General features: G+C 45.2%; 38 protein-coding genes and 1 pseudogene. 22 read left to right on the top strand and 17 right to left on the bottom strand.

Annotation, left to right across the window (positions count from 1 at the left end):
• Positions 1–104 precede the first annotated feature (104 nt).
• On the top strand, positions 105–734 hold the full coding sequence (locus tag QUA54_RS19120; RefSeq protein ID WP_333415871.1) for a Uma2 family endonuclease: 630 nt from the start codon (positions 105–107) through the stop codon (positions 732–734).
• A 210-nt stretch (positions 735–944) separates the two neighbouring features.
• Here QUA54_RS19120 and bchB read toward each other — a convergent pair whose 3' ends face one another.
• Positions 945–2,471, bottom strand: coding sequence for a ferredoxin:protochlorophyllide reductase (ATP-dependent) subunit B (bchB, locus tag QUA54_RS19115; RefSeq protein ID WP_333190857.1), 1,527 nt, complete (start codon positions 2,469–2,471; stop codon positions 945–947).
• A gap of 431 nt (positions 2,472–2,902) precedes the next feature.
• On the opposite strand from bchB, the gene QUA54_RS19110 reads away from it, so the two are divergent.
• The 3 genes from QUA54_RS19110 (at position 2,903) to QUA54_RS19100 (ending at position 11,780) form a co-directional block, all read left to right on the top strand.
• The gene (locus QUA54_RS19110) at positions 2,903–3,343 is read left to right on the top strand and encodes a KTSC domain-containing protein (RefSeq protein ID WP_172189928.1); all 441 of its coding nucleotides are present in this window, start codon (positions 2,903–2,905) and stop codon (positions 3,341–3,343) included.
• Between the two features lie 422 nt (positions 3,344–3,765).
• Positions 3,766–9,276: an AAA family ATPase gene (locus tag QUA54_RS19105; RefSeq protein WP_333415870.1), complete on the top strand. Its 5,511-nt coding sequence runs from the start codon at positions 3,766–3,768 to the stop codon at positions 9,274–9,276.
• Positions 9,277–9,599: 323 nt separating this feature from the next.
• Complete coding sequence (locus tag QUA54_RS19100) at positions 9,600–11,780, top strand: ATP-binding protein (RefSeq protein WP_333415869.1); 2,181 nt, start codon at positions 9,600–9,602, stop codon at positions 11,778–11,780.
• Between the two features lie 503 nt (positions 11,781–12,283).
• On the opposite strand, the gene rph is transcribed toward QUA54_RS19100, so the two are convergent.
• Complete coding sequence (gene rph, locus QUA54_RS19095; RefSeq protein ID WP_333415868.1) at positions 12,284–12,997, bottom strand: ribonuclease PH; 714 nt, start codon at positions 12,995–12,997, stop codon at positions 12,284–12,286.
• A 139-nt stretch (positions 12,998–13,136) separates the two neighbouring features.
• Positions 13,137–13,694: a nucleoside monophosphate kinase gene (locus QUA54_RS19090; RefSeq protein ID WP_333415867.1), complete on the bottom strand. Its 558-nt coding sequence runs from the start codon at positions 13,692–13,694 to the stop codon at positions 13,137–13,139.
• Between the two features lie 355 nt (positions 13,695–14,049).
• Between QUA54_RS19090 and QUA54_RS19085 the strand changes: the two genes are divergently transcribed.
• Complete coding sequence (locus QUA54_RS19085; protein ID WP_172193072.1) at positions 14,050–14,577, top strand: P-loop NTPase family protein; 528 nt, start codon at positions 14,050–14,052, stop codon at positions 14,575–14,577.
• A 112-nt stretch (positions 14,578–14,689) separates the two neighbouring features.
• Here QUA54_RS19085 and QUA54_RS19080 read toward each other — a convergent pair whose 3' ends face one another.
• Entirely contained in the window at positions 14,690–14,869 is a 180-nt protein-coding gene (locus QUA54_RS19080; protein WP_333415866.1) for a hypothetical protein, read from the bottom strand.
• Positions 14,870–15,175: 306 nt separating this feature from the next.
• Positions 15,176–16,675, bottom strand: coding sequence for a GUN4 domain-containing protein (locus tag QUA54_RS19075; protein ID WP_333415865.1), 1,500 nt, complete (start codon positions 16,673–16,675; stop codon positions 15,176–15,178).
• 608 nt (positions 16,676–17,283) lie between these two features.
• Here QUA54_RS19075 and QUA54_RS19070 point away from each other — a divergent pair.
• Positions 17,284–18,735 (top strand): hypothetical protein, encoded by a 1,452-nt coding sequence (locus QUA54_RS19070; protein ID WP_333415864.1) that lies wholly within the window; start codon positions 17,284–17,286, stop codon positions 18,733–18,735.
• A 13-nt stretch (positions 18,736–18,748) separates the two neighbouring features.
• Here the strand turns inward: QUA54_RS19070 and QUA54_RS19065 are convergent.
• Positions 18,749–18,890: pseudogene (locus tag QUA54_RS19065) on the bottom strand (IS5/IS1182 family transposase); the annotation flags it as partial.
• An 873-nt stretch (positions 18,891–19,763) separates the two neighbouring features.
• Between QUA54_RS19065 and QUA54_RS19060 the strand changes: the two are divergent.
• The 11 genes from QUA54_RS19060 (at position 19,764) to QUA54_RS19010 (ending at position 34,076) form a co-directional block, all read left to right on the top strand.
• Positions 19,764–22,589 carry an ATP-binding protein gene (locus QUA54_RS19060; protein WP_333415863.1) on the top strand — a complete coding sequence of 942 codons (2,826 nt, stop codon included), beginning with the start codon at positions 19,764–19,766 and terminating at the stop codon, positions 22,587–22,589.
• Entirely contained in the window at positions 22,586–23,977 is a 1,392-nt protein-coding gene (locus QUA54_RS19055) for a response regulator (protein WP_333415862.1), read from the top strand. Before QUA54_RS19060 ends, QUA54_RS19055 begins: the two co-directional genes overlap by 4 nt.
• A 71-nt stretch (positions 23,978–24,048) precedes the next feature.
• Entirely contained in the window at positions 24,049–24,261 is a 213-nt protein-coding gene (locus QUA54_RS19050) for a hypothetical protein (RefSeq protein ID WP_333415861.1), read from the top strand.
• 420 nt (positions 24,262–24,681) lie between these two features.
• A complete protein-coding gene (gene rimP / locus QUA54_RS19045; protein ID WP_333161177.1) occupies positions 24,682–25,149 on the top strand; it encodes a ribosome maturation factor RimP in 468 nt (155 codons plus the stop codon).
• A gap of 270 nt (positions 25,150–25,419) precedes the next feature.
• A complete protein-coding gene (nusA, locus tag QUA54_RS19040; RefSeq protein ID WP_333415860.1) occupies positions 25,420–26,703 on the top strand; it encodes a transcription termination factor NusA in 1,284 nt (427 codons plus the stop codon).
• 280 nt (positions 26,704–26,983) lie between these two features.
• Positions 26,984–27,262: a YlxR family protein gene (locus QUA54_RS19035; RefSeq protein ID WP_172191971.1), complete on the top strand. Its 279-nt coding sequence runs from the start codon at positions 26,984–26,986 to the stop codon at positions 27,260–27,262.
• Between the two features lie 418 nt (positions 27,263–27,680).
• On the top strand, positions 27,681–30,860 hold the full coding sequence (gene infB / locus QUA54_RS19030) for a translation initiation factor IF-2 (protein WP_333415859.1): 3,180 nt from the start codon (positions 27,681–27,683) through the stop codon (positions 30,858–30,860).
• Between the two features lie 2 nt (positions 30,861–30,862).
• A complete protein-coding gene (locus QUA54_RS19025; RefSeq protein ID WP_333415858.1) occupies positions 30,863–31,042 on the top strand; it encodes a hypothetical protein in 180 nt (59 codons plus the stop codon).
• Between the two features lie 230 nt (positions 31,043–31,272).
• Positions 31,273–32,013 carry a low-complexity tail membrane protein gene (locus tag QUA54_RS19020; protein ID WP_333415857.1) on the top strand — a complete coding sequence of 247 codons (741 nt, stop codon included), beginning with the start codon at positions 31,273–31,275 and terminating at the stop codon, positions 32,011–32,013.
• Positions 32,014–32,254: 241 nt separating this feature from the next.
• On the top strand, positions 32,255–32,479 hold the full coding sequence (locus QUA54_RS19015) for a hypothetical protein (protein ID WP_333190842.1): 225 nt from the start codon (positions 32,255–32,257) through the stop codon (positions 32,477–32,479).
• 409 nt (positions 32,480–32,888) lie between these two features.
• Positions 32,889–34,076 (top strand): glycosyltransferase, encoded by a 1,188-nt coding sequence (locus QUA54_RS19010; RefSeq protein WP_333415856.1) that lies wholly within the window; start codon positions 32,889–32,891, stop codon positions 34,074–34,076.
• Between the two features lie 147 nt (positions 34,077–34,223).
• Here QUA54_RS19010 and QUA54_RS19005 read toward each other — a convergent pair whose 3' ends face one another.
• The 8 genes from QUA54_RS19005 to QUA54_RS18970 all read right to left on the bottom strand — a co-directional run bounded on the left by QUA54_RS19005 (position 34,224) and on the right by QUA54_RS18970 (position 45,040).
• The gene (locus tag QUA54_RS19005) at positions 34,224–35,351 is read right to left on the bottom strand and encodes a glycosyltransferase family 4 protein (RefSeq protein WP_333415855.1); all 1,128 of its coding nucleotides are present in this window, start codon (positions 35,349–35,351) and stop codon (positions 34,224–34,226) included.
• Between the two features lie 601 nt (positions 35,352–35,952).
• A complete protein-coding gene (locus QUA54_RS19000) occupies positions 35,953–37,161 on the bottom strand; it encodes a DegT/DnrJ/EryC1/StrS family aminotransferase (RefSeq protein WP_333415854.1) in 1,209 nt (402 codons plus the stop codon).
• Positions 37,162–38,396: 1,235 nt separating this feature from the next.
• Entirely contained in the window at positions 38,397–39,605 is a 1,209-nt protein-coding gene (locus QUA54_RS18995) for a DegT/DnrJ/EryC1/StrS family aminotransferase (protein WP_333415853.1), read from the bottom strand.
• Positions 39,606–40,178: 573 nt separating this feature from the next.
• The gene (locus QUA54_RS18990; RefSeq protein ID WP_333203973.1) at positions 40,179–40,754 is read right to left on the bottom strand and encodes an alpha/beta hydrolase; all 576 of its coding nucleotides are present in this window, start codon (positions 40,752–40,754) and stop codon (positions 40,179–40,181) included.
• A gap of 597 nt (positions 40,755–41,351) precedes the next feature.
• Complete coding sequence (locus tag QUA54_RS18985; protein WP_333415852.1) at positions 41,352–41,660, bottom strand: DUF3493 domain-containing protein; 309 nt, start codon at positions 41,658–41,660, stop codon at positions 41,352–41,354.
• 168 nt (positions 41,661–41,828) lie between these two features.
• On the bottom strand, positions 41,829–43,061 hold the full coding sequence (locus QUA54_RS18980) for a DUF445 family protein (RefSeq protein ID WP_333415851.1): 1,233 nt from the start codon (positions 43,059–43,061) through the stop codon (positions 41,829–41,831).
• An 84-nt stretch (positions 43,062–43,145) separates the two neighbouring features.
• Complete coding sequence (ubiE, locus tag QUA54_RS18975; protein WP_333192800.1) at positions 43,146–43,853, bottom strand: bifunctional demethylmenaquinone methyltransferase/2-methoxy-6-polyprenyl-1,4-benzoquinol methylase UbiE; 708 nt, start codon at positions 43,851–43,853, stop codon at positions 43,146–43,148.
• A 242-nt stretch (positions 43,854–44,095) separates the two neighbouring features.
• Positions 44,096–45,040, bottom strand: a complete 945-nt coding sequence (locus QUA54_RS18970) for a response regulator (RefSeq protein WP_333415850.1) — start codon at positions 45,038–45,040, stop codon at positions 44,096–44,098.
• A gap of 156 nt (positions 45,041–45,196) precedes the next feature.
• Between QUA54_RS18970 and QUA54_RS18965 the strand changes: the two genes are divergently transcribed.
• Positions 45,197–46,291, top strand: coding sequence for a RuBisCO accumulation factor 1 (locus QUA54_RS18965; protein ID WP_333415849.1), 1,095 nt, complete (start codon positions 45,197–45,199; stop codon positions 46,289–46,291).
• A 108-nt stretch (positions 46,292–46,399) separates the two neighbouring features.
• On the opposite strand, the gene QUA54_RS18960 is transcribed toward QUA54_RS18965, so the two are convergent.
• Positions 46,400–47,407, bottom strand: coding sequence for a DUF4349 domain-containing protein (locus QUA54_RS18960; protein WP_333415848.1), 1,008 nt, complete (start codon positions 47,405–47,407; stop codon positions 46,400–46,402).
• Between the two features lie 456 nt (positions 47,408–47,863).
• Between QUA54_RS18960 and QUA54_RS18955 the strand changes: the two genes are divergently transcribed.
• The 3 genes from QUA54_RS18955 (at position 47,864) to QUA54_RS18945 (ending at position 52,197) form a co-directional block, all read left to right on the top strand.
• On the top strand, positions 47,864–50,329 hold the full coding sequence (locus QUA54_RS18955) for an ATP-dependent helicase (protein ID WP_333415847.1): 2,466 nt from the start codon (positions 47,864–47,866) through the stop codon (positions 50,327–50,329).
• Between the two features lie 115 nt (positions 50,330–50,444).
• Positions 50,445–51,191, top strand: a complete 747-nt coding sequence (locus QUA54_RS18950) for a dienelactone hydrolase family protein (RefSeq protein WP_333415846.1) — start codon at positions 50,445–50,447, stop codon at positions 51,189–51,191.
• 106 nt (positions 51,192–51,297) lie between these two features.
• Complete coding sequence (locus QUA54_RS18945; protein WP_333415845.1) at positions 51,298–52,197, top strand: S1 RNA-binding domain-containing protein; 900 nt, start codon at positions 51,298–51,300, stop codon at positions 52,195–52,197.
• A 246-nt stretch (positions 52,198–52,443) separates the two neighbouring features.
• Here QUA54_RS18945 and QUA54_RS18940 read toward each other — a convergent pair whose 3' ends face one another.
• On the bottom strand, positions 52,444–54,339 hold the full coding sequence (locus tag QUA54_RS18940) for a polysaccharide biosynthesis tyrosine autokinase (RefSeq protein WP_333415844.1): 1,896 nt from the start codon (positions 54,337–54,339) through the stop codon (positions 52,444–52,446).
• Positions 54,340–54,696: 357 nt separating this feature from the next.
• Positions 54,697–56,127 (bottom strand): SLBB domain-containing protein, encoded by a 1,431-nt coding sequence (locus tag QUA54_RS18935; RefSeq protein ID WP_333415843.1) that lies wholly within the window; start codon positions 56,125–56,127, stop codon positions 54,697–54,699.
• 34 nt (positions 56,128–56,161) lie between these two features.
• Here QUA54_RS18935 and QUA54_RS18930 point away from each other — a divergent pair, with 34 nt between their 5' ends.
• Complete coding sequence (locus QUA54_RS18930; RefSeq protein WP_333415842.1) at positions 56,162–57,517, top strand: O-antigen ligase family protein; 1,356 nt, start codon at positions 56,162–56,164, stop codon at positions 57,515–57,517.
• The last annotated feature ends 154 nt before the right edge of the window (positions 57,518–57,671 follow it).

Genomic DNA, 57,671 nt, shown 5'->3' with positions numbered 1-57,671 from the left:
AGCGAAGCTATCCCGCTCTTAATCGCCCGAATGTTTGATTCGGGCGATCGCATTTTTGGGCAATGTTAGACTGGACGCAAGATATGAATTGAAGGTAAAAAACCGTGACAGCTAGTCTACAAGTAACAGAACAGCCAACTTCACAGCGATACTTTACTCCAGAAGAATATCTAGCTCTGGAAGAAACAGCAGAGTCTAAAAGTGAATATTCCGACGGAGTAATTATTCCCATGACAGGTGCAAGTACAAATCACAATCACATTTCCCTGAATATGAGTATAGCATTACGTCTTGCTCTTAAGGGACTTGATTATAATGTTTTCATGGGTGACGTGCGCCTGTGGATGCCGAAAAAGCGATTTTATACTTATCCCGATGTGATGGTAATTTTAGGGAAACCTGAGTATTACAACAATCGCAAAGATACGGTAATAAATCCTCAAGTTATTATTGAAGTTTTATCAAAATCTACCAAAAGTTACGATCGCAGCGATAAGTTTCAGTTTTATCAAACGCTGCCGACCTTTCAAGAGTATATTCTAATTGACCAATCGCGAATTTATGTAGAGCAGTATTGCAAGTTGGCAAACAAGCGATGGTCGTACAGTCAGTACGATGAAGACGATACAGCGCTAGTTTTTGATTTTTTTAAAGTTGAAGTACCGCTAGCAGATATGTATGAGAAGGTGGATTTTGAGGCGGAAAATGAGCCAGAAGATAGCGCGGAAGAATAAGGCCGATCGCACTTGGTTTGAAAAGGGCGATCGTCATATTGTTTCCGGTAGCATCGGAATGATATAGAGGACACGGCAGTGCCGTGTCCCTACAATTAATGGAGGTAGGGACACGGCACTGCCGTGTCCTGACTGTGAGTAATATTAATTCCGATGCTACCGGAGTTGATATTACTAAGTAAGGTGGGCAAATGCCCACCCTACAACTAACTACGCGCCGACAGATTCCTTCGCTGCGTAAAGAACCTCAACGGTAATCTTATCAATCCCCCGATCGCGCGCAAACTTCTCAGTATTCCGCTTCACCTTACCCCGCACAAAACCAGGGATTTTGTTCAATTCAGCCTGTCCATCCTTCGTCCAACCCATATCAGAATCAGCCGAAATACCCTTCGTAATCACTTCCTTGGTATCGTGGCCGCCGAAGATTTCCAGCAAGTGGTCTTCCATTCCCAAAGTGAAGGAATTGTACACCAAATCTACGCACTGATTCGTGCCTTCATAACCCAAAAATGGCTTGTAGCCGATCGGGAAATTTTGGACGTGAATCGGTGCAGCAATTACGCCGCAGGGAATATCCAACCGCTTACCGACGTGGCGTTCCATTTGTGTACCGAAAATCGCGGAAGGTTCGGCTTTGGCGATCGCATCTCCAATCGCCCCGTGATCGTCCGTAACGAGCACTTCATCGCAATACTCGCTAACCTCTTGCCGGAACCAATCAGCATCGTGTTTGCAGTAGGTTCCTGCCCACACAACGTGGATTCCCATCTCGCGAGCCAAAATCTTCGTCATCGCCGCAGCGTGCGTATTATCGCCAAATACGACGGCTTTTTTGCCAGTTAAGTTTTGGCAGTCGATCGATCGAGAAAACCAAGCAGCCTGCGACACAAACCGCGTTTGTTGGTCGATGAAATTTTCGTAATCAACATCCGCACCTTGAGCATTCAAAACTTGCTGAATCTTGCGGATACAGCGCGCAGTTTCCACCACACCCATCGGCGTAATATCCACCATCGGCGTGCCGAATTCTTTTTGCAAATACTCCCCGGCCATCATCCCCAATTCCCGATAAGGAACCAAGTTAAACCAAGCGCGCGGTAGTCTTTTCAAGTTATGAACCGAAGCACCTTCGGGAATAACTTCGTTGACTTCAATGCCCAAATCTGCCATCAAACGCTTCAACTCGGTGCAGTCGTGCTGGTTGTGGAAACCCAGCGTAGACATACCGATAATGTTGACAGATGGTTTTTCGCTTTTGGCTTCTACTAAATCGCCTTTTTTGCGGGCTTTGTTAATGTAAAACTGGACGATTTGATCCAAAGTGCGATCGGCAGCTTGCAGTTCGTTGACGCGGTAATGGTTGACATCGGCCAGCAATACATCGCCTTTGGCATCCAATTGAGCTCGCTCCACGAAGTTTTCTAAGTCTTCTTGCAGAATGCTGGAGGTGCAAGTCGGAGTCAACACGATTAAATCTGGGTGTTCTTCTCTGTCTTTGCGGGTGATGTTGTCCACCACCCGTTCCTGCGAGCCCCGCGCCAGTACGTGTCTGTCAACGACGCTGGTAGTTACCGGGGTAAAGTCCCGTTCCCTCTCCAGCATGGAACGCATGACGTTAAAATAGTCGTCTCCAATGGGTGCGTGCATGATCGCATGGACGTTTTTGAAGGAAGTGGCGACGCGCAAAGTGCCGATGTGGGCTGGGCCTGCGTACATCCAATAAGCCAATTTCATAGGTATTTTTCCTGGTGCTGGTTGAGAATTGCCCGATCGGGCGATTACTGCTAAATTTTAAGGTTGTTTCTGATTTTCTCACCGGATGAATCCTTTAGAAATAGTAACTTTCTGAGGATTTACAGATTTGAGAAATGCTCAAACGCTTTTGCTGCTTGGGATTTAACTGGCAATTCCCATAACTTTACCTTTGTTTTATGGCAATAATTCTTAATTTATTGTCAAGTTTCGTTAAGAAATCTGCAAATTTTATCAACGTAGGATACCCCAGGCGCAACTTACACCTAGATTGCTGCCAGAATTTTCGCAAAGGTATATATTGACTTTTTAGCCAACTCAGGATAAACTATTAATTAATCCACTATTTTCCCGGCATCAAAAGTTGCAAAGCGGGGGAGATATTGACGTAAAATCAATCCTTGACAAATCCCATGAAACTATCCAAAATAGACTTGAGCAACGTATTAGCAGTTGGTCACTCTAACGGCAAGCTAGGACTGTTAATCGAGCGGGGGGAAGAAGTCGAATTTATCGAAATTGTCGCTCCCGAAGCTGCAAAGGAAGGGCTGCAAATGGTTGATTTCATCGCGAATACAGATTCAACAGAACTCAGTGCTGGTATAGAATTAAAAGAAATTGCTTCAAGCCCAGAACCAATTGCGATGATGTCGGTAGATTCCGAAATGGCTAGATCGATCGGATACGACGAAGAGGAGCAAGTTTTGCAAATAGAATTTAGCAGCGGGTCAGTCTATCAATACAGCGATGTGGAACCCCAAATGTGGGAATCTCTACAAGATGCTGATTCTACAGGCAAATTTTTTAACTCCGAGATTAAAGGTTATTATTCGAGCCGGCGCGTTGATGACTAGCGTGTAGTTAGGAGTTGCACCTTTGGGCGGTTTGATTGAGGTGTGAGACCTTCATTCAAGCAATCTCCTAAAAGCTGAGATTGTTTTTTTTTGTCAGGCGTGCGATCGAGTCTCAGAGTAAATCCTTGCACAAATCCTGTATTTGTGCTTTTCTTTGCTTAAATGCTGAGGTGACGAAACCCCGAAGGCGCTTTTGTCACCTCAGCAGTTCTTTGCTGTCAAGGCGTGTCTTCCCACACATCCCAAAAGATATCTCTTGAGCGATAATGAAGAATAACATAGGATTTACGAAAAGAAACCCGGCTTATACGAGAAAATCTTGGGTTCGTCAACGACTAGCAACGAAGAAACAGGGTTTCTAGCCCGCCGCGCGTAAGTCCTGTAACATTGACCAAGCACACCTAATTTGAGAGAACCCAACTATGATGGCAATTCCCGGCGTTGCAGTTCTCGCTCTCATTTATGAAAGCAGCACTTCCCTGGTTTACCGCGGCCACAACGAGCAGGACAACCAACCTGTTATTATCAAACTTATCAAAGAAGACTATCCGACTCCTGAAGAACTGAATAGATACAAGCGCGAATATGAGATTACTGCCAACTTAAACCTGCTGGACGGAGTTGTTAAAGTTTACAAGTTGCAGCAGGTTAGAAATAGTCTGGCAATGATCTTAGAAGATTTTGGGGGCGAATCTTTAAAAATCTTTATGGCTTCCCAAAAATTTACAATTTTAGGATTTCTGACTACTGCCATCAAAGTTGCTGAAACTTTGGGAGAGATTCATGGTAAAAATGTAATTCATAAAGATATCAACCCCTCTAATATAGTTTTTAATCCAGCTACAGGACAAGTTAAACTCATAGATTTCAGCATCTCAACGGCATCAAACCTGGAACACGTTCCGAATAAAAATCCTAATTTTTTAGAAGGCACTTTAGCCTATATGTCGCCGGAACAAACCGGCAGAATGAACCGGGTAATCGATTACCGCACCGACTTTTATTCCCTCGGCGTCACCTTCTATGAAATCCTGGCAGGACAGCTCCCTTTTCCCACTACAGATCCTATGGAGTTAGTTCACTGTCACATCGCCAAACAGCCAGTACCTATCGCTGAAATTGCCCCAGAAATTCCTCAAGCTGTTTCAGATATTGTGATGAAATTGTTAGCAAAAACCGCTGAGGAGCGCTATCAAAGTGCTTGGGGACTAAAAGCCGATTTGGAATCCTGCTTGTTTCAGTGGCAAACATCTGGGGTTGTTTCCGAGTTTCCTCTCGGCAGCCAAGATATTTCCGACAAATTTCAAATCCCTCAAAAACTTTACGGCAGACAGCGAGAAGTTGAAACTCTTGTAGCAGCATTTGAACGGGTAGCAGCAACAAATAATCGAACCCGCACCGAACAATCCCAAATTTCTATCATCAAGAAAGAGAGCAAATCCAGGAAAGAAATTTCCCTGTCAGTCTTATCGAGAGGACAGCATAAATCTCGCAGCGAGATGATGCTGATTGCTGGTTATTCCGGCATTGGCAAATCTGCAATGGTGAAGATTTTAGACAAACCTATTACCCGCAGGCGTGGCTATTTTATTTGGGGAAAGTTTGACCAGTACAAGCGAACTATTCCTTACTCTGCAGTTGTCAGCGCTTTTTCGGAATTGGTGCGACAACTCTTAACTGAAAGCGAAGCTCAATTAGGAGTTTGGCGCGAAAAACTCCGCAGTTCTTTCGGTCAAAATGGGCAAATTATTATTGATGTCCTTCCGGAAGTTGAACTAATTGTCGGAGCTCAGTCTCCTGTAGCTGAATTGGGGCCGACGGAATCTCTGAACCGCTTTAATTTAGTCTTTCAAAATTTCATTCGCGTATTTTGCCAACCAGAACATCCGCTGGTAATTTTTCTCGACGATTTGCAGTGGGCTGATTCTGCTACTCTCAAGCTGATCGAATTGATGATGACAGATGAAGCTACGCAATATCTGTTTTTAATTGGCGCATATCGGGATAATGAAGTTAGTCCTACTCATCCTTTAATGATGACTGTGGAGACGCTGCGAAATCAGGAAGCTATCATTAATCAGATTGCTTTGTCGCCGCTGGGGGTGGAAAACATAACTCATTTGATTGCCGAGACTTTGCACAGCGATCGAGAATCTGTGAAACCCTTAGCTGAATTGGTAATCAGCAAAACCGACGGCAATCCTTTTTTTGTCAATCAATTCCTGCAAACATTGTATCAGGAAAACTTGCTAGTTTTTCACCCGCCACAGTCGGGGATTAAGGGCGGCTGGCATTGGGATATGAGTCAAATTGAGCAGTGCGCTATCACTGACAATGTAGTAGATTTGATGGTACAAAAATTGAGAAAACTGCCAAGTTCAACGCAGCAAGTTTTGCGTTTAGTGGCTTGTTTGGGTAACGAATTTGACTTAAATACTCTTTCTTTAATTCATGAAAAAGAAGCCTCTGAAACTTTTTCTCACCTGTTGCCGGCGATTAAGTCGGGACTGATTCTGCCAACTTCGGAATTGGAAAGCAAGTCATTAGATTACGTGCTGTTCCCGCTATTAATTCTGAATTATAAATTTTTGCACGATCGGGTACAGCAAGCAGCTTACGCTCTGATCGACGACTCGCAAAAAAAGGCCGTTCACCTGAAAATAGGCAGGCAAATCCTAGAAAACACTCCGGCTGAATATCGAGCTGACAGAATCTTTGAATTAGTCGATCACTTGAATGTAGCTCGATCGCTAATTAAAGACCATCGAGAATTAATTGAACTGGCAACGCTGAATTTAGACGCGGCCCGCAGAGCCAAAGATGCCACTGCTTATGTTGCTGCCTTGCAGTATTTGACCGCAGGCATGGACGGTTTGAGCGCCGATATTTGGGATGCCCACTACGATTTAGCCTTTGCCTTGCACATGGAGCGGGCAAATGTTGAGTATTTAAACGGTTTTTTTGAGAAGTCTGAAGAATTTATTAATATAACTTTAGAAAAAGCGCGATCGGCATTAGAAAAGGTAGAAATTTACAACCTGCTGATCGTGCAGTACACCCTGCGGGCGAAGTACGAAGAAGCCGTTAAAGCAGGAATCAAAGCTTTGGACTTGCTAGGTATTGACTTGCCGCTAGACGGGCTACAAAAAGTCATATCCGAAGAATTTGCAACAGCCACGAATATTTTGGCTGGTAGAGAAATAGCTTCCCTGATTGACGCCCCCGAAATGACTGTACCCGAAAAAAAAGTGGCCGTCAAATTAATTACAAACTTGCTCACATCGGCGTACCTCAAAAATCCCGACTTGTGGAAAGTCAGCGTTTTAAAAGGAGTCAATCTTTCTCTACAATACGGTTTAGTACCCGAAGCCTCTCTTTGCTATGCTGGCTACGGTATGTTCTTAAACGCAGTTTCGGGAGATTACAAAGCTGCGTATCAATTCGGCTTGCTCTCGCTGAATCTCAGCGAAAAATCTGGCAATATCGGCTTGAAGTGCAGAGCTTGTTCATCCCTAGTCAGTATTTTTTATTACTGGTTCAATCACATCAAAGATTCCCACGCGATCAGCAATGAAGGATATCAAGCAGCTTTAGAATCAGGAGATTTAGAGTATGCGGGTTATATCCTGTCCAACCGCATAGCTAACTCATTTTTTCAAGGTAAAGAAATCTCGCAAATTCTGGCCGACACAAGCAGGTATTTGCAGTTCAGCCAAAAAACCAAAAATCAGCTCGTAACCGATATATTATTAGGGGTAGAGTTAATCCTGCGCAACTTGAGCAAACTAACTTCTGAAAAGTTTGTATTTGAAAGCGAAGATATCAGCGAAGCTGAATACGTCAACAACTGTCAAGCTCATCAAAATTTGTACTCGCTCTGCCTTTATCAGATTCGGAAATGCCAGGTAATGTACTGGTACGGCAACTTCAATGAAGCGCTACAACTAGCTTTGGAAGTAGAAAAACAGCTATCTTTTATTACCGGAGCCATACCAGCTACAGAATGGAATTTTTTCTTTTCTCTAGTTTTAGCCGCCGTTTTCCCCAATGTTTCCGAAGACAAGCAAAAGCAATACTTGGAAAAGTTAGAAGCCAACCAAAAACAGATGAAAATTTGGGCAGACAACTGTGCCGAAAATTTTCTGCACAAGTACCTTTTAGTACAAGCAGAAATAGCCAGAATTTCCAAGAAAGATTCAGAAGCTGTAGAGCTGTACGATTTCTCTATCAGTTTAGCTCAAGACAATGAGTTTGTCCAAAATGAAGCGCTGGCTAATGAACTAGCAGCTAAGTTTTGGTTGAGTAAAGGCAAGTATCAATATGCCAAAATCCACTTGCGCGAAGCTCACTCGTGCTACTTGCGCTGGGGTGCAGTCCGCAAAGTAGAAGATTTAGAACAGAAGTATCCGCAGTTGCGGGAAATGACGCCGCTCAACGGAAGTTTTAACAACAGTCAAACTACAACAACTATTCATACTTCTACTGGCAGCGATGCGAGAGTGCTGGATTTAGCAACGGTAATGAAAGCATCTCTGGCGATTTCAAGCGAAATTGTACTCGATAAGTTGCTGGCTTCTTTGATGAGAATATCCTTGGAAAATGCGGGTGCTCAATTAGGTTTTCTGATATTAGTCAGAGATGGTCAACTGTTGATTTTAGCTAAAGCGTCAGTATTTTCTGAAGATGTAGCCGTGCTGCAATTTACGCCTGTTGAAGGCTATCAGGATTTACCTGTGACGGTGATTAATTATGTGGAAAGGACTCGCTCGGATTTGGTGTTGAGCAATGCGGCGGCTGAGGGACTATTTACAGCCGATCCTTACGTCGCCAAACACCAACTGCAATCTATTTTGTGTACTCCCATCATCAATCAAGGCAAACTGATCGGCATTCTTTATTTAGAAAACAATTTAACTGTCGGGGCATTTACTCCCCACAGATTGGAAGTTTTAAGGTTGCTTTCTTCCCAAGTTGCTATTTCTTTAGAAAATGCTCTGCTTTACAATTCGGTGGAACAGAAAGTGCAAGAGCGGACGCAGGAGTTAAATGAAAAGAACGAGCGTTTAGAACAAACTTTGCGCGAGCTGAAACTAACTCAAGCTCAATTAATCCAAACGGAAAAAATGTCGAGTTTGGGGCAAATGGTGGCTGGTGTAGCTCACGAAATTAATAATCCTGTAAGTTTCATCTACGGCAATCTCAATCCGGCTAGCGAATACGTTAAAGACTTGCTAAAATTGATTGAGCTTTACCAGCAGCACTATCCCGAACCGGCTGATGAAATCCTAGAGGAAATAGAAACAATTGAGCTGGAATTTTTGAGCGAAGATTTGCAAAAGCTGCTGGATTCTATGAAAGTAGGAGCGGAAAGAATCCGGGATATTGTGCTGAGCTTGCGGAATTTCTCGCGCCTCGATGAAGCGCAAATGAAGTCGGTAGATATCCATCAAGGCATCGACAGTACGGTGATGTTGCTGCAACCGCGCCTGAGAAAAGAGGGCGGGCGTTTGGGAATTGAGGTGATTAAAAATTACAGCACGCTACCACTAATTACTTGTTATGCGTCTCAGTTGAATCAGGTATTTATGAATATTTTGACAAATGCGATCGATGCTCTCCTCATAGCAAGAGATTGCCCGGAAAACTCTCAGAACCAGCCTGCTATTACAATTTCAACAGAGGTGACAGACAGGAATTCTGCTAGAATTAGAATTGCTGACAACGGCCCTGGAATGAGCACTGAGGTGCTGCACAAGATATTCGATCCGTTTTTTACAACTAAGCCAGTGGGTTCGGGAACTGGTTTGGGATTGTCTATTTCGCACTCGATTGTGGTTAGTTCTCACGGCGGAAAGTTGACTTGCGTGTCTGCACCGAGAGAGGGGAGCGAGTTTATTATTGAAATTCCGATCGCCCCCAGGCAAGTTTTGTAATCGGCGCGACTATCAACCCAAATCCCCAAATCAATTCCAATTAGCAACCCTTAACAATCCGACCACGGATTGCGTTTACTAAACTTTGAATTCGCACTGTTAACTCGGCTAAAACTCTGCATTAAAGCCGATCGCTCGGGTTTCGACAAAAGGGCGATCGCCCTTTTGCAGCCGCACTGAGGACTTTTATTACGACGAGGTGGCAAGACTCCGGCAAAGCATAAAAAGTGTCAGATTTTTAATTAAACAAGTAAAGATTGTCTGTATAAACATGATCGAACTGTAGATAGTATATCATACTAAAATAAAAGTAATTTCCGCTCATGAAGATACGTCACTTCAGCAAAACTCAGGCGATCCCATTGCAGCTCATATTGATGGTGCCATTTGTTTTGCAAATCTTTGGAGCGGTCGGTCTGGTGGGATATTTGTCGTTCAAAAATGGACAAAAAGCCGTAAACGACCTGGCGGCTCAGTTGATGCATCGAACCAGCATTTCGGTGAATCAACATCTGGAGGCTTATTTATCTATTCCGCATCAAGTGATTAAGATTAACGCCGATGCGATTCGGATGGGATTGCTAGATGTGCGCGATCGCCAAACCCTCGGTAAGTATTTCTGGCACCAAATGCAGACCTATGACCTGAATTACATCGGCATTGGACTGATCACGGGTGAGGGAGTAGGAGCCGCACGCTACGACCCCAAAAGCGTCGTGATTGATGATTGGAGTCCCAAACCGCCGAATAATGTCATTAATTATGCCACCGATAACAAAGGCGATCGCACTCACGTCGTGACTATTTATGATTGGGACAACTTGCAAGAACCCTGGTACACCGAACCCATGAAAGCAGGTAAACCCATCTGGTCGCGGCTCGTCACCGTAAATTATCCCAATTATCCCTACATCGCTGCTTCCGCTGGTCGCCCCATCTATGACGCAAATAATCGCTTGCTAGGAATGGTTGGAGTCGATATCCATCTGTTGAAACTGAGCCATTTCTTACGGAATATAGATCTCACTAGCTCAGGGCAGGTTTTCATCATCGAGCGCAATGGAATGTTGATTGCTAATTCTGCGAAAGAACAACCCTTTACCACCGTCAAAAACGAGATTCGGCGTTTGAAGGCGATCGACAGTGGCAATCCCATAGTGCAGGGAATTGCCAAACAAATCCAGCAACGCTTCAAAGGGTTTCAATCCATTTCTAAAGACACCGATCTCCGACTTGATTTTCAGGGAGAACTCTATTATGTGCAACTCACTCCCTGGCGCGACCAATATGGATTGGATTGGTTAGTGGTGGTGAGTGTGCCAGAAAGCGAGTTCATGGCACAGATTGATGCCAACACCCGCACCACAATCTTGCTCTGCTTAGCAGCATTGGGGGTAGCTTGTGGGATGGGCGTTCTCACCTCCGGCTGGATTGCCCGTCCGATTCTGCGACTGAATCGGGCGAGTGAGGCAATAACATCTGGCAACTTCGACCAAGCTGTAGAAGACAGCCGTATTCAAGAACTCAACGCCCTTGCCAACTCCTTTAACCACATGGCAAGACAACTGCGCGAATCCTTTACCGCCTTAGAAAAAAGTAATGCAGAATTAGAAGACCGGGTGGAAGACCGCACCGTTGAACTCAAAAACGCCCTAAGCGAGTTGCAACGCACCCAATCACAGATAATTCAAAGCGAAAAAATGTCTAGTTTGGGGCAACTGGTTGCTGGAGTCGCCCACGAAATTAACAACCCGGTCAACTTCATTCACGGCAACCTCGTCCATACACAGGAATACGCCCAAGATTTGTTAGGGTTCGTGCAGCTTTATCAACAGCACTATCCTAACCCTGCTGACGAAATTCAAATCGCAGCCGAAGAAATCGACATGGAGTTCTTGCAAGAAGACCTGCCAAAAATGCTGTCTTCGATGAAAATGGGTACCGATCGCATCCGCCAAATTGTCCTATCGTTGCAGAACTTTTCGCGGATGGCCGAAGCAGAGTTTAAACCAGTGGATATCCATGAGGGTATTAACAGCACCCTACTGATTTTGCAACACCGCCTCAAAAATAGACCGGAACGACCGTCTATTGAGGTGATTCAAGACTACGGTTCTCTACCCCTGGTGGAATGCTACGCGGGACAACTCAATCAGGTGTTTATGAATATTCTCACCAATGCGATCGATGCTTTAGAAGATGGCAATGCTAGTCGAACGTTTCAGGATATCCAGGCAAATCCCAATCAAATTAAAATTATGACTTCAGTGGTTGATGGCCACTGGGTGCAAATTGCGATCGCGGATAACGGGCCTGGTATTCCCCAAGACATTCAGCAACAGATATTCAATCCCTTCTTCACCACCAAACCGATTGGAAAAGGCACAGGGATGGGAATGTCTATCAGCTATCAAATTGTCACGGAAAAACATAACGGTAAACTGGAGTGCTTCTCTACTCCTGGTGAGGGAACCGAGTTTGTGATTCAAATTCCCATCCGCTAACACGTCAGCTAAGCTATGTAAGGCCAAGTATCACCCGTTATTAAACCATTTGACTAAATGCCTGTCACATATAGTCCTGGACGCAGAAACCGAGTTTTATAACCCCCATACTTCGTTCAAACCTTGAATAAGACTTAAAAACCCAATTGCTGTCGGAGCGCGGAGCTTCCTGACATATAAACTCTTAATAACAAAATCTAAACCCGTCACTTTAGTGGAGATTTTATGTTTTAACTCACATCTTGCAGCATTCTCAATAACAGGCTTTCCGGCCTCTCCTTAAGAATGAATTTCTTGTGGGTGGGCAGGAGAACCCGCCCATAAAAGCCTTAGGTCGAATGGTGCAACATCTCTGTTTTAACCTAATGTGGAGTTGACTACTTTATATGAAGGTTCAATTTCTCATTTATGAATCAATATCGTTCAGTCCTTGCCGTGTTGGGGTTTGGTTTTTGCCTTTTTGAACGCAGAGAAACTTTCGCTGACTCCAAGGAAGTTAAAAGCTAAAGAGCTTGTCGCTGAGCCTCCAACAATTCCTGAATCCCTATTTCTGCCACATCCAAAATTTGATTTAACTGACTCCGGCTGAAACTTCCTGCTTCCGCAGTTCCCTGAATTTCGATGATGTTCAAATCTCCATTCATCACCACATTACAATCAATTTCAGCCGCCACATCTTCAAGATAATTCAAATCTAAAAATGGCTCGCCTTCCAAAAGTCCCACAGACACGGCCGCCACTTGACGAATAATGGGCGATCGCACTAAATCACCTTTTTGCACCAACTTGTTCAAAGCGTCAGCCACAGCCACAAACCCGCCAGTAATTGAAGTCGTGCGAGTCCCCGCGTCCGCTTGCAAAACATCGGCATCCACAAGTATGGTGCGTTCGCCCAAGAGTTGCATATCCAAGCACGATCGCAAACTGCGCCCAATCAACCGCTGAATTTCTTGAGTGCGTCCCGATAATTTCATAAATTCCCGCTCTTGGCGCTGCGGCGTAGATCCTGGCAACATTCGGTATTCCGCTGTTAGCCAACCTTGTCCGGTATTCTCCAAAAATCTCGGCACTCCAGGCTTGATTGTAACGCTGCAAAGTACCTGAGTATCGCCACTTTTTGCTAGCACCGAGCCGCTAGCAAATTTGGTAAACTCTCGATCGAAACTAATCGGACGAAGTTGATTTGGTTGTCTGCCGTCGGGACGCTGGAAAGACATAATATTTAGGTGATTCGTAATGGGTAATTGGGAATTAAAAATTGGAAGTGGGCATTAATATTCCGGCTTTTTTTGATTCGTTACATATGCAGTCATTTAATCTAAAATCTAAAATCTAAAATCTAAAATGGTATGACTATTAGCCCTTAGCCTCGATCAATTTGAGAAGATCCTGCTGGACTTGTTCAGGGGATTGGTCGCCATTGACAGTTAACAGTTTGTTGCGGTGTTCGTAATACTCTAAAAGAGGAATAGTGCGTTCGTGGAACAAATCGAGGCGACGCTGTAAAATTTCAGGGTGGTCATCCGCTCGATCGCGCTCGATCGATCGCCTCAGCAAAACCTCGATCGGCACTTTCAACCAAATCGCCCAATCTAGCTGCTGAGCCAAATCGTTCAGCAAAAAATCCAACTCCTCAGCTTGAAAAGCCGTTCGCGGATATCCCTCCAACACCCACCCATTAAAGACATCCCACAGCAGCAGCCGGCGACCGATAAATTTAATCAAAATTTCATCGGGAACTAGCTCCCCTTTTTCCACATAAGGCACCGCGAACTTGCCCAAGTCTGTTTCACCTGCGATTTCCGCGCGGAGAATATCCCCTACTGCAAGCAAAGGAATGCTCACATTGCTGCACAGTTTTTCAGCCTGCGTTCCCTTCCCCGCTCCAGGCCCTCCCAGAATCACCAATCTCACAGTGCTTGCTCCTAGTGCCGCGACATTCAAATTCTACGCGATGTGTAGCTTTTCTTAACAGTCCTGGACTTCCCAAGACTTTCATCGCCTTGCTTTTTCACCGTCTAACTGTCTAACTAGGGCGCTCCCCGCCGTATTTTGGTAAAAAAAATCGGTTTTTGCGTCAGTGCTAATTGAGTTCAAAAATCGAACAAACGACTGCGAATGCCACTGCCGCTAGCTTTTGACAACTTGTATATCTAGTGTTCGATCGGATGTGCACTCGGCCCAGTACACTATATATTGTCAAGCAGGCTTCAGCCGCGCCAAGGTCGAAGCTGCACTCAAGACTTAGTTGCTGATTAAATATTGCCCTATGGTTGCTCAGTTACAAACCCCTAAACTCAATTTAACCCACAGCTTGCCCTACACAGTTCAAGGGCTGGTGCAAGTTTTTACAGGCCCGCACCGCTGCTTTTTTACCAGTGTCATGGCTCAAGCCCTCAGAATTGCAGGACAGGGAGCTCCGGTGCTGGCGGTGCAGTTTCTCAAAGGGGGAATTAATCAAGGGCATCAGCATCCGGTGCGGCTGGGGCAAAATTTAGATTGGGTGCGCTGCGATTTGCCCCGCTGCATTGACCAGGCAGATTTAGATGAGCTTGAGACGCGATCGATCGAACAATTGTGGCAGTACGTTCAAAATGCGGTGCGCGAAGGCCGTTATGCGCTAGTTATTCTCGATGAATTGAGTTTAGCGGTTAATTTGGGCTTGATTCCCGAAGCAGAAGTAGTGGCATTGATTGACAGCAAGCCGCATCATTTGGATATGATTTTTACCGGGCCATCCATGCCCCAAACAATTTTGGATGTTGCCGACCAAATTACTGAAATTCGCCGCAGTTAATGACAATAATTCAAGTTGCGATCGCCTTTTTAGCGGTCGCATTTTTTATGTAAAAACAAGGCGATCGCTTAGCTCAAAGAGCGATCGCACGCTTATCAATTTAGCAACTACATTACGCTGGAACTACCGGATCGAACACAACACTCAATCGATCCGCCGGAACCATCCGCTTGAGAATTTTCAAATGACCGTCTGCATCAGACCAATTGCGAAACTCACCCACAACCACCTTTTCGACATTCGGAAGCGAGCGAACTACAGTCCACGGCTTGAGACGTTTTTCTGGCAACATAATTATATCTCCTTGGTAAATTGGAGCCAAAGCCAGTCAACGATACTTATTCAGGGCCTAGGCCTGGCTTTTGACTTTCTAAACTTGCCCTTCTCTCAAAACATAGCACAAAAAAAATGGTTTGTAATTATATCTTTTTTTACGCTTTTTTTATACCTATTTTCTACATAACATATGATTAAACTCAAAACTTGTTAAATCTTTAATTCGCAACTCAAAACTATTTAATTACTAACACTTCCACTTCGCTAGCGTGCAGCGTGACTAATAACTTCTGCCTTCTGCCTTCTGCTTTCTACCTTCCTTCTACAAATCCCGCCGCGACAGTAGAAACCAGATCCCGCCCAAACCCAAAACACCGCACAAAACCCCGCCTTCCCACCCAAAAACAGTCCCCCCCGGCAAATGTCCAGGCTTTGCCTTAGAAGTAAAATTCAGCTCCGAATAGTATACCCACTGGCTGTTAACCCGCCAGCCCACTCGATCGCCAAACTTCTCCCAAACTGTAGCATCATAAACACCAGCTTTTCCCCCCGACTTTACCCACAAAGCCTTTTGCACAGAAAAACCGAATCTGCGGTGACTGTGCCGCACCCACAGTCGATCGATAGTCTGCAAATCCTTAGCTGGAAACTTCCTAATATCTTCCTCGCTCAAATAACCCCGTGAAACTTGCTCCATCACCTCCAGCATTTTCACAGAAGTTTCCTCATCAGCACCCCGCCAATTTTTAGCAGCCAGCAGCCTTGCCAAGTGAGAATAATCAATACCTTTTTCAGACTCTAAATTCTCAGAAAGTACCGGAGACTCAGCCACAGGTTGAGTCGGTACAGAAGGACTAAGAACAGTTGCCTGCTGCAACTTTTCCAGCCCTGGGACAACAACAACAGGAGGTTTTAAAGCCTCCAAAACTTCCACAGCAGATTTGTAGCGGTCTTTAACATATTCCTGAATCAACTTATCCAAAACCTGACCTAAATCCTGGCTAATTAGTGTTCCTTTTGGTAAAGCCTCCCTCCAAAGCCACCGGCCTTCAAGCGGGTCGTAAAGGTCATCGTGAATGTCCCCGTAGATATCGAGATAAGGCATAACAGAAGTCAGCAACCTAATGCAAGTCACGCCCAAACTGTAAAGGTCGCTAGCAGGAACAGCCCTACCGTGACGCTGTTCAAGAGCCGCGTAGCCGGGAGTTCCCAACTTAGTTCCTGTTTTCGCCGGAGCAGCAGCTACTACCTGTTTGGAAACCCCAAAATCTATCAGCACTAACTTACGATCGCGAGATCTGCGGATCACATTCTCAGGCTTAATATCGCGGTGAATTACATTTCTCTCGTGAACAAACTTCAATAAAGGCAACAAATCTAACAGCAGTTCGCTAGTTTTAATTTCGCTATAAGCACCGTACTTGTCTAATTCATCCTTTAAATTATTTCCATCAATAAACTCTTGCACCAAATACAAGCGACCATCTTCCTCAAAATAAGAAATTAACTGAGGAATTTGCGGGTGTTTCAGTTCGTATAACCGCCTTGCCTCTTGTTCAAACAGTCGAACATATTTTTTAAAATGAGTGGGCTTCCGCTGGAACTCTTGAGGGGGTGACAACTGTTTTATCACGCACAATTCCTCAAATTTTCCATGATTGACAGCTCGGAAAGTCCTGCCAAATCCCCCGTCGCGCAGCGGTTCAGTTGCTGCATAAAGGTCTTTTAGTAGCAGCTTTGAACCACAATTAAGACAATACTTTGTGCCTGGTGGGTTCTGACGCTTGTCTCTTGGGCAATCGAGATTAAGGCAGTATGTCATATATAAAAAAAATGCGAACAAAATTATACTCAGGGTTTTATATTATTCAAGAGTCCGATCGCGAGCTGGTTGTTGTAGAGGCTAGACCTCGAACCTTACGGAGGCAGCCACCCTCGCGATCGGAGGAGGCGTTCTCGCCCGACTGCCCCTGAGCAAGTATAACTCTCTTGAGGGTTTGACCTCAAACTCGAAGCCCAAATCTAACCTTAGACTTCGATCCGTGCAATACATTTGATTTAGCGGTCAAATAGCCAGCAGATTAAACAGAAATAGTAATTTATTACCAGCCCAGTTAGCTCTGCAACGCCGAAAAAAAACTTAGGATTCCGCCTGAGATATAATTTTATTGCCAGAGAGAAGCAGACTAACGGGAGCCACACCTTCCGTCAAGTTCGATCGACTTTAATATTTTACCAGTATATTTTTTTACCTAACCAGGCAAAATCAACAAATCAAAATTCCCCAACAAACGCACGTTAAAATAAATACTAGCTTCCTCGATCGCAATCCGAGCGGAACCAGACAATTAGCCAGTTTTCCCTGTTTCCTTTTTTCAGCTATTACCAGTTACATTTATTTCGATCTGTCTACTTAATTAGGAACCGCCAGTGACACTAAAACTACAGCCCTCTCCAACTCCAAACTCCCACAAAAAATCACCAAAAGTACCTTGGTTCGAGCGGTTGATGGCACTGGTCGCCCTAGGAAATTTAAGCCTAGTAATATTTGACTTAAGTTACGTACCCGGGCGAGATTTCTACTTTCGGCAACTGCCAGCTCTCACTCAAGTATACGACCCATTTAAAGGAATTAAACCCCACCGAGACACCCAGCAATATCTAGAAACCTTAGAAGAATTAAAAATTCAAGTAGTGCAAACAGGCTTGCCCTCCCCCCAAGTAGCAGCTAAATTGCAGGAAATAAACAATCTAAGCGCGAAAATGATCGAGGAAGATCCCTTTCGAGTAGCATCAAAAAGCGGCACCCTAGAAAAAATAAAAGACCGGATGCGCGATCGCGCCCCGAATCCGCAAGACTCGGCTACACAATCATTCCAAACATTCTGGAACCCAGACTATTTAAACAAACAAGGCTGGCAAAAAGAAATCAATTGGTTTGACGCCAAAATCAAGCCATTAATCGCCACCAACTATTACCGCGAGATCGGAGAAAACGGCGAATTCACCGATAACTTCTGGCAAATCGACCTGCCATTTATTGCTATATTCGCGATCGAATTTCTAGCCCGTACCTACTCGATCAGCCGCCGCCACCGCAGCGTCACTTGGCGAGCAGCCATGCTCTGGCGGTGGTACGACATCTTCCTCCTCCTCCCTTTCTGGCGCCTGTTGCGAGTATTACCCGTCACAATTCGCATTCACCAAGCCAAAATGCCGGATCTCCAACCCATACGCACCCAAATCAGCCGAGGTTTCGTCGCCAACTTCGCCCAAGAATTGACCGAAGTAGTAGTAATTCAACTCATCAACCAGATGCAACAATCAATTACCACAGGCGAACTCGCTCGTCAACTCTTTCAATCCCCAAAACAGCGCTATCTAGACATCAACAATATCAATGAAATAGAAGCGATCGCCACCCATCTAGTGCAAATAACGGTCTACAAAGTCCTCCCTCAACTCCAGCCAGACCTAGAAGCCCTGCTCCGGTACAATATTGAAAACTTCCTCAAACAATCCCCCCTCTATCAAGGATGGAAGCAAGTACCCGGCTTGGGAAACCTGCCCGAACAGCTAGCACAGCAATTAGTTGCAGAACTCTCAAAATTAGTCACTCTCGGCCCCCAAGATGCCTACGAAGCCTTCAAAATCGCCAGCGAAGACCCCACAAGCATCAAACTCTCAAGCCAGCTAGTCCAACATTTCGGGCAAGCTTTAGGAACCGAACTGCAACAGCAGCACACCTGGCAAGAAATACAACTGCTGCTGTGCGACTTCCTAGAAGAGTTCAAAATCAACTACATTCAGCGATTGAGCGAAGAAGACTTCGAGAAAATTTTAGAACAAGCCAAAGAACTGCAACGAATAGCCCCGCGTTAGGGCGTGTCATCACTCGGAAGTCCCCAAACCGTTCGGGCAAGTCTCCCCACAGAATGCCCGATCCGTAGCGGTACAACACCGCTTCCACGAACAACCGATTGTAGGCAGGCTGTCGCACACAAATAACCTTCACGTCCCGGCAACAAATCTTTGATCCTTTCTCACTGTTCATCCCGTAGGGCAAAACGGTGGCTTGTCCTGGCGATCGAATCCTTCTAGTCGGCTGTATCTCTACTTGACCTTCCTTTACATCAACTGATGACAAACCCTAGCCTCTAGGATTTGAAGAACCTTAAAATCATTGCCAGCCATGTGTTCACCTATAATACCAAATTCACTATTAAGCTTAGATAGTTTCCCAGAATTACAAGAATAGCCCTAACTCCTATCCTGTGTCATAATCCCCTCTGCTGCACCGCTTTACTTATTTTTTTCCTCCCCAATTAGCAATTACCCTGCTGTAACTCCTGCAAATAAAACTTGCTGGAATTGTAAAGGTTCATGTGCGATCGGCATTGTCTACGAGAGTCATCTGCAGGGTTGTGCATCAAATCTTCAGCGCAGTAGTTAGTTAGACGACCGTTAGGGTTCTCCGCGGCCTGGTGTGCCATGTTTTTTTTAGCCAGAGGGATCATTTTTTTTAGAGGTATATTATATTAATATATTATATGTAAGTTTGATGAAATTACACTTTTGGCAGCCAATCTGTAAAGTAAAGTTAAAAACTACTACAAATAGCTCTAAACCCAGTAATCTATTAAATAGGATTGCTAACTGCTTTCCTCAAAGCTAAAATTTTTTACAAATGCTAGAAAAAAAATCAGGCGCATCAGCATCTTTAGTCAGCTAGAATTATAACTATATTATAGAAAACACGTAAGTAGCCATGCTTGTTAAAGCAAGTTACTGTCTAAAAATTTTCAATAACTATTATAAATTGCTTTTCAATATATATTTACTCAGCCTCATTTCACTAAATCCACAGAGATTTTTCAGCCAACTCGTTACCCTAGGAGTAACAGCAATCAATGTCACAGACCTCTCCAACCACTTTCCTGTCAAACCGTTCTCAAAAAAAGCTGTCACTTCGCCTGATTTTAGTATTGCCATTCGTCGTGCAAATCTTTGCTGTTGTCGGGCTGACAGGCTGGCTATCCTTACGCAACGGGCAAAAAGCAGTCAACGAAGTTGCCAGCCAGTTGCGGAGTGAAATTACGGCCCGCATCCAGCAGCAGCTCAACACTTACCTAGACACAGCCCCTCGCGTCAATCAACTGAATGCCAATGCCCTTCGCCTAGGATACTTAAATCCAGACGAATTGGAGAGTATGGAGCGCTATTTGTGGGAGCAAATTCAAGCCTTTCCTTCTCTGCCCCAGATGGGTTTTGCTACTAAAACGGGAGAGTTCATTGCTATTGAACGCCAAGAGAATGGTCAAATATTTTTTAAAAGAGTAGATAAGGATAGTCGTACTGAATTTCATATTTATGAATCGGACAGCAAAGGCAATCAGACAAAGCTCTTAAAAAATTCTCCTAGCAACAATATACTCAACCGTTCATGGTATAAAGACAATGTACGCTTAGGCCGGCCCACATGGAGCGAAATTTTTCCGCTTACAGGTCAGAAAACGCTCTCCCTCCCTGCCGGACATCCAGTGTATGACGAAAGTGGCGAACTGCGCGGAGTATTCGTTGCTAATTTTTTGATCTCTTTCCTCAGTGACTTTCTGCAAAGCTTAAAAATCGGTCGATCGGGACAGACATTCATTATGGAACGTTCTGGACTCCTAGTAGGCAGTTCAACTCTCAAAGAAGCATTTATCACCAACAATGGCAAACTCGATCGCCTGAATGCTTTAGACAGCAAAGATGATTTAATTCGGCTGACAACAGCGCATTTAAAAGAACGCTTTGGCGACCTCAGTAAAATTAGCAGATCTCAGCAATTGGATTTTACGATCGCCGGTCACCGACAATTCCTCCAAGTTATGCCCTTTCAGGATAGCCGAGGATTGGATTGGCTGATCGTGGTCGTAGTTCCTGAAAGCGATTTCATGGATCAAATTAACGCCAATACCCAGACTACCATTTTGTTGTGTTTGGGGGCCTTGACGCTGGCTACCGTTTTGGGAATCTTAACCGCACGCTGGATTACCAGCCCGATTCTCCGGTTGAGCGCAGCTTCTAGGGCGATCGCCAGTGGCAACTTAGAGAAAAATGTGCAGGTAAAAGGCGTAGAAGAACTAGAAGTTCTGGGTCAGTCTTTCAACCTGATGGCACAACAGTTGCGCGAATCCTTTGAGGCGCTAGCCAAGACCAATTCCGAGCTAGAAATCCGAGTAGAAGAACGCACCGCCGAACTCACGGAAGCAAAACAAATCGCTGATACTGCCAACCAAGCTAAAAGTGAATTTTTAGCGAATATGAGTCACGAATTGAGAACGCCACTCAATGGCATTTTAGGATACGCTCAAATCCTAGAACGCTCGAAAACGATGGGCCCGAAAGAACTCCAAGGCATCACTATTATTCACCAGTGTGGCTCCCACCTGCTAACCCTGATCAATGACATCTTAGACCTCGCTAAGATTGAAGCTCAGAAATTGGAACTGTACGCGAAAGATTTCCATTTTCCTTCCTTTTTGCAGGGAGTCGCAGAAATTTGCCGCATCCGAGCCGAACAAAAAGGAATTGCTTTTGTTTATCAACCAAGTTCTGAAATGCCTCCTGGTATCCACGCTGACGAAAAACGGTTGCGACAGGTACTCATTAACTTACTGAGCAATGCAATTAAGTTTACCGACGCTGGAGGGGTGACTTTTAAGATAGAACATCTGGAAAATGGGACAGGCGAAAAGGTAAAAAGCAATGAGCAAAAGCCAGGCTCACCAATTCACAAAATTCGGTTTCAAATTGAAGATACTGGCGTTGGTATGACACCAGAACAATTAAAAAAAATATTTTTGCCTTTTGAACAGGTAGGAGACAGCAAGCGTCAGGCGGAAGGAACCGGCCTCGGTTTAACAATTAGCCAAAAAATTGTTGAAATGATGGGTAGTACCATTCAAGTAAAAAGTCAGTCAGGAGCAGGCAGTGTTTTTTGGCTAGATTTGGATTTACGGGAAGCGGCAGACTGGGCAAATACAACCACTATTGCCAAGCAACGAAAACTCGTGGGCTACCAAGGTAGAAAGCAGAAAGTTTTGGTTGTGGATGACAAATGGGAAAATCTCTCCGTCATTGTCAATCTGCTGGAACCCCTCGGATTTGAAGTAACCGAAGCTAAAAACGGTCAAGAGGGTTTAGAAAAAGTAGAAGAGTTTAAGTTCGATCTGATTATCACTGACTTGGTGATGCCAGTATTAGATGGCTTTGAGATGATGCGCCGTATCCGAAATTTGCCAGACTATAAAGAAGCGGCAATCATTGCTTCATCTGCCAGTGTATTTGCTACAGATCAACATAAAAGTTTGGAGCGTGGAGCCAACGATTTTCTGGGTAAGCCCGTGCAGGCAGAAGAGCTATTTGAGATGTTGCAAAAATATTTGGAAATAGAATGGATATATGACGAACTAAAAAAGGAAAAAATCAGCACAATTCCCCTTTCCTCAGCTCCTACATCACTTTCTGAATCGACCTCTTTCATGGCTCCCCCACCAGGAGAAATGGAACTTTTATTTGAACTGGCGATGAGAGGCAACGTGAAAGGAATTGTAAAACGCAGTGAACACCTAGAGAAGTTGGATCAGAAATTTGTGTCCTTTGCTGTTGAGCTGCGCCAGTTAGCCCAAGGCTATCAGGTCAAAAAAATCAAAGAGTTTATTACATCCCACAGGATAGAAAAAGAATGAAGGCAGCAAATATGGAAACAAGCACCATCTTAATCGTCGATGACAACCCTAGCAATCTGGACGTGCTTTCTGAAGCTTTAGCTGGTTCAGGATGGGAAATATTGGTAGCAATTGATGGCGAAACTGCCATAGAACAGGCTGAATACAGTCAGCCAGATTTGATTCTGTTAGATGTGATGATGCCAGGAATTGACGGGTTTGAAACCTGTCATCGGCTGAAGGCAAGTCCGTTGACAAACGAAATTTCGGTGATTTTTATGACGGCTCTTTCTGACATAGGAGATAAAGTCAAAGGCTTTAATTTAGGCGCGGTGGATTACATTACTAAGCCCTTTGAACAACAGGAGGTGTTAGCTCGTGTCAATTTCCATTTAAAACTGCGTTTTTTGACTAAAACTCTCGCACAGCAAAATCTGCTTCTCAAACGAGAAATTGAAGACAGGCTTGCAGCAGAAGCAGCGTTACATCAGCTCGCGCAGGAGTTAGAAAAACGAGTGGAAGAACGAACGGCTGAACTTTCTCAAGCTTTGGATAATCTTAAAAAAGCTCAAGTGCAAATCGTTCAAAGTGAAAAGATGGCTTGCCTTGGTCAACTTGTAGCTGGGGTGGCTCACGAAATTAACAATCCAGTTAGTTTTATCTCCAATAATATCCCTATTGCCAAGGAATATATTGCCGATTTGATCGGAATGACTCGGCTGTGCCAGCACAACGTTACTTCGACATCAGAATTTGAGGATAAATCCCAGGAGATTGAGTTAAATTTTATTGTTGAAGATTTGCCAAAAATTATTGATTCAATGGCGGTCGGAACAGAGCGACTTTACAATCTTTCTATGTCACTGCGTAATTTCTCTCGGTTGGATACATCGGCACTAACGCCAGTGAATATTCACGATGGGCTAGATAGTACCTTATTAATTTTAGCGCATCGACTGAAATCTAAAGGAAGTTTCCCAGGAATTGCAGTGATTAAAGAGTATGGAAAATTGCCGCTAGTCGAGTGTTATCCGGGGCAACTTAATCAGGTGTTTATGAATATATTGGCGAATGGAATTGATGCTTTAGAAGAGTCTACGATCAGTTGTCCGCTGTGTGGGGAAAAGAAACAGAGCAATGACAGTCCACAGATTCGGATCTGCACTGAAATGCTTCAGGATGACAGAGTGGTGATTCGGATTGCTGATAATGGGGTTGGCATAACTCAGGAAGTAATGCAGCATTTATTCACGCCGATGTTTACTACTAAATCAGTGGGTAAAGGCACAGGTTTAGGTTTGTCGATTAGCCGTGAGATCGTAGAAGGAAAACATGGTGGTAAGCTGAGCTGCATTTCCTCGCCCGAATGGGGGGTAGAGTTTGTAATTGAGCTTCCAATTCAGCATTAGTAATGGGGATTTTTTAGGGTTAATCTTAGTTTTGCTGCTTTGTCAATATACCGTTAATCATGGGATCGCCCATGTCTAATCTACCAATCACCATCACTGTCAAACTCTTGGCCGCCTATCAAGAAGCAGAGGGCTTGTCCGAACAGAAATTAGAATTTCCCCAAGAAACCTCCGTATCGCCAGTCCTAGAACGCCTGAGTGCCGCCAACAGTTCTAGGGGCGACCCACCCGCTTCGCTATCAACAAGGAATTTGCCCTCGCCCCACCCCACTCCAAAACGGTGATGAGTCGTCCTTATTCCCCCTGTCAGCTCTCCCCCTCTCCCCTCGGACGCTCCCCCGAGGGCGATTGGTTTGTCACCGGGCGGGCGATCGAGCTAAACTTAGAACAGAGGCCTCCCTTCGATCGAAAGAAGTCCTCAAACTTCTTGGAAGAAATTGTTTTACCTAGGAGTGGGTCAAGCCCACTTTTTTTGTTGCATTAGTCGCAGGAAAAGAGCTCAGGGCGTCTGACTTGCAAGTTGAGGACTGATTTAGTAGGGGTAATCCCCCCGCTTGAGATCCCTGCTGGGATGTTAGGTAAGTCCCAAAGTTGAAGACGAAAGTCGCAGCCACCTAATCAAACCACCTCAAAGCCAAGCAATCTCAACACCAAATTTTTCCTTGCCGTGTCCGAGTTCAGGAGTTTTAACTTAAGTATTCGATATGACTCATCCCCTAATCCCACAAATCATTGACTTAGCTACCCCCGTTGCGGAAACACTGGGATTGGAAGTAGTGGGAGCAGTGTTTCACACCAACCAAAATCCTCCCGTCTTGCGGGTAGACATCCGCAACCTCCAACAAGACACCGGTTTAGGCGACTGCGAGCGCATGAGCACAGCCCTCGATGCCGAGTTAGAGGCAGCCGACATCATACCCGATGCCTACGTGCTAGAGATTTCCAGTCCCGGAATATCCCGATTGCTCAGCAGCGATCGAGAATTCATTACCTTTAAAGGTTTCCCCGTGACAGTCAAAGCCACCGAACCGGACTCGCGAATCAAAGAGTGGAAAGGACTGCTCCTGTCCCGGGATGAAACAGCGGTTTATCTCAATCAAAAAGGGCGACAGGTTAAAATTCCCCGCCCCCAGATTGTCAAAGTTGAACTAGACGAAGGAAAGGAGAGGTAAAGGGAAATTTTGAGTTTTGAGTTTTGAGTTTTGAGTTTTGAGATTGCCTCGCAGCAAGCTGAAAACGCTTTGCTGCGATTTGATTTTTAACAATCCTATCTGTAGCTGCGGGTTGAATAGGGACAACAAATAAATTGTTACAGCACCGAGTTACCCTAATCCAATCCAGTAACTCATCACTCCTCTTTCATCACTTTTCCTTGAAACTTTTCAAGTACAAATTACCGATTACCAGTTACTTATTACCACAGCAAAAAAGGAGCGTTTTATATGTCAATGGTTCCCCTGCCCGGACTAAAAGAAATGGTCGAAGGTATTAGCAAAGAACGCAATTTACCCAAACACGCCGTCCAAGCAGCCTTGCGAGAAGCCCTGCTCAAAGGATACGAACGCTACCGCCGTACCCAAAAACTCGATCACTTCAGCGAAGAATACTTCGACAACTTTGATGTAGAACTCGACGCAGAACAAGAAGGTTTCCGCGTTTTAGCCAACAAAACTATTGTCGAAGAAGTCATAAATCCCGATCACGAAATCTCACTTACGGAAGTGCAAGAAGTAGCCACGGAAGCTCAACCGGGCAGCATCGTGCTCGTAGATGTAACACCAAATCAAAAAGAATTTGGTCGCATGGCCGCCATCCAGACGAAACAAGTTCTAGCTCAAAAACTGCGCGACCAACAGCGCAAAATGATTCAAGAAGAGTTTAAAGATTTAGAAGAAACCGTTCTTCAAGCAAGAGTGCTCAGGTTTGAGAGGCAGTCGGTAATTTTAGCAGTCACCAGCAGCTTCGGTCAGCCAGAAGTAGATGCCGAACTCCCTAAGCGGGAACAGTTGCCCAACGACAATTACCGGGCCAACGCTACATTCAAGGTTTATCTCAAAAAAGTAGGCGAAGGCTCTACTCGTGGGCCGCAGTTACTTGTTTCTAGAGCGGACGCAGGTTTGGTGGTTTACCTGTTTGCTAACGAAGTACCAGAAATCGAAGACGGGGTGGTGAGGATTGTCGCCGTAGCCAGGGAGGCAAATCCGCCCTCCCGGCACGTCGGCCCCCGGACTAAAATAGCAGTTGATACTCTCGATCGCGACGTAGATCCCGTAGGAGCCTGCATCGGAGCGCGGGGATCGCGGATTCAGGTAGTAGTCAACGAATTGCGCGGCGAAAAAATAGACGTGATCCGGTGGTCTCCAGACCCAGCAACTTATATTGCCAACGCTCTGAGTCCCGCTAGAGTAGATGAAGTGCGTTTAGTTGCTCCCGAAGGCAGGAGAGCTCACATTTTGGTCGCTGAAGACCAACTGAGTCTTGCCATTGGCAAAGAAGGTCAGAACGTGCGCCTCGCAGCTCGCCTCACCGGTTGGAAAATCGATATCAAAGATATTGCTAAGTACGATCGCGCGGCCGAAGACAGCAAATTGGCAGCAGAAGCAACTAGGCTCGAAGAACTAGCAGGCGACTACGATGCAGACGAAGCGGGCGACTACGACGAGGAAACCGCAGAATTTGAGGAAGAGGAGGCAGTCGCCACGGAGGAAACAGAAGCCGCCGTCTAAAAACTGTGACATTTACCGAAGAAGAATTCAGAATTCAGGAGCCAGAATCCAGAATGGGTTCTGTGCGACAGGATGGAGAATCGAGGTTGAAATCCCGCGATTTTAATCGGGGATCGCAAAAAATTTTTTCCGTGACCGTTACCCCTGACTTGGGACATGGCGTATTTTGAATTCTGAATTCTGTCTTCTGACTCCTTGTCATAAAATTTTCTCTCTTCGGGAGACAAGGAGGACTTGTCCCCTACTGCCCCCTCTCCCCCTACTCCCTCTCTCACAAGAAATGAAATCGAACTACCGGTGCTGTGCAAGTTGTCGAAAAATAGCTCCTAAGGAAGCTTTTTGGCGAGTAGTCAGGCTCTATCCTTCTCATCAGGTACAATTAGATCGTGGCATGGGCCGATCTGCTTACCTTTGTCGGGAAGGCGAATGCCTCAAAGCAGCTCAGAAAAAAAATCGACTTGGGCGATCGCTCAAAGCGCCTGTGTCTGACGAACTGTACCAAACACTTTGGCAGCGTTTAGCCACATCTGACTGTACATCTTACTCTGACCGGGCCTGACGAAAAACCGACAATAGTTCGGTATCGACTGTATAAACCCTCTTGGCAGCCCTACCAGTAATTACCGGTAGCGCCAGCTATAAAACCCCAATCCGATCTGCCCACCAGTCTGGAAAGATTTGTGTCAGATTAGATAAGGGTAGGGTACTACCAGAGGTATCCTCAAGGTGGAAAGGCAAACTTTGAAGCTTGAGAGAGTGGGTTTTGCCAAAACTCAGACTTCGGAGTTCCAAGTTCCCAAACAGACTTGAGAATTCTTCAACCGCAGACTTCAGCGAGTTGCATCTTTTAGATAAAATTGCTGAGCGAGTACCAAAACCCCGATTCCTGACACTGAATCAATCACAGCGAATGATGTCGTCATTAGAACAAAAAATCACAATGTAAAAACTGGTTGGCACAAAAGAGGGCAGAGTGGATGAACAACGGCAAAGTAAGAATTTACGAATTATCACGGGAACTAAATTTGGATAATAAAGACATCTTGGCAGTTTGCGAGCGGCTCAATATTTCAGTCAAGAGCCACAGCAGCACAATTACAGAATCAGAAGCAGAGCGCATTCGCAAAACGGCGGAAAAATACGTAGCCAGCAGCCACTCTTCCCCCGGCAAGCCAGCTCCCCCCGAAAGAGCAGCAGCGCCATCTAGAGAATCTGGCCCTCACCCTAACGACCAACAAAAAAAGCAACAAATTTTAGAAATACGCAGTCCAAAAGTACGGCCGGCTGGTGCAAACTCCCAGCCTGCGGGCAACGAGGAGCAAAAAACCCAGCCTGGGGCCACCGTGGCAACTCCTCCCAAGTCGCCCGCAGCTCAACAACTCCAGCCTCCAGCTAAACCAAATATCAATCGACCTGTACTGTCCAAGCCAAATGTCGCTGTCTCGGCGGCTCCGTCAGAAACAGTGTCGGAAACAGTGTCGGAAACAGTAGGTGCGATCGCGGAAACAACCGCGCAGGCTCAGGCACCTCTGACACCTCAACCTTCATTGGAAAAGGCTCCCGAACGCACCAAGCAACCGCCGCTCGCTCCCCCCGGGCCGTCGGCCAAACTCACGTCGCCGCCAGTTAGAGCAGCGTCCGAGTCGGCTAGCCGTACCCCACAAAATCTGGGAAACAAGCCGGTACTCAAACTTGCAAAAACCGAGCAAGAGCAATCAGAACAGTCAGAAACTCTGGAAGCGCCGGCTAAACCGAGCCGCCCTAGCAGACCTGCACCGGGAACTGCTACCGAATCTCGCGACGCGCAAAGACCGCGCCGGGAAGGCGTTGGTGGCCCAGTAAAAACTCAACTGGCCGATCGACCCCAGCCCGGCGGCCCGCGCCGGAGTCTTGCCCCCGCAACGTCAGCTACCGGGCTGCGCAGCCGGGGCGGTGGCACCGCAGCCATAGGGGATGACACTGATGACAATGAAGAAGATAATACGCCGTTGCTGGAGATTCCTCTCCTCGAAAGGCCCTCCCTCCCTCGTCCTGCCAAAAAGACATCGGTCATTTGGGAAGAAGATGATGACGAAAACTCAGATGCTGCTAAAGCTGCTAAGGCTGTTAAGGCAAAACGTTCTCGCCTCAAACCCATAGACGAGGATGATGATGACTTAGAAAACGGCTTGGATCTGCCAGCACCAGTCACGGTCAGCCTGTCCCTAGCCCGCCCAGCTAAAGCGAAGGGACAAGCAGCACCCAAGTCAACACCAACTCCGGGCGCACCCGGAAGCAGCGGAAAAAATAAGAGACCAGGCCCTTCTCACGATAAAAGTTCTTCTTCAGGCTCCAGCGGGGGACGCGGCAACCGGGGCAAGACAGCGGAAGCTAAGGTAGAACGTCCAGAAAAGCTGCTGCTGAGCAGGCCGATGACCGTTCAAGAACTAGCAGTTACTCTGGCTGTTCCCGAAACCGAAATTATTAAGCGGCTTTTCTCTAAAGGAATTGCGGTAAATATTACCGAAACCCTGGACATTCCAGCGGTGAGGATGGTAGCCGAAGAAATGGGCGTAGAGGTGGAAACGCCAGAAAAAGTAGCCCCAGCTATCAAAGTGATCGAGATGCTGGATGCAGCGGATTTGGAATACCTCGAACGCCGTCCCCCAGTAGTAACGATTATGGGTCACGTGGATCACGGCAAAACTACGTTGCTCGACTCGATCCGCAAAACCAAGGTGGCTCAGGGAGAAGCTGGGGGCATTACCCAGCACATCGGTGCTTACCACGTAGATGTGGAACACGAAGGCAAGAGCCAGCAGGTGGTATTTTTGGATACGCCCGGCCACGAAGCCTTTACAGCGATGCGGGCTCGGGGAACACGGGTTACGGACATCGCCATCTTGGTGGTGGCGGCGGACGACGGCGTGCGACCCCAGACAATTGAAGCGATCAGCCACGCGAAAGCGGCGAAAGTGCCAATTGTCGTGGCTATCAATAAAGTTGACAAGGAGGGTGCTCAGCCGGAACGGGTGAAGCAAGAGCTTACTGAGTACGGTTTGGTGGCAGATGACTGGGGCGGCGATATCACGATGGTTCCAGTCAGCGCGATCCGAGGCGAAAACCTGGATACGCTGTTGGAAATGATTCTGACAGTGGCGGAAATGGAAGACCTCAACGCCAACCCGCACCGACCGGCTAAGGGTACTGTGATTGAAGCTCACCTCGACAAGGCAAGGGGGCCTGTGGCAACTCTGCTGGTGCAGAACGGCACTCTGCGAGTGGGCGATATTGTGGTCGCAGGCTCGGCTTTGGGCAAGGTGCGGGCAATGATCGATGACCGAGGCGAGCGCGTAGAGCAAGCAACTCCATCCTTCGCGGTGGAAGTGCTAGGGCTGCGGGAAGTTCCTCGCGCCGGAGACGAGTTTGATGTCTTCGCAAACGAAAAAGAAGCTGCTGCGATCGCCTCTGGAAGAGCTACATCCCAAAGAGATTCCCGCCTGCTGCAAGGCGGCCGGATCAGCCTCAGCGGCTTCTCTCAACAAGCTAAGGAAGGCGTTCTCAAGGAACTCAACTTGATCTTGAAGGCAGATGTCCAAGGCTCCCTCGAAGCAATTGTCGGCGCTCTGACTCAACTTCCTCAAAAAGAAGTTCAACTCCGACTGCTGCTATCTGCTCCTGGGGAAATTACAGAAACGGATATTGACCTCGCTGCAGCCAGCAACGCTGTAATTATCGGGTTCAATACTACTCTCGCCACTGACGCTCGCCTCGCCGCCGACCAAGCAGGCGTAGACGTGCGGGAATACAGCATCATCTACAACCTCTTGGATGACATTCAAGGGGCGATGGAAGGCCTGCTGGAACCCGAATTGGTGGAAGAACCTTTGGGTCAAGTCGAAGTGCGCGCTGTCTTCGCGATCGGTCGCGGGGCTGTGGCTGGATGTATGGTACTCTCTGGCAAAGTCATCCGTAACTGTAAGGTGCGGGTGCGTCGGGGCAACAATGTCGTTTACGAAGGTGTCCTCGACTCCCTAAAACGGATGAAGGAAGATGCCAAGGAAGTCAATGCGGGCTTTGAATGCGGCATTTCCTTGAGCGGGTTTAGCGACTGGGCGGAGGGCGATCTTATTGAAGCCTACCGGATGGTTACTAAGCGCCGGACTCTATCTCAATAGTTTTGAGTTGTGAGTGTTGGGTTGGAAGAGAAGTTTTGAGCGAAGGCAACTACATTGCCGATCGCTCGCCACTATTCTCTTCACTCAATACTCCCAAACTCATCACTCGCAACTTTTGTTTTCAACTTATAGCAGAAGGAAGAAGGAAAAAGGTTTTAGTAATCTGGGAGAGAAGGAAGTAGCAATAAAAGCAGAGATGTCAGCAATTAAAAACGTCCTAATCGTCTTGCCTGTTGCTGAAAATTTAAAATTTAAAACTCAAATAAGACTTACGCAAAGCAACCGATATTCTTCCCAAAAAGCTCGGTTTGACCGCTAGATATGTACTCTTCGCACCGGATTTCTGGGTCAAGAGTGCGTCTCAGACTGTTAAAACTCATAACTCATAACTCATAACTCATAACTATTTAAAGTGCGTTCTTTTTGGTCAGATACTTTTTTGTGGATTCATCTTTCTGGGGCGGCTACACTGCCGATTTTCCTGGGACTGTGCTTGCTGGGACTCGCAGTGGGTTCTCCCCTGCTCCCTGTGTGGTTAGAAATGTTTTTAGTGGCTGTAGCAGGTATTGTTCCTGTGCTGTTGATGCAGTGGTTCCGCCCTTTTTACATTTTTAGTATTTTAGTGGTGGCGGTGAAACCGCAGAATTTAACTTCTTTGCAGCAGCGGATTCTGACTCGGTTTAAAACTAAGTTAAATAAAGGAATCGCTCTTTTTGTTGCTGTTTTGCTGGCAGTTATTTTGTGGCAGCTCTACCGCTTCGCTCCCCTCGCGGCTTCGGTGGCTCCCTTTCCTCCTTCCTTGCGGTGGGCTGGATTGTTGTTGGCAGCTTCTGCTTTTTTCGCTAGCAATTTGTTTTTGCAGGTGTCTGCTAGTGTCATGGGGGTTTTGCTGACGCCGGAATCAGAATTTGCAGCGACAAAGCCTCATGTTTTAGAAAAAATTCGGCAGGATTTTACGATCGCGCCTTGGCAAGTCTATCGACTTTTGCCGGCTTTTGCAGCCGAGACAACTGCCGCTGTGGCTGCACCCGCAGAGCCAAGGGGGCAAGCATCCGGCATAGGGAATTCGTCAGGCGGCAGTATTGTCAACCCAAAACCTGCTGACATCAACGGCGTTACATCTCTACCGGAAGAGTCGAACGAAAAAAAGTGAAATAAAAAATTAATATGGGCACACTTGTAGTTTAAGCTACTTTACTTTGGACAGATGTATGCTTTGAAAAAAATAAGAAATTCCCCTCCTATGATTGAGATTATTAATAGTCTTAATATTTAATTTTTAATCGCAGGCTGTGGATATTTTATATTGGTTATTTGGAGAGAAGAATCTATAATAGAGAGTGTCAAGGTAAGCTTTCAATCCTTACAGGGGATTAAAACAGAGGTATAACAATATGGCGAATTATCTACCGCTCTCACAACAGCCTCAAGCCGGAGAGCCGATCGAGCTGTGCGAAGATTCTGAAATCTGGGGCAGTCTCAAAGAAGCGATCGGCGCTAGTTCAGGATTTCAACGCTGGCAGCTAGAACTCAATTTTGAGCGTCAGCAGCAAAATGCCACCATCGATCAGCAGGTTCGTTCCTATCTGCGGGAAACTTTAGAAACTTTGGCTTACTGAATTCCTTAAAACCAAATATTGTCACGGTTTGTGAATTTTACAGGCAAATTCTGCTGGCATCCCCTCCAATATGCTAAGTGAGTACCCAAAGTGAGCAAGAGCCCAACTTCGGACATCAAATTGCAGGGGAGAGTATTTCTGCTTACTAAGTCTGGATTAATTCCCGCATTTTACTTGCAGCACACGATCAGAAAAATCAAGAAAAAATTAGCCTAAAACCCCCCATACAAAGCGACTGCAGCCGCTATCTATTGACGTGACCGTTGCCGAAACTCTTTATAATAAGGCTGAAGCAAAATAAAATTAATAGTGCGGTCGTGGCGGTACATCAAGCCGTCCCAATCACCGTGTTTACACATCTTTTGCACCGTAAGTCCTATTAAATACTGTACAACCAGAGTTGAGGAAAATGCGCTTAGTCATAGTTCAGTATGCCGGCGATTACGCAGAAGCCTTTCAGCGTTTAGCCAAAGGTGGAAGCGAAACATACTACGCTCAAAAATATTCTGTTGATGCCGTTACCGAGATGGCAAAACGAGCGGAGTCCGTAACTGTTATTTGCTGCATGACACCAAAATTTGAGGATTTGGTTCTAGAAAACGGCGTGCGGGCGATCGCTTGCGGATTTAATCACAAAATTAATTACCCAAAATTGATCCAGTTAATTGCCGACCAAAAGCCGACTCATTTAGTGATGCGGACGACTCTTACAGATGTTTTTAAGTGGGCAATTAAAAACAAAATTAGAACCATCGCTGTATTTGCAGAATCTATTGCGACCAGAAGTTGGCGAAATAAAATCCGCAACTATTTCCTAGCCAAGTTGTTGAATAACAAGCAAATAGAATGGGTAGGGACTTACTGCCTTACTTCATCTTTATTGTTCAAACAAATTGGAGTGAAACCAGAGAAAATAATTCCTTGGGACTTCCTGATAGAGACCAATCCCGGCTCTTTGTCGCCGAAAGAACTCCCACCGACCCTGAACACTTTGAAACTCTTTTACGCGGGCTTGTTAATACAAAGCAAGGGAGTTGGTGATATTTTAGAAGCCGTAGCCAAGCTAAAAGAGCGGAATATATCAGTTAACTTAAAATTGGCAGGTACAGGCGAAGAAGAGTTTTTGATTAAGCGAGTCGAACAGTTGCAAATTAAAGATTCTGTAGAATTTCTGGGAGTAGTACCAGCTCAGACTATAGAACCTTTAATGAGAGAATGCGATCTCGTTGTGGTTGCTAGCAGGCACGAATATCCCGAAGGTTTTCCACTGACAATCCAGCACGCTTTACGCACTCAAACACCGATAGTAGCTTCGGATCACCCGATGTTTAAAATCTATTTGAAGAACGGCGTTAATTCCATGATTTTTGAGGCGGGGAACTCTCTGGCTTTAGCCGAATCTATCGAAAAAGTAATTTCGGATTCAGCGCTTTACCACAATCTTTCTGTCGCTTCTCACTCAACCTGGTATGAGTTGCGCCTACCTGTCAAATGGGCAGAATTGATCGATCGCTGGCTGGATGATTCCCCTGAAAGCAAACAGTGGTTATTTGACAAACGGCTGGCTTCTGGAGGCTACAACTCAAAGCAAAGTTAATAATTAGGTCGCTCTAATTAAACTTGAGTAGGACTTATATGTAGTCCTGTCATATAACCACCATCAGGCAAGTAGTGAGGACGAAGAGTCGTTTCTTAAAGATTTTAGGCAATAAAGACTCTTCGTCAGTCCTCTCCTTTTTAGTATTTATTTTGCCTGCATTTTTTCCCGAATCTGCTTTCCGCGCCTAGCAGCAACTTGTGGCCAAGTCAACTCCAAAGCTCGCTGGCGGGCGGCGGCTCCCATCTTAGCCCGCAAATCAGGAGAATTAGATAGTTTTCGGAGTCCCTCCACCCAGGCGTCTGTATCGTAGGGATCGAGAATTATGCCGTCAATGCCATCACGCACAACACCGCCTCCTCCCATCGGTGAAGTGAGAATCGGCAAACCATGACCCATTGCTTCATAGATAACGAGTGCGCTACCTTCCTCCAGACTGGGAAAGGCAAAAAAGTCAGCTTGGCGATAGGCAGAACTGTAGTCCAAGGCATAATCAAAATGAACTACATCAGGACGTTCCAGCAAATGGCTGCAAGTTTGAGCGATCGCCGGTTCGAGTCTGCCAAAAATTGTCAGTTTTCCCTTAATCCCTGCTCGCTCCCAAGCCTGCAAGAGCAGGTGAGTCCCTTTGCGGACGCAGGCAAAACCGAGAAACAGGATGTTAATTTCCTCTGACGGCGGTTTGTGGGAGTTATAATTGGGGAAATTTTCGGGCGACCAACCTTCAGTGGTTAACAGCAGTTTTTCTTCAGGAACTCCGGCTTCTTGAAACGATTTTACTACTGCCGGACTGGGACAAAACAGAAAGTCAACTAGCTTGAGTTTTTGCTCTTCGTTCTTAATTGTTTCTGGGGTAATTGCGTGTTGAGGTTGCAATTCCAAGCGAGAGTAAGCATCGTCAAGGATACTCTTAGCTTGCCTTTGACAAGTATTAACTCGCTCCCAGAAAATCGGCTTGCTCTGCTTGTTGACGCTCTTTACAGTATCTAAGGAGAGACCGGGCCACAAGTAGGCAGCATCAAAATCTTTGAGATCTTTGAGAAAACGCTTCTCTGTCTTAATTTTGGGAAGACTGGGGCTGCGGTAATACAGTTTTTTCAGAAATGACGGAATTGCTTCAACTATATTGGAGCCGCGGCAGGAGCGATCGCAACTCGGGACAACCATGCGAGCTTTCAGCTCAGGGTGTTGCCATTCTTTGCACACTGAAAAAAATACGTGGCTGATGGCTCGGTCATTGCAATGTATTGGGGATAAAGCACTTAGTTTTAACATGGGATTCATCTTGAGTTAACTAGAGTTTTTCTACTTTTTTCTAAACACGAAGATAGAAAAATGAGGCTCGGTTTAGAGACCAGTCTCGTTTGATTTAAAAGTAGATTCTGCCGTCTGACAGTGATTGTATGGTGACAAGATAACATTTCAGTAAATTCACTGACAAGGCCCTGAACCCAAAATTATGTATTTTTACTGTAAAGAATGAAACAGCAGCATCCAAAACGCACTGAAAATTTTTCCAATATGTTTAGCGTCCTCTTACTAAATAGGGCTTTTCAAGCTTTTTAGATAACTTGGCGATTGAAATTGCTGCTACACATACTTTCGTCCTGGTTCTTACGGACTAAGATAACAGACCGGGTTTTAAGCCCGGATTTGCTAAGTAAGACCACTTAAAAAAACAGAATACCCTGAACCCCAACTTCGCGCCTAGTTGTCGGGAGTCTAAAAGCTATTGGATTTTACGTTTAATTAAAGTGAGGTGCTGATAATTACCTTGTCAAAGGCGTTGTGAAGAAAAAAACATCGAAAAAAAAAATCCTAGCTGCTTTTCTGAAAAAACAGCTAGGATTTTTGTATGGCAAACTATTTCAGGACTTTAGCCTGCTGTTGCCAAAACCAGATTCTTAGTTTTGCCGATAGCCAAACATTTTTTAACAGCAGCAATGACATCTTCCACATCTGCATCTGTTAATTTTGCCGAAATCGGCAAGCTAACTGTATGCCGCCCGATGTACGCAGCATTCGGATAGTCTTCCGGCTGCCATCCAAACATTTCCTGATACACAGGATGTTCCGGCATACTCATGTAATGCACGCCGACACCGATATTTTCCGCATTCATAGCGTTGAGGAACTCGTCGCGGCTGATTCCTGCTTTGGCTTCATCTACCAGAATTGTGTACAGGTGATAAGCGTGAATTGTATCCGGTTCCGGGTTCGCGGGCAAAGTAATCGGCAAATCCGCAAAAGCTTCGTTGTAGCGCTGCCAAATTTGCTCCCGCCGCTGCCAATAAGGAGTAATTCGTTTCATTTGATGAATGCCGATCGCAGCTTGCAGATCCATCATATTGTATTTAAAACCGACTTCCACCACTTGGTAGTGCTTGTAACCCGAGTCTCCGAAACGCTTCCAAGCATCTTTGCTCATACCGTGCAGCGCTAAAATGTTGAGCCTGTCGGCGTCTTCTTTACTGGCCGCCAGAATCATTCCTCCTTCGCCCGTCGTAATGTTTTTGGTAACATAAAAGCTAAAGCATCCGAAGTCGCCAAATGTGCCTGCTTTACGTCCCTTGTACTCTGTTTCGATCGCGTGAGCGCAGTCTTCAATTAACTTCAAGTTGTGACGGCTAGCAATCTCGCAAAGCGCATCCATATCGCAGGGACGACCCGCGAAATGAACCGGCAAAATTGCTTTAGTTTTTGAAGTTATTTTAGCTTCGACTTGATCCGGGTCAATATTCATTGTCACCGGATCTACATCCGCCAGTACCGGTGTTGCCCCGGCGTGGACGATCGCATTAACTGTAGCGCAAAAAGTCATCGGAGTAGTAATGACTTCATCCCCCGGTTGTAACGAAGCAGCCAGGAGGCTCAAGTGCAGTCCCGCCGTACAAGAATTTACTGCTGTGGCGTACTGAGAACCCTTGTAAGCATTGAATTCGTCTTGAAATCTCATGACTTTCGGGCCTGTACCCAACCAACCTGTTTTCATGGTTGCCACCAATTCTTGTATTTCAGCATCTTCGATCGCCGGAGCGCCGAAAACCAAGAAACGGTCTTTTGAACGAATTGGATTGTTGTTCATTTTCCTAATGTTACCCAGTAAGTAGAGTTGATGGATGGAAAGTTTTAATTAATGGTGTCTCAGCGTTTTTTATTTCATTTTTTTTAACTTCAGAGTTTTTGCTAAAAGGATACTCTTAGCTTGCCTTTGACAAGTATTAACTCGCTCCCCAAAAATCGGCTTGCTCTGCTTGTTAACGCTCTTTACAGTATCTAAGGAGAGACCGGGCCACAAGTAGGCAGCATCAAAATCTTTGAGATCTTTGAGAAAACGCTTCTCTGTCTTAATTTTGGGAAGACTGGAGCTGCGGTAATACAGTTTTTTCAGAAATGACGGAATTGCTTCAACTATATTGGAGCCGCGGCACGAGCGATCTCAACTCGGGACAACCATGCGAGCCTTCAGCTCAGAATGTTGCCATTCTTTGCACACTGAAAAAAATACGTGGCTGATGGCTCGGTCATTGCAATGTATTGGGGATAAAGCACTCAGTTTTAACATGGGATTCATCTTGAGTTAACTAGAGTTTTTCTACTTTTTTCTAAACACGGAGATAGAAAAATGAGGCTCGGTTTAGAGACCAGTTTCGTTTGATTTAAAAGTAGATTCTGCCGTCTGACAGTGATTGTATGGTGACAAGATAACATTCCAGTAAATTCACTGACAAGGCCCTGAACCCAAAATTATGTATTTTTACTGTAAAGAATGAAGCAGCAGCATCCAAAACGCACTGAAAATTTTTCCAATATGTTTAGCGTCCTACTAAATAGGGCTTTTCAAGCGTTTTAGATAACTTGGCGATTGAAATTGCTGCTACACATACTCTCCTGCTGGATATTACGTACTAAAATAACTGACCGAAAACATCCAGGGTACAAGCTCCCGGATCGCGGCCGCGGATCGGGTCCCACTCATCTGGGCATCCGATCGAACGGAGAATGGTACAGTCAGCTTTTGTGGCATCTAAAATCTCAAATTTCAAATCTCAAATCCATCGACCGGGTATTAAACCCCGATTTGGTATAGCAGAAGGAACAAGGAAGAAGGGAGAAGTTCACCACCCCTGCCCCCTCCTTGGGGGAAATCAGAAGGTAAATGCAATAAAATCAATGGTTTGGGCTATTAAAAACGTCCGGTGGAACCGAGAAGGTTGCTAGCTCATTACCTTCCAAAGGGCGTTGTGGAGTAAAAAAATATCCTAGCTGCTTTTGTGAAAAAACAGCTAGGATATTTTAATGACAACCTATTTCAGGACTTTAGCCTGCCGTTGCTAAAACTGTACTTTTAGCATTCCCGATCGCCAAACATTTTTTAACAGCAGCAATGACATCTTCCACATCTGCATCTGTTAATTTTGCCGAAATCGGCAAGCTAACTGTATGCCGCCCGATGTAAGCAGCATTCGGATAGTCTTCTGGCTGCCATCCAAACATTTCCTGATACACAGGATGTTCCGGCATACTCATGTAATGCACGCCGACACCGATATTTTCCGCATTCATAGCGTTGAGAAACTCGTCGCGGCTGATTCCTGCTTTGGCTTCATCTACCAGAATTGTGTACAGGTGATAAGCATGAATTGTATCTGGTTCCGGGTTCGCGGGCAAAGTAATCGGCAGGTCCGCAAAAGCTTCGTTGTAGCGCTGCCAAATTTGCTCCCGCCGCTGCCAATAAGGAGTAATTCGTTTCATTTGATGAATGCCGATCGCAGCTTGCAGATCCATCATATTGTATTTAAAACCGACTCCCACCACTTGGTAGTGCTTGTAACCCGAGTCTCCGAAGCGCTTCCAAGCATCTTTGCTCATACCGTGCAGCGCTAAAATGTTGAGCCTGTCGGTATCTTCTTGACTCTTGACCAGAATCATTCCTCCTTCGCCCGTGGTGATATTTTTGGTAACATAAAAGCTGAAGCATCCGAAGTCGCCAAATGTGCCTGCTTTCCGCCCCTTGTACTCTGTTTCGATCGCGTGAGCGCAGTCTTCAATTAACTTCAAGTTGTGACGGCTAACAATTTCGCAAAGCGCATCCATATCGCAGGGACGACCCGCGAAGTGAACCGGCAAAATTGCTTTAGTTTTTGAAGTTATTTTAGCTTCGACTTGAGCCGGGTCAATATTCATTGTCACCAGATCTACATCCGCCAGTACCGGTGTTGCCCCGGCGTGGACGATCGCATTAACTGTAGCGCAAAAAGTCATCGGAGTAGTAATGACTTCATCCCCCGGTTCCAAGCAAGCAGCGAGGACGCTCAAGTGTAGTCCCGCCGTACAAGAATTGACTGCTATCGCGTACTGAGAACCCTTGTAAGCATTGAATTCGTCTTGAAATCTCATGACTTTCGGGCCTGTACCCAACCAACCTGTTTTCATGGTTGCCACCAATTCTTGAATTTCAGCATCTTCGATCGCCGGAGCGCCAAAAACCAAGAAACGGTCTTTTGAACGAATTGGATTGTTGTTCATGTTTCTAATGTTACCCAGTAAATAGAGTTGATGGATGGAAAGTTTTAATTAATGGTGTCTCAGCGTTTTTATTTCATTTTTTTTTATTCAAAAATTTTTGCTAATACGTTGCCTAATGGCATCTTTTATACCACGAGCTTACTGATGACCAGCAGTTTTTCCGCCTCGCTCTACTCTGACAGCGTTTCCATATCTTAAGATAGATAATCTGCAATGTCCACCCGATTATTATTTCAGTTTATGACGGATACACAACCTCTTTCCCACATTTTTTGGTTCAAATACTTTCCTCACCACAAATACCTATACTCGACGATCTAAACTTTTTGTAAACTGTCGAACATCTATCCAGAGATAGATTGTACAGCCAAGTTATACGATTTTTGATGTTTGATTTTGGAATGACTAATTGCAGTCAGGTTTAGAGCTTGTCTACCGTTGAATTCTTGTTTTAAACAGGTGTCAAAATTAGGCAAATTTTGCACAAATAAAATGTGACTCCCCTGTAATTTATGCAGGTCGAGCAACATTCTGTGCTAGGTCGAAGCAATCCACCTCGCTGGACAAAATCCACTACAATCTAGGCAGACGAATCTTATTCAAAATATCTTGCAGCCGTTCTGAAACGCCGCCCAATTGTTCTGACAAAGCTACAAGTTTACCGTAAGCTTCAACTAAGCGATCGCCCTCAACATAAACTTCTGGAGTAGGATAATTTTTCATCGCTTCTAGCAGCGTAATCTCGTTATCATTAGTTGCAGACAGCACCAAGGCCTCGCGCAAAGCTTCTCGATTTGCATTCCCAGAAGGAGTGCGAATTACCTGACCCACTTCATCGAGAATTATTTCCCCAACCTGGCTGTTGAGCGTCCGATCCAAAAAGCTTTGACTGACTTTCACCGGTCTATTCAGACTGCTGCGAACAGCTTGCGGATCTTTTTTTGCCTTTCCCAGCAGCATTTCTAACGCGGGCGACATTTTCCCAGTTTCTGCAAAGATTTCTAATTCGCTGACTGGTAAAGTCATTCGGATCGCACTGTATTTGAGCACTACCTTTTCGGCAGCCGCCGCAGCACTGCTGTAAAATACAATTCCCGCACCTGCTGCTAAAAATAACGTCCACCGCTCTTTAAAAAATGATCTGCCCACAGTAAAACCTCCCAACATCTTTTTCTACTTAGACTTTGACACATCTCATTAGTTACTGCACAGACTAAGCTCTTCGGGAAATGCCAAATTATTCGATCGCCCAGCACTTATACCATTTTAGATTTTACATTTTAGATTTTAGATTTTAGAATTGCAAATGACCGATCGTCGTGGTTTCGAGTATGGGCCTAGAGTTGCATGATTTTTGGGAACTGGTATTACCTATACCGGATGCTAGGCAAAAAACTCGGTTCACGGCGCTGGTACGGGCTTCTCAGTGCGCGGTGCGCAGCCTACTGATTCTATCTCCCAATCTCCCGATCCTCACCAAATGCCGAAAGCCAGCTCTTCTATCAGTGAAGGCTGGCGCTGGGCTTAAATTGATTTTATATATTTAGGGTCTTTATGAAAGCTGACCCCAATTGAACGAATTACAAGCGGTTTATGATTAGGGTCTTTAAATTTGCTGACCCCAATTGAAGCCACATCTTAATCATTACAGGGATCGCTGACAAACCAGGATTTCATAATAATTTCTTTATATTTCTAACTTTTCCTTGCCTCAGATAGATTTTTGTCTCGATTTGTAAACTTTTGTTACTTCGACTTCGGGGATCGGCTCTCGGCGCGCTGCTCCCAGCGAAACAGGAACACCATCAGAGCCACGACTCCGACTTGGAGCGCAAAATTGGGCAAAGCAGAGCCAATTTCCCGGCCCGAGGCAATTTTAGCCAGGAAAACCAAGCCGCCGATAAAGCCCGAAGCGCCACAAGCTACATAGACAAACTGGCGCAGAGGCCGGTAGGGAGTGGTCATTTCTGCGGTTAAACGCTCGTATTGTTGGCGGCTGAGGTTGCGCGGGTTTTTTGGGATGTTTTTGCGATCGTCCGAATTTGGGGCTGGCATAGATTTAGGAAATAGGTAAATTAGGATGGGGCTACAAAAACCCAGTTTCTACCAAAAACTCTCTGGCTGAGGTGGCAAATACGGCCGCCAAACCGCGTTTTTGGTACTGTGTGCCCAAATCGAGTGAATATTAGACTACAACCAATATCTCACAACTGCCGAAATAAATCACCGCTGAATCCAAATCACAACTGTCTGCAAACAGCCGACAAAAACGCCCAAAATGCCTCCTAAATTTACAATTCCCTGCAACTCGCTTTGGACAATTCCCTGAATTGCTAACTCCAACTCTTCAGGAGAAGTACCTTTTACTCGATCGACAATCACCTGGTCGATATTCAAAATCGGGATAGCCTGAGCTACAATATTTTCTAAATCCCGCTCTAGATAGCGCTCTAAAACCAAAGCCAGTTCTTTGCTGACAATTTCCAGGGAAGCGCTCATCACCGCTGAAGTTTGCAAGCGATTGAGAATCAACCGCGAAATATTTTCCCAGTCAATAGATTTGCTCAACCCCTCAAGTACGTCTGTACCCCGCTGTTGAACGTAGCTGCGAACGCTGTCGCGCATTGTTTTTCGCAACTGTCTCACAGTCGAAACCGGTAAATTTTGCATCGACAAATTTTGCAGCCATTCCTGAATTCGCCCGCGAATTCCCAAAGAAATAGTTAACTCTGCTAACCGCTGATTTGTCGCTTCTCTGTCATCTAGACAAAAAGTCCGCAGCCGAGTTAAAGTGTTGCGCAAACCAAACAAATTGGCTACTACCCAATAAGTGCCGCTAGTTTTTTCTCGAAATCCTTCATCGATGATCGAAATATTGCGATCGGTCAAAAAATCAATTAAAGCCTGACGCAGCACTTCCGGGGGTATTACTACTTGCAACAACCAATCAGCAAGCTGAGCCGCCTGAGATTCCGTTAACTGAATCTCCAGCAAAACTTGGTCAAAAATTTGATTTAGCTGAACTTCTAAAAAATCTTCCCGGCGCGCCAAAATTTTGAGAATTCGCGGCACAGATTCCCCCAGCAAATCTCGCAGAATGTTAGCGAGAATTTTAGCGGTTTTTTGCTCCGCGTCTGCTTTTACCTGATCCAGCGCCAACTGCAAAAGCCAGAGAATTACCGACTGCATCCGCTCTGTTTGTAGGAGGCGGCGCGCCAAGTTTTGCAGTTCCTCCGGCGTCAGCAGCGAACCCATAATTGTGTCGGAAATTCGCTTTGCCAAGCGCTCTTGGTTGCGGGGGATCAAGCCTGGAGTGAAAGGCAACTGCCGCCCTTTGATGTAAATAGCTCGATAGGGGCGGAACAGCATTTTGATTGCTATATCGTTCGTGAAATAGCCAATAATTCCTCCCACTACAGGTGGGGCCAACAACAGCCAAATTTCAGACGGATTCATAAGGGATTAAAATAGGGTAAGGCGCGCAGGGATCGGTGCACCCTACAGTTAGATAGCTGATCTAGACTGCAAGCATTTTTAATTTTAAATTGCTTTGCCCAGTACCAATACTCCCATCATAGCTCCGGCAATAGGGTAGTGGGTGGCCGTGGCAAATCCGGCTTGGCGGGCGATCGCGACTTGCCGATCGCCGATCGGGAATTTTTCTAAACTAGGATTAATGTAGGCATATTCTTGAGTCATGCCAAATTGCTGAGCAATGGGCACTACGAGAGTGTCTAGATAAAACTGCTGAAAGCTCCGCATTAGGGAATTGCTGGGGCGGTGGAGGTCGAGAATAGCAGCTTTTGCACCGGGTTTGAGTACGCGGTGCAATTCCTGAAGACTGCGGGGGATGTCAGTCACGTTGCGCAGGCCGTAACCCATTGTGGCGCAGTCGAAGTAATTGTCGGCAAAAGGCAAGTCTAGGGCGTCAGCTTCTACCCAGGAAATGGGACTTGCAGGGGTGAGAAAAGGTCGATCGCGCTTGGCCGCAACAGCTAATTGTTCAGCGGAAAAATCTACTCCAAATACGCAACCGGTCGGCCCTGCTTGTTTTGCCAACAGCAAAGCTAGATCCCCGCTGCCGCAGCACAAATCTAAACAAGTATTGCCGGGGCCGGCACTGCTCCATTTCACCGCCATTTGCTTCCAAATCCGGTGCTGCCCAAAGCTCAACCAGTCGTTCAATTGGTTGTAAACTGGTGCAATTCGATTAAATATAGTTTTAATTTGTTCGGCGTTATTAGTCATTTGTCATGGGTGATTGGTAATTGGTAATTGGTAATTGGTAATTGGTAATTGGTCAACCATAAAAAATACTTAATCCGTCTATTCATGTCATGCGGTCGCCAGTCATTAATGCTTTTTTATTTGTTAGCGATCCGGGTTCTAGTGTCTAGAATCATTGGTTTGCTATCATTTTCGACTCAAGATTGAGAGCCGACTAAGGACTAAGGACTAATGACTGATGACTGATGACTGATGACTGATGACTAATGACCCTGAAAACTCGCCAATACCAAAGCAACTTCTTGGGCGGCGAGGTGAATTGTTGTGAGTTCGTCGGGGCGCAGGGAACAAGGTTGCTTCCACTGGATGGAAACCAGGGCGATCGATCGACCCTTGTGAGTCACCGGGACGCTCAGGTGAGCTTGAATGCCGCATTTCTGATAGTGCGGCAGGCTCGCTAGGGCTGGGTCATTCGCAATATTCACAGCACCCTGAATAGTTTGAGAGGTAATTGCTTCTCGAACCAGAGGGTCATCTGCCAGCCAATTTTCCACAGTTTTGCTGGTGGTGTGACTGCCTTGGACTGGCATTAAAACATTTCCTTCCACCAGTTGCAAAATGCAAGCATCCGCCAAAAAATTATCGCTTATAGCAGTAGCAATTGGCTCTAAACTGGCATCCAAACTCGGATAATCCACAGCCGTTTGCATGATTGTTGCTAACAGTTGTATTTGATTTTGGGAGCGGTGCAATTCCTCAGTCCGCTGCTTGAGAACTTCATAAGTCTCGGCCGCCTTTTGCACCACCATTTTCAATTCGTTCGGGTCCCAAGGCTTGGTGATATACTTGTAAACCTGTCCTGAGTTAATGGCATCCACCAAGTCTTCAATGTCCGTAAAACCAGTCAAGATAATTCTGACCGTATTCGGAAACTGAGGCACGGTTTTGCTCAGAAACTCCGTTCCCTTCATTTCTGGCATCCGCTGGTCGGAAATGATCACGGCGACCTCGCCTTCGATGCCGAGGACTTCCAAGGCGCGAATTCCGCTCTCAGCTTTGAGCACGTTAAAATCTCGTCGGAAAGTGCGGTAGAGTAAATCCAGATTGTCTGGTTCGTCGTCTACTACCAGCATTTTGGGTTTTTTCGGTCGGTGTAGTGTCATGAGCTGGCGTTTAATTTGATCGAGCTCTGAAATGGCATTATCCATAACAATACGATAAACTCCCCTTTGTAAATTTAGGCGAGCAACTATTCTGTAACAATAGTCTCATAACTCACTTACTATTAATCTATCGCTCTGCCGCGACACGAGCCTTGCCGGTATCCAATCACACATAACTTAGCGCTAGTTTTTGATTCAATTATGACTGATACACCGCAAGATTCATCCCCTCCTGCATCTGCATCCTCCACAAATGCTGTGGATGCCGAAAAGTTAATTCGATCGCTCCGCCGAAAAGAAGGCACTTGGGTAGAGTGGGGACAGGCCTGCACCGCACTGCTAAAAGCTGGCTACAACTCTCAAAGGATTTTTGAAGAAACTGGTTTTGAGCCAATTCAGCAAAATCAAGTAAGCGTCGCAGCCCAAGTTTACACCAGCATGGTAAATGCTGGGGCTTCAGAAGAAGTTCGATCGCACTTCCTGGGCAAAGGTAGCGATATCTTATACGAGTTTCGGATTCTCTCTCAAGTAGAGCGGGCCGGGGCAGCAGCTTTGATGCTAACCCACAATTTGGATGTTGACGATGCTCGCCAAGTTGCTAAAGCGATCAAGGAGTTTTCGCACTTCGGGAGTCTCCCCCAAGGGTTCACAGACACTCCCGGCGATGCTATGGCTTACCAATGCTGGCAATTGGCGAGACAGAAAAGCGATTTGCAAGAGCGATCGCGCTTAATTGCTCGCGGTTTAAAACTAGCTAGCAGCCCAACCGCTAGGGCGCAAATCGAGCAGTTGCTCGTCGATTTTACCGTAGTTCCGAGACGGGAAGCGCCCCGCTTGCCAGTCTACCGGCTCGATACCGAGGAACAATTGCCGCGCGTTGTCCCGGTTGTAGGCAAATTGCCGCTCTCTACCAGAGATTTGCTGGCAGTGCCTTTACCGGAGGAAATCGAGCCGTTCCGAATGGTAAAATTTTCCGGAGCGGGAGCTTGGGTGGCGATTCCCGGATGGCAGGTAATTTTGAACGCTGAAGATCCGGTGGCGGTTTTGGGAATGAGCGATCGATTGCCGGTACCGCTGCAAGGCAAAGTTGAAGAAGTTTTGATTATTGCCGATCGAGCCCAAAGACAGTGGGATGCTGACAGTTATTTCCTCGCCGATAACGCTGGCAATTTAGAATTGTACTGGTTTGAACAATCCCCGGATATTCCTATTTTGGGGCGAGTTGTTCTGGTGATGCGTCCGAAAAAGATTGTGGATGAAGACTATACCAAAGATGGATGGCAAATTGATGATTAGTCAGTTGTCAGTTGTCAGTTGTCGTTGGTTTTAAGAACGGGTTCTCCGGCCGTTCCACAATACATAAATTTTACGTGGGTGGAATGACTAATGACTACTGACTACTGACTACTGAGGCGGTTTCGGTTCTTGAATTTGCGGAACAGAATGGTGTTTCTTAAATCGATTAAAGCCGTAAACCGCAGCCGCAATTAAGAGCAAATAAGGACTGTAAGCCAACAGCCAAATACCCAAACCAAACAAACCGAGCGTCAATTCGCCCACAGAATGAGTCGCTTTCCCCCAAGTTTCCTGCGCCCGCAAACCTAGAGAAGGTTCCTGAGTTTGTTGAGCCGATACTGCTGCTTCTAGAGTTAAGCTAATAGTCGAATAAGCTACTTGATTTCGCAAACTTTTTAACTGAGCGTCAATGCGTTCGATCGACTCCCGAATATTGCTCAACTCTTGAGCAGCTTTGAGCACGTCGCCGACAGATCCCGATCGCTCCATAATTTTTAACACCATTTCTTCTGATTTGCGGAGGTTCCGCAGTCTAGCCTCATTGTCAACTAATTGATCGGTAACATCCTCAGCCGTCAGAGCACGGTTCTCTACAGTTCCGAGTTTTGCCAAAGTGTCTAAAGTAGTTTCTAACCGTTCTTGAGGCACGCGAATCTCCACAGACGCGGTTTGGCGGACACTGGAATCCGGCGGCTTTTGATTTTGGAAACCCAAGATATCGCCTTGCTGTTTTTCGACAATATTAGTAACAGATTTAGTGCTGGCGTCAATAGATTTGACAACTACACTGAGTTCGGCTTTTTTAATCAGTTGGGGACGGGTTGCCGGAGTTTCTGCTGCTTTTTTTGATGCACCAGAAGTTTTTGACCTTTGGGCTGCTGGCTCGGATGCGGGTGGGGGTGGTGGAGCCGATGCGGGAACTTGGTTTTCACGGATGCTGGATGAAGCTGCGCCGCCTGGAGCGCTGCCGGTCGATTGATCTGCTCCGCAGCTAGGCAAAGCAATGGCTGAAGATAAAGTTAAAAATACTGCCACAGCAAAACGAGTTGTGCTGCTGTTGGCTGGGGTTGGGTTTGGCTTGTGCGGGGGGGAATTGATTTTGAGGTGAGTTTTCATTTGGGTGACTCCTATAAAAAAGGCTTGGGTATTGAATTTTATGCTGGTTTCAATTTAAGCTCGAATAGATAGGATTAGTTTAGCCGATACCGAAATGGAAACGGTAGAGGTTGAATACTTTGGGATTTTTAACCGCAGATAAACGTAGATGAACGCAGATGAAAGCCAATAAATATCGGTGTGATGACCGAAAACAATTTGGTCACAAGTCCCCGGATTCATCCGTGGAGCGAGAAAAAAGCTCCTCGCTCCCCGTCGCCAACCCCCGGATTTATGAGCGAGGTCGCTTTATTCAATCTAAAATCTAAAATCTAAGATCTAAAATCGATTGATGGTTTGGGTTCTGGGCATAGGCGATCGCAACTAAAGCAACTAGGTTTCTGATACCGTTTAAAAAGGCTGAACGCGACAAATATTTTTCTAATCTAAAATCTAAAATCTAAAATCTAAAATCGAATGACAGATGAATTTGATACTGATTTTATGCGATCGACGACTAATATCGATCGCCCTGATGTAGCCTCAGCGCTTTCCGAATCAGGGTTTGCGGCCGTTTTGCGAGAACAAGCTTGCCTTAAAATTCGCGAAAGTTTGCGTGCGGGGCAGCAGGACATGGCGGATTGGCAAGGCGGCCCCCTTGCTGTTTCGGCGGTTCCAGGGGCCGGGAAGTCTACGGGAATGGCTGCTGCGTCGGCAATTGCGATCGCCCGCAACCAGCTTCACAGCCGCCGCCAGTTAATTGTCGTGACATTTACGCGCTCGGCTGCTGCTAATATTAAAGCTAAAATTCGAGAAAGATTGGCAGAATTGTCTTTATCTCAAGGCGGTTTTGCGGTGCACACTTTGCACGGTTTAGCTTTGAATATTGCGATGCGCCATCCCGATTTGTCTGGTTTAAATTTAGAAAATTCAACTTTAGTTACTCCCACTCAAAGTCACCGATTAATTCGCACCTGTGTAGAACTTTGGATTGCCGAAAATCCCCGCCGATACCAAGTTTTGTTGGAAGGACAGCAATTCGACGGAGAGGAAACGGAGAGGCTGCGGCGACAATCGGTTTTGCGGACGGAAATTTTGCCGCAGGTAGCTAAAACTGTGATTCACGAGGCGAAATCTTCTGGTTTGTTTCCCGAACAGTTGTTAGAAATGAGCGCTCTTGATACTGGGGACGGTTATGAGATTTTAGCGGTAGCTGGGGGTTTATATCAAAAATATCAGGCTTTGTTGAGAAGCCGGGAATTCATCGATTACGACGAGATGATTTTAGCAGCTTTGCGGGTGTTGGACAATCCGAGGGCGAGGGCGATCGAACAAAAGCAAGTATTTGCCGTTTTCGAGGACGAAGCCCAAGATTCGACACCTTTGCAAACTCGGCTTTTGGAAACATTGGCGATCGACCCAGAGCGTCCTAACTCACCTCCCAATTTTATCAGAGTTGGCGACCCAAATCAAGCAATTAATTCTACTTTTACACCCGCAGACCCGATTTATTTTCGGAAATTTTGCGAAGATTGCGAAGTGGAAAAGAAGTTAGCAACAATGGACGGTGCAGGCCGTAGCACCCAGGTGATTATCGATGCAGCTAACTTTATGTTGAAATGGGTAAATAGCTCGAAATTAGCGGGAACAGAACAGCCTTTTCGCGACCAAACTATTAAGCCAGTACCCAGCGATGACCCGCAGCACAATGCAAATTCAGCCCCCATTGGTCGCGGCTTAGAATTGCATACTCCCCGCGATATTTACCATACAGTTGAGTTAATTGGCAAGCGGGTAATTGAGTTAGTTGAGGAATTTTTACCTGCGGATTTTGAATTAGGAAGCAATGAGAAAAATCTCGAAGCTGTGGGGGAAGCGAGCGATGGAGAATATCGTCAAAAATTGCCTTTAGAAACTCTTAAATCGATGGCTGTTTTGGTGCGAGAAAACAAACAAGGCAAGTTTATCAAAGAAATGCTGGAGAATCCGAAAAAACACGGATTAAGCTTTGATTTGCGGAAATACGGGATTAAAATTGAGGATGTGGGAGAGCGCGACAGACATTCTCAAGTGCCTTGGGAAATCTTAACATTACTGCAATTTCTCGATCGCCCGCACTCTCCAGACTACCTAAAAGCAGCATTAAAGATTTTGAGCGATCGGCAACTCATTCCCAAACAAGACTACAATGCTTTTGCTACCAGCCCCGAGCAATTTCTTTACCCAGGCCCTCTAGACCCGCAGCAGTCAGAACCAGTTCGCAAATGCCGCTATTTTTGCTGCGGCTTGCTGCAAGCTAGCTTAGAACTGCCGCCCTACCAAATCATCTCATTTTTAGCGTTAGCGTTGCAATACGACCAAACAGAATTAGCCACCGCCGACAAATTAGCAGAACGGGTAGCAATCCAAACAGCCGGCAATAATTCAATGCGCAATATTTTGGACGTACTGAGCGAAATAGTCAGTTCCGAAAGATTTGAACCTGTGGATGCAGACGACAAAATAGAAGAACGCTACACAAGCAAAGGTCAACTAACAATTATTACCATGCACAAAGCTAAAGGATTAGATTGGGATTGTGTATTTTTGCCGTTTTTACACGAACAAACTATCCCCGGAAATTTGCGAGTTTTGCCCCAAGCCCGATTTTTAGGAGATTTCACTTTAGCAGAGGTAGCGAGAGCACAAATTCGAGCAAGTTTGCACGAAAAATATCCTTTGCCAAATCTAGGCGAAGCATGGGAACAAGCAGGTTATTTGAAAACAGCAGAAGAGTTTCGACTGCTGTATGTGGCGATGACGCGAGCAAAAAGCTTGCTGTGGATGGCTGCGGAGAAGAAAGGGCCTTTTACTTGGAACAAACCGGAGAATTTGCAGGAGCAAAAACCTTGTCCGGTAATGCCTGTTTTAAAGCAGAGATTTCCTGGTAATGCGATATTGTAAAATAGATTTTTGTAACGAACCGCTTCGCTAAGGTGCCTTCGCGGTTGGTAAAAAAAAATATAGTTCAAAAATGAAATAAGATTGCTCTATAGCAAAATTTGCACTAAAACTCGCTATGGCTAACTCAGAAATTCGCACAGCTAACATCACATTTCCCAACGGAGATTTGCAAATCGCCGCTTACCTAGCTGAGCCCGCAGCAGAAGGGCAATTTCCCGCAGTTATTGTGATTCAAGAAATCTTTGGCGTCAATTCGCACATCCGCGAAGTTACTGAAAGAATAGCAAAAGAAGGATATGTGGCGATCGCCCCAGCCATTTACCAGCGTCAAGCCCCAGGCTTTGAAACCGGCTACACGCCCGAAGACATCAAAATCGGCAGAGAATACAAGGAACAAACCACCGCATCCCAACTTCTGGGCGACATCCAAGCCGCCATCGATTACCTCAAAACTTTACCCTCTGTCAAACAGCAAGGTTTTGGCTGCATCGGTTTCTGCTTTGGAGGGCACGTCGCCTACCTCGCCGCTACTTTGCCCGAAATCAAGGCTACAGCGTCGTTCTACGGCGCCGGTATCGCCACTCAAACCCCCGGCGGCCCAAGCCCGACGATCGCCCGCACAGCAGACATTAAAGGCACTCTCTACGCCTTTTTCGGCACTCAAGACCCCAGCATTCCGTTAGAACAAGTTGACCAAATCGCCGCCGAATTGCAAAAACACAGTATTTCTCACCAAATTTTCCGCTACAATGCCGATCATGGCTTCTTCTGCGACCACCGCGGCAGTTACGACGCTACGGCAGCAGCCGACTCGTGGACGCAGGTGAAGCAGCTATTTCATCAGCAACTTCAACCAGCTTAAAGAGTGGGAGATGGGGAGATGGGGAGAGGGGAAGATGGAGAGAGTGGGAAAATTTTTCTACTGACAACTGACAACTAAATTACTGACAACTGACAACTAAACTGACATGAATTCCAAATCTACAGGTTCTCAAAGCGCAAAAGCATCCTTTTCAATGGATGATTTTGCTAAAGCCCTCGAACAGCACAATTACGAGTTCCAGAAGGGACAAGTAGTGCGCGGCAAAGTGTTCGAGTACGACTCAAACGGCGCGTATGTTGATATCGGCGGCAAGTCTTCGGCTTTTTTGCCGATCGAAGAGGCTGCTTTGAGAACGGTAACTGATTTGTCGGAAGTGGTTCCGCTGGATGAGGAACGGGAATTTTTGATTATCCGCGAACAAGATGCAGACGGCCAAGTTACCTTGTCTTTGCGGCAGTTACAAATTCAGCAAGCTTGGGAAGATTTAATTGAATTGCAGGAAACTGGAAAAGTTCTTCAGGTGCGGGTTTCTGGCGCGAATAAGGGCGGCGTGACTGTAGATGTTCAGGGAATGCGCGGTTTTATTCCCCGATCGCACTTAGTGGAACGCGATAACATGGAATCGCTAATCGGTCAATCTTTGAGCGTGAATTTTTTGGAGGTCGATCGCGAGCGAGAAAAACTCGTACTTTCCCAGCGGATGGCCACTCAATCGAATGCCTTCAAGGATTTGCAAATCGGTCAGTTGGTGGAAGGAAAAGTCAGCAGCATCAAGCCTTTTGGCGTGTTTGTGGACTTGGAAGGAGTTAGCGGTTTGCTGCACATCAAGCAAGTCAGCCAAAAATATATTGATAACCTTTCCAAGCTCTTCGCTCCCGGTCAACCCCTGAAAGCACTGGTAGTTGACCTCGATGAAGGTCGCGGCCGAATTTCGCTTTCTACTCGGGTACTAGAAAATTACCCAGGGGAAATGGTGGATAAAATGGCCGATGTTATGGATACAGCAGAAGAGCGATCGGAACGTGCTCGAAAGGCTCTTTCTTAAGTCTCGATCTAATTACCACCCCGATTTCTTTAAGAAGTCGGGGAGCTAACAACCCGATCGTTTTACGTTTAATTAGGTTGATTTACTTAATCTTGCATTTTAGATCAATTTCTTATACCACTTTCCAAAAATAATCCAACTATAGGCTAACTCCAAACCCATATCCAGTAATTTATTATTTATCAAAACAAAAAAGTCAAAAAATTGTCTTACTTCTTCCTTCGGCTCTCTCACTCCATTTTACCCTCATTTAACCCCATTAGCTACTACTCCCAATACTTTAAAATCGGCTACCTGTAGTTGATCTAAGGCTTTGCTTACCATACCGCGATCGGTTTTTTCAATTTTTACTATCAGCACTGTACCATCAGTTTGAGAAGCTAGTAAATGACCGTCAGCTAAACCAATTAAAGGTGGCGTATCGTAAATTACTAAATCAAATAAGACTAGGAATTGTTCCATTAAATAGTGCATCTTTCTGGAAGAAAGCAATGTAATTGGATCTGAAGGAACAGTACCAGCAGTGAGGACAAAAAGATTGTCATCGTCGGGCAATCGCTGAATAGCCTCATTTAAGCTTAAATCAGAAGTCAAAGTATCGCTTAAACCTCTCATATTTGATAGGCCAAGATATGTATGCACTTGAGGAAAACGCATATTAGCATCTACTAATAATACTCGTTTACCAACAGCAGAAGCAGTTTTAGCTAAATAAACTGCTACAGTGGATTTACCCTCACCTTTAATGGTCGAAGTGATGGTTAAAGAACTTATCGGGTGTTCAGCATTTAATAACTGAATATTTGTGTATAAGTAGTGAAATGCCTCTATCACCGGAAAATCTTTGTAATTTGATACTATTATTCGTTTTAAGCTTGCACTTTTAGTAGGTGAACTTACGCTAGTGAATTTAGGTGGAACACTTTCGCCTCTACGAGATTTAATTTTTATTGCTTTGGCGATGGGAATTACTCCCAAAAGAGGGCGTTTAGTTGCAGATTTAATTTCTTCTGGAGTATGAAAAACTGTATTTAAAACTTCTACTAGAAAACCTATAGCAATGCCTAGTAAACTGCTAATAACGAGCGCGATTGCTAGTTGCCGGCGAGTTGGTTTTTCTGTTACTGGGTCGAGATCGCCCTTTTCGTTTGTGACTAACTGTGGTTTCGATATAATTTGCCAAGAGCTATCAATTTGACCAGCATCTAGTTGTAAAGTTTTTTGTTTTTCTAGGAACAGTTTGAGAGTATCTTTAGCTAGTTCTAGTTTTAATTGTATCTCATCATAGCGACGTTGAGCTTGGGGCATTTGAGTGATTTTTGCTTGCACTAAATTTTGGCTATTAGTTATCAATCGCTCGCGAGCTTCCAACTGTCCTACTTGGGATTTCATCTGAAAGAGAACAGACTCAGCTTCTCTTTGCATTAAATTGCGCAAACTTTGCTGCTTTTCCCGCAAAGATTGAATAGGAAGGCTATTTTCATAAAATTGAGTAGAGCTTAAAGCTAATTGCGACTCTATTTCATTTACTTTGCTCATTAAACTTTCATAAGACTTGGGGCTAATATCAACAATCCAACGATTATCGCCAGTTAAAGATCTTTTTTTGTAGCTTTCATATTGCTGCCTACTTTCTGCTAGTTGTACTTGCACTTCTAGGCGACGATTAGTTATACTATCTAGCTGATCTGATAGGCTGCGGCTGCGTAGTTCTGGTTGATTAAAGTTATAATTAATTCTTAATATTTGTAATTCTTGTTGCAATTTATCTACTTGCTGCTGGAGGGGAGACATTTGTTTAGCGATAAAATCAAGACTTTGTTTGCTAACCTTTAAGCGCTCTTTGCCCATATATTCTACGTAATATTTTGCCATTTCTTCTAGCACATATTTGATGCGCTTGGGGTCTCGATCGCGGTAGCTAATATCTAGGAGTTTAGTACCCCCCTGCTTCCCATCTCGCAAGAAAGTAACACGTTGGATAGTCAAGCGGCTGTTGAGATTTTTATAGTCAAAATTTGGATATCTTTGTTGCAATTTATTAACTAATGGTATTAGCACTTCTGGGCTTTTTAAAACCCGCGTTAAACTTTGATAGTCCACCGAGGAACCGTCTTCCGCTGAGGACTTAATCTTGTTCAAGTCTGTGATGCCTATACTGTTATTTTGAGCTTGGACTAAGAGCTTTGATAGCCGATCGTCAGTCGTAAGGGGTTCTGCTAAAACTGTAAATTTTCCTTCATACTCAGTAATAGATTTTTTGGCAGCCCTGAGCACGAAAGTACCGCTCAAAGCAGCTAGGCTGGCAGCTACTATTGCCATCACCAGAAGGCGACGTTTGACGACAGCTATTACCCAATTAATATCAAGGACTTGGTCATCCTCTTCTGGGGTACTAGCTAGGTAATTAGCGGAGGGGACAGACAGATATTGACCATTAAGGTCATTTTTGAGAGAAGAAAACAGTTTTTTATCCATAATAGAAATGTTGTTGAATTCCTAATTTCCTAATATTCTGAGTAGCTCTATAAGTCTCGTGGGAACGAGAATTCCACCAATAATACTACTAGCTGGTGTGAGAACAGTGGTAATGGTGTCTACCAAGGTAGCAGTCCTCGATCGTCCCACTATAATTATGTCATTCTCTTGAATAAGTGGGTTGGTTTGAGCATCGATTCCTTGATTCAAATTAATTGCTACTTCCGATCGGGATATAGTTCCATTAGGATTCAGCCTGATCAGTTCCACGGATCTAGAGTTAGCGCGACTTAGTCTGAAACCCCCCGCATTCATAATTGCTTGATTTAAGGTAGTATTAGGAGGTAATTTGAACCCACCCGGAGTATTGACTTCTCCGATAACACTCACTTGCACAGTCCCCGGAGCAAAGCTAGCAGTAGCTAGAACAGAAACTTCTCCTGGGTCGATAGCCGTCGCTGTTGGGACAAAGATGATATCCCCTTCTTGTAGTATAGTATCTTGAGAGGTATCTTGTTCTTGCAAATATTGCCAGAGGTTAATAGTGCGGATTTGTTGTTTGCCATTTCTAGTATAACGTTGGAGTTGGATTTGGCGGATATCAGCGATTGATGTGATGCCACCAGCTAGCTGTAGAGCACGAATGATGGTCGGTTGTCCGTTGCTTCTTTGACCATTTTGGGTATCACCACCGATCGCTACATATCTACCGGGACGCTTCACCTCTCCGAATACTGAGACAGTACGGGGTTGCTCTGCAGGTATAGAAAAATTAGATTCACTAACTTGATTTGTTTCTGCTAAGTTAATTGTTTCTTGAGGGGGAACCAATATTTGATCTCCATCTCGCAACGTGATGTCTTGGCTTGTTTGACCAGTTTGTAAATAATCCCACAGGTTATAAGTGATAGTTACTTCTTGGTTAGCTTTGATACGACGTCGGACAATTATCCGGCGGATATCAGCGCTAGCTCGAATACCCCCAGCTTTTTCTAAAGCTTGAGGAAGGGTGGGAAACTGAACTGATGGTCTGTTTCCACCTCCATTAGCTAGGGGCAATGAGTAGGAGCCGGGACGACTTATTTCGCCAGATAACCAAATATTGAGCGGGCGGGCAGCTTGTAAGCTGATGGTAACTAAAGGTCTTTTTACGACCCGGCCATAAGCTCTAGTAATAACTTGGGCTGCCTCTTGTAAAGTTAATCCTTGAAGGGGAATACTACCAATAATCGGAATTTGAATAGCTCCCCCAGCGGGAATTTGATACTCCCCACTAAGCTGGGGCAGATCGTAGATATCAATTCTAATATTGTCTCCACCACCTAGATAGTAGTCAGTATTAATGCTTATTGTGGGGGGTGGGGATTGAGCGAGGTTTGTTTGAGGGTAAGAGAGAGTGAGTACCAGCGCCAGCAGTGGCACTTGTAAGGCACGAAGGGTAAGCCATTTCATAGGTAGTAACAAATTTGATGATAGAGGTCAAGCCATGAAAGATATTTTAAGAGTGCCGATGTTTGCGTTGATGCTGTTTTGTTTAGCGATTGTTATCTTTGTGACTTTTTATATTTTAGTCGCACGCCATCCCAAATTGGGTGTCACATTAGAAAAGATTTTTGTGGGGATACTTTTTTTTACCATCACGGGTGGTTCAGGGATCATAGCGATGCCCTTTACCAAACTCCATCCTAAAGTTTTATACAACTTAGAAAGTACACCCCCAACGATTATTGGCCAAATTGCCATTTATGGTGCCATGATATTAATCTTATTTCCCCGATTAACTAAAACTACAAAAAAAACAGTTTTTGCAGTCATTAAATGGATAGCAGGAGACATTTGTTTAGGTTTGTTTTTGTTGACTATGACTTTGTCTGGCTTGTGGTCACAAACTCCTGAAATTACTTTTCGTGCTATTTTTGCTATGTGGGGAGTAACACTGGTTTCTATTTATGTAGGGAAAGTGTATAGTTGGTTGGAAATTTATGGATTATTGAGATGGCTAACTGGTTTATTAGCTTTATGGGGAGTGGTAAAACCAAATCCAGCACCGGACGGTTGTTGGACAGGAGTTTTCGGTCATAAAAACCCTTTTTCTTTTCAAATGGCTAATACAGCTTCTTTATGGATTTTATATGCTGTTAAGGATCGTAAATATCGATATTTCTCATTATTTATAACTTTAATAGCTTTAGTAGGATTGCAAAAAGGTTGTAGTGGTGCTAGTCGGATTTTGACAGTGGTATTAATCAGTTTGTGGAGTTATTTAGCTTTATTAAAAAAATTACCTGTCAAATGGGCTTTTCTCTGCTTTATTTTATTTTTGGTGGGTAGTATAGGTATAAGTATTTTGGTTTTAAATAATTTAGAGGCTATTATTGTGGATGGTTTGAAAAAAGATATGACTTTAACGGGTAGAACCGATTTTTGGCCTTTAATTATTGATCGAATTAATCAAAATCATCCTATATTTGGTTATGGAATGGCTGGATTTTGGCAGCCTTGGCGTGGCTTGGAAAACCCAGCTTACGGAATTATAGTAGTTAAATCGGGTTTTGTGCCACCCCACTCTCACAATGGTTTTATTGATATACTTTGTGAACTGGGTTGGGTCGGATTGTTATTGTTTATTTTGTCATTTTTAAATAATATATTTAGAGGTATAAAGTACCTAGTTAAAGAAAGTTTTCCCGAGTCAGGCTTGCCTTTGTATCTATTAACATTTATGCTAATGACTAATTTGACAGAGGGGGGATTATTTGGTATTGGTACTTATTGGTGTTGGTATGTAGTGTTATCAGTAAAATTGAGCTTAGATAGGACAGCTAAGGATAATCAACACTGATGATGTCAGGATTTGGTCAGGCCGATTAATCTACAGACTTGAGTGCGATCGCACTTTTTAGTCTAAACTCCAATAACTACAGCGGTTTCCGCTGTTATGCGGTACAATAAATAAGAATAAAATATCATTTGGTAGTCAAAGCTAATGAAAGCAT

Origin of the sequence: Microcoleus sp. MOSTC5, from assembly GCF_036701825.1 — a bacterium.
Classification (GTDB): Bacteria; Cyanobacteriota; Cyanobacteriia; order Cyanobacteriales; family Microcoleaceae; genus Microcoleus; species Microcoleus asticus.
The sequence above is the reverse complement of the archived record's forward strand: the minus strand, read 5'-3'. Positions and strand labels throughout refer to the sequence as shown.

Bases quoted from the DNA above. Each gene is read 5' to 3' on its own strand.
- QUA54_RS19005 (WP_333415855.1), bottom strand. From the start codon at position 35,351: ATGTTAAAACTAAGTGCTTTATCCCCAATACATTGCAATGACCGAGCC.
- QUA54_RS19035 (WP_172191971.1), top strand. From the start codon at position 26,984: ATGAAATCGAACTACCGGTGCTGTGCAAGTTGTCGAAAAATAGCTCCT.
- nusA (WP_333415860.1), top strand. From the start codon at position 25,420: ATGTCAATGGTTCCCCTGCCCGGACTAAAAGAAATGGTCGAAGGTATT.
- QUA54_RS19085 (WP_172193072.1), top strand. From the start codon at position 14,050: ATGGTTGCTCAGTTACAAACCCCTAAACTCAATTTAACCCACAGCTTG.
- QUA54_RS19055 (WP_333415862.1), top strand. From the start codon at position 22,586: ATGAAGGCAGCAAATATGGAAACAAGCACCATCTTAATCGTCGATGAC.
- QUA54_RS18935 (WP_333415843.1), bottom strand. From the start codon at position 56,127: ATGAAATGGCTTACCCTTCGTGCCTTACAAGTGCCACTGCTGGCGCTG.
- QUA54_RS18995 (WP_333415853.1), bottom strand. From the start codon at position 39,605: ATGAACAACAATCCAATTCGTTCAAAAGACCGTTTCTTGGTTTTTGGC.
- QUA54_RS18945 (WP_333415845.1), top strand. From the start codon at position 51,298: ATGAATTCCAAATCTACAGGTTCTCAAAGCGCAAAAGCATCCTTTTCA.
- QUA54_RS19050 (WP_333415861.1), top strand. From the start codon at position 24,049: ATGTCTAATCTACCAATCACCATCACTGTCAAACTCTTGGCCGCCTAT.
- QUA54_RS19100 (WP_333415869.1), top strand. From the start codon at position 9,600: ATGAAGATACGTCACTTCAGCAAAACTCAGGCGATCCCATTGCAGCTC.
- rph (WP_333415868.1), bottom strand. From the start codon at position 12,997: ATGTCTTTCCAGCGTCCCGACGGCAGACAACCAAATCAACTTCGTCCG.
- QUA54_RS18965 (WP_333415849.1), top strand. From the start codon at position 45,197: ATGACTGATACACCGCAAGATTCATCCCCTCCTGCATCTGCATCCTCC.
- QUA54_RS19060 (WP_333415863.1), top strand. From the start codon at position 19,764: ATGTCACAGACCTCTCCAACCACTTTCCTGTCAAACCGTTCTCAAAAA.
- QUA54_RS19000 (WP_333415854.1), bottom strand. From the start codon at position 37,161: ATGAACAACAATCCAATTCGTTCAAAAGACCGTTTCTTGGTTTTCGGC.
- QUA54_RS18950 (WP_333415846.1), top strand. From the start codon at position 50,445: ATGGCTAACTCAGAAATTCGCACAGCTAACATCACATTTCCCAACGGA.
- QUA54_RS19080 (WP_333415866.1), bottom strand. From the start codon at position 14,869: ATGTTGCCAGAAAAACGTCTCAAGCCGTGGACTGTAGTTCGCTCGCTT.
- QUA54_RS18930 (WP_333415842.1), top strand. From the start codon at position 56,162: ATGAAAGATATTTTAAGAGTGCCGATGTTTGCGTTGATGCTGTTTTGT.
- ubiE (WP_333192800.1), bottom strand. From the start codon at position 43,853: ATGACTAATAACGCCGAACAAATTAAAACTATATTTAATCGAATTGCA.
- QUA54_RS18955 (WP_333415847.1), top strand. From the start codon at position 47,864: ATGACAGATGAATTTGATACTGATTTTATGCGATCGACGACTAATATC.
- QUA54_RS19075 (WP_333415865.1), bottom strand. From the start codon at position 16,675: ATGACATACTGCCTTAATCTCGATTGCCCAAGAGACAAGCGTCAGAAC.
- QUA54_RS19105 (WP_333415870.1), top strand. From the start codon at position 3,766: ATGATGGCAATTCCCGGCGTTGCAGTTCTCGCTCTCATTTATGAAAGC.
- QUA54_RS18970 (WP_333415850.1), bottom strand. From the start codon at position 45,040: ATGGATAATGCCATTTCAGAGCTCGATCAAATTAAACGCCAGCTCATG.
- infB (WP_333415859.1), top strand. From the start codon at position 27,681: ATGAACAACGGCAAAGTAAGAATTTACGAATTATCACGGGAACTAAAT.
- QUA54_RS18985 (WP_333415852.1), bottom strand. From the start codon at position 41,660: ATGCCAGCCCCAAATTCGGACGATCGCAAAAACATCCCAAAAAACCCG.
- QUA54_RS19010 (WP_333415856.1), top strand. From the start codon at position 32,889: ATGCGCTTAGTCATAGTTCAGTATGCCGGCGATTACGCAGAAGCCTTT.
- QUA54_RS19015 (WP_333190842.1), top strand. From the start codon at position 32,255: ATGGCGAATTATCTACCGCTCTCACAACAGCCTCAAGCCGGAGAGCCG.
- rimP (WP_333161177.1), top strand. From the start codon at position 24,682: ATGACTCATCCCCTAATCCCACAAATCATTGACTTAGCTACCCCCGTT.
- QUA54_RS19110 (WP_172189928.1), top strand. From the start codon at position 2,903: ATGAAACTATCCAAAATAGACTTGAGCAACGTATTAGCAGTTGGTCAC.
- bchB (WP_333190857.1), bottom strand. From the start codon at position 2,471: ATGAAATTGGCTTATTGGATGTACGCAGGCCCAGCCCACATCGGCACT.
- QUA54_RS18960 (WP_333415848.1), bottom strand. From the start codon at position 47,407: ATGAAAACTCACCTCAAAATCAATTCCCCCCCGCACAAGCCAAACCCA.
- QUA54_RS18980 (WP_333415851.1), bottom strand. From the start codon at position 43,061: ATGAATCCGTCTGAAATTTGGCTGTTGTTGGCCCCACCTGTAGTGGGA.